Source organism: Yersinia sp. Marseille-Q3913, from assembly GCF_963892745.1.
In the GTDB taxonomy this organism is placed as follows: Bacteria; Pseudomonadota; Gammaproteobacteria; order Enterobacterales; family Enterobacteriaceae; genus Yersinia; species Yersinia bercovieri.
Window position 1 is genome coordinate 1 of the sequence record NZ_CAWQAF010000008.1, and the last position, 57671, is coordinate 57671.

The following is a 57671-nucleotide window of genomic DNA, read 5'->3' on the forward strand; positions in this document are numbered from 1 at the left end:
CCCGTATGTACGGTGGTGTGGGAGGAGGCTGGTTGTGAGATCAGCCCCTATCCCGGTTTGTTGGTACCACAAATCGAATCAGGTTATTCAGCCAGGATGATTAAGCCGGAATAGTGATTGCGGCCTTTAATGCCGGGGTGGGTAGGGTCAATAGCCTGTTGCTGGCTGGTGCGGCGAAAACTGGTGTACTTGAAATGATGCTTATTGGCATCCGATTCGTCAGGTGCTGTGGTGCATTCAGGTGTTGTGGTGCATATAGTACAACCGCCGACCCGGTCGACCTGATGAATTCCCGCTCCACGCAGTTGGTGCTCAGCGATGGCCGCCAAATTGAGGTGACGAAAGCGGGGAGAAATAATATTTTTTGCCAGCGGTAATCGGTTAACAAATTGTTCAACCAACCCCTCATTGACCTCATAACAGCAGGAGCGCGCCGCTGGGCCAATGGCGGCCAGCCAATTAGCCGGATCGTCATCGCGGGCAATACGTTCAACCATCTTTAAGATAATGCCATCTAACAACCCACGCCAGCCAGCATGGACCACCGCAATGCCTTTCCCTTGCCGATGACTGAAAATGACCGGCAGGCAATCCGCCGTCAATACCGTTAATAAAATGCCTGCTTGGGTGGTATAGAGGCCATCAGCTTCGCCACACTCTTGCCCTGGCTCTGTCACATCGACAATTCTGGTGCCATGTACCTGTTTTTTATTGGGTTGTGATGCCCGATAAGGTTGGAGGCTGTCAGGTAATAGCGCTAATTTATTGCCAAACCCGTGGCAGATAGTGGGGATCCGACTCAACTGGGGTGAGAAATCGATCATAGAGCTTACCTAATAAGGAAAAGTACGCCACACAGTGTAAACCGCTTTTGAATTGAATGACTAGTCGCCTTTTCTTATCGAGGTTCGTTAGCGAATTGTTGCAAAATAATGCATCTTGTATCACTGTTTTTGCGCCTGTCGCACAGCGGATAGGGTCTAATGGCAGCTCTACTCTAGGTTAGCACTCAAGGCCTAACTCAATGATTTCTAGACCAAAAAATGACAGTAATAATTTTATTCGTTGGCGTTTCGGCTTATTGTGCGGTTGTATTTTATTGGCATTTTTGGGGCTGATTGCCCGAGTTGCCTGGCTGCAAATTATTGAGCCTGATCCTTTGGTCAAAGAGGAGGATATGCGTTCAGTGCGCGTGGTGGTGACACCGAATACGCGCGGCATGATTACTGATCGCCATGAGCATCCACTGGCGGTCAGTGTTCCGGTCGCTGCGGTCTGGGCTGATCCCCAAACAGTGCTGGAGAGAGGTGGCGTCACGGTTTCCGATCGCTGGCAGGCATTGGCACAAGCGCTCGATATGCCACTGAACCAGGTGAGCAGCCGCATAGCGCAAACCCCTAATGCGCGTTTTATCTATCTCGCCAGACAAGTTGAGCCGAATGTGGCCGAATACATTCAGCGGCTGAAGTTACCCGGCATAGCAACCAAAGTGGAATCAAGGCGCTTTTATCCCTCTGGTGATATTGCTGCTAATCTGGTTGGTTTTACCAATATTGATGATCAAGGTATTGAAGGTGTAGAGAAGAGTTTCAATTCGCTACTGAGTGGCACTGCGGGCAGTCGGGTGGTGCGCAAAGATCGTTTTGGCCGAGTGATTGAGGATATCTCTTCGACTGATAGCCATCCGGGGCAGTCGGTAGAACTCAGTATTGATGAGCGCTTGCAAGCGGAAACCTCACATGCGCTGACCAATGCGGTGATGTTCAATAAAGCGGATTCCGGTTCTGCAGTGGTTATTGATGTGAATACCGGGGAGGTTTTGGCAATGGCTAACTACCCGACCTTTAACCCCAATAACCGCGCCGCTACCCCGGAAGAGAACTTTCGCAATCGGGCCATTAGCGATATTTTTGAGCCGGGTTCAACAGTCAAACCGATGGTGGTTATGACGGCATTACAGCGCCATTTGGTCAAACCGGACACGGTGCTGGATACTCACCCCTACACCTTAAGCGGCCATCAAATCAAAGACGTGGGCTTCTACCCCGCGCTGTCACTGACGGGTGTATTGCAGAAATCGAGTGATGTCGGCGTGTCACGGCTGGCGTTGGCGATGCCCGCATCCGCGTTGATGGAGACCTACTCCTTATTTGGCTTGGGAAAGCCAACCCGGTTAGGGCTAACCGGTGAAAGCAGTGGATTAATGCCACATCGACAGCGCTGGAGTGATCTGGACCGCGCGACCTTCTCCTTCGGTTACGGCTTGATGGTGACACCACTACAATTAGCCCGAGTGTACGCCACCATCGGCAGTTTTGGTATTTATCGACCACTGTCGATAACCAAGGTTGATCCGCCGGTGCTGGGGCTGCGTGTATTCCCGGAAAGTGAGGTGCGGCAGGTTGAACATATGATGGAGAGTGTAGCCTTGCCCGGTGGGGGCGGGACGAAAGCGGCAGTGAGAGGGTATCGGGTCGCGATTAAGACCGGTACTGCCAAAAAGATTGGGCCAAACGGCCAGTATATTGATAAATATGTGGCTTATACGGCGGGTGTCGCGCCAGCCAGTCAGCCCCGTTTTGCTTTAGTGGTGGTGATTAACAATCCACAGGGGGGCAAATACTATGGTGGCGCGGTCTCCGCCCCAGTATTCAGCGATATTATGGGGCAAATATTGCGCACCATGAATGTTGAACCTGATGCCATTCCCACCGGTGTTGCCCGACATAGCTGATATTGCGGATCTACGGCGAAACAGTGGCTTGCAACCGTAGAACTGCTTCTTTAGACTAACGTTGCCTCTGCCGGTGATTCTGGCGGTTAATCATCTGTTATCTGGAACTCAACCATGTCTTATCAGTGCCCCCTTTGTCATCAGGCCTTGCTACCAAGCCCGCAACAGTGGCGTTGCAGCAATAACCATCAGTTTGATTGCGCCAAAGAGGGTTACGTCAATTTAATGCCGGTGCAGCATAAAGGTTCGAAACAACCGGGCGATAGTCCAGAGATGATGCAGGCGCGGCGGGCATTTCTTGATGCGGGCTATTATCAGCCTTTGCAGCAGCGGGTGTGTGAAATTCTGGATTCGGCATTACCGCTGGATGCGGCCATGTTACTTGATATTGGTTGTGGTGAAGGCTATTACACCGCTGCGGTGGCCGAACAGCTAAATCGGCAGCGCCAGATCTCTGTTTTTGGATTAGACGTGGCAAAAGTGGCCATCAGATATGGTGCCAAACGCTATCAACAAGTGAGTTTCTGTGTGGCCTCCAGCCACAGATTGCCCTTTGCCAATGGCTCTCTTGATGCGGTATTACGTATTTATGCCCCCTGCAAAGCGAGCGAGTTGGCGCGCACCGTGAAACCCGGCGGTATTGTGGTCACTGTCGCACCTGGGCCGCGCCATCTCTATCAGTTAAAAGCGCTGATTTATGCTGAAGTACAGCTACACGATGATACAGAAGAGTCCCTGGAGGGTTTTGAATTGGTCAGCCGTGAAACGCTGGGCTATGAAATGAAGCTAAGTGGTAAGCAGGGTTTTAACTTATTGCAGATGACCCCATTTGCCTGGCGCGCCTCCATCGAAACGGGGCAGGAGCTGGCGGCACGCCGCACATTTATCTGCGAAACAGATTTCGTTATCGCGCTACATCGTCGCAAAGCGGAAGTGTCTGCCGCTGAAACTCTAGTCGCTGAGAGTGATGGCGAGTAAATAGGCTATTGCAGCTCGGCCTGACTGCGTTTGGGCCGAGAATCATATTTAACTTATCGCCATTCATGTTGACTATTTAAAGGCGCAATATAGCCTCATGCCAGATCACTTATAAAAATGATATTGTTTTTTTAATATATAACAGTAGAGAAATACCCTGGTGTAGCGTCAGAAATTAACTTAAGTCAAATTTGTGGTCTTTTATATTTAAAATATCATGGGCTATTTTAGATCCAGGTTTCGCCAGGTTCGCCCACCAGATTCAGTCACTAATATTGAGGGGATAAACCTTATCTCTTCAGCAATTTTCAGTGCTAAATCAGCCACTTCTTGCTTGTTTAATGTGCCACTTCCGTAATTGAACTCTCCTTCAGGTAATTTATATATCTTCTCCCTGCCAATGAGACGGGTAAATCCCGCGTCACTCATTTTCTTATTCAGTACCTCATAATCGCCTTCCACTGCATTATGCAAAACAACACTGACCGTGAAGTACGGCATAGCTATTTTTCCAATTGATCAAAAGATATTGCTTATATATCACACTGGAGGAATGCATATTTTGACCGGCGTCTAATTGCTGGCAGGAGGATGAAAATAACCTTGTACAAAATATGGCTTTCGTGTGTGTTCAGGTGTTAGGGGGCGGTTGATGCCCCCAGGGGAATAGGGCGCTTAGAGTGCGAACGATAACCGGTTACGACCCGCGTGTTTTGCCGCGTAACAGGCGATATCTGCCTGACGCATGGCTTGCGCGGCGGTTTCAACTTGTCGGATCAATGGAACAGCGCCCAAACTTGCAGTGAAGGCATAGGATTGACCGCGCCAATGGAACTGAATGGCAGCAATATCGGCGACGACCTGCTCCAGAATGTCCGTTGCGGGTTTGTTTTTGCAATTAAATAGTACGATAGCAAATTCATCGCCACCTAAGCGGGCCACGATGTCATTTTCACGTACTGCTTGCTGCATGGTTTGGGCCACCATGCGCAATACCATATCGCCCGCCTCATGACCCGCGGTATCATTCACTTCTTTGAAATAATCTAAATCGACATAACAGAGAATATGCTGTTCACTCTCGCCCAATTGGCTGATGGCATGGGTTAGCCGCTCTTCTAATCGCCGCCGATTAATGAGGCCGGTCAACATGTCATGGTTCGCCTGATATTGCAGTTCGCGCTGTTCATGGCGTGCTCGAGTCACATCCTGGAATACCACCACGGCGCCAGTGAGTTGGTTGTCACGATCGCGGATTGGTGAGGCCGAACAGCGAATCTCTTGTCGTTCGCCCTGACTCGAAAGTAGCTGACTCCCCTCCGGCAATAAGGTATGGCGCCCCTCATTCAAGCACTGGTTAAAGGCCAGCAGATGATTTTTATCCTGTAGCGGAGACCATAAAATAAAGACCTCTTCAATCGGCAGGCCGCAGGACTCATTCTGGCTACGCCCGGTCATCTCTTCGGCTTTAGGATTCATTAATACGACGCGGCCTTCACAATCGAGAGAAATAATTCCCTCCTGAATAGATGACAGCACCCGATGCAACTGCTCACGCTCCTCATAGCGAGCAACTTCACTGGCACGCAGCGCATCTTCGCGTTGTTTTCGCTCACTCATATCACGGATTATTTTGGCATAACCCAGCAGTTTTCCACTGTGATCATGGACCACGGTAATGACGGTGACCGCCCAAAAACGGGTCATATCTTTGCGAACCAGCCAGCCTTCACGCTCCATGCGGCCAGTGGCTGCGGCGGTTTTCAGCAGTTTTTCTGGCAGACCCGCCGCGATATCTTCAGGTAAGAAAAAACAGCCAAAATGCTGGGCGATTATCTCATTACTGGCATAGCCGATATTGCGTTCTGCGCCGTGGTTCCAGGTGTTGACTCGCCCCCATGGGTCAAGCATTAAAATTGCGTAATCTTCAACGGTATCAACCATGAGGCGAAAACGCTCCTCGCTGATGCGCAATGCCTCTTCCCGCTGGCGGCGCTCTGTCAGGTCGCGGACAATTTTGGTAAAACCCAATAACTTTCCGCTGTCATCATGCATCGGGTTAATCGCCACACTCGCCCAGTAGCGGATACCATTTTTGCGCACATGCCAACCTTCGCTCTGGAAATTACCCTCCGCGGTGGCTTTGGCGAGAGATTTTTCCGGCAGGCCAGCAGAGATATCTTCCTGAGTAAACAGCAGCGCAAAGTGCTCACCAATGATCTCATCGCTGGTATAACCCTCGTTGCGCTCCCCGCCCTTATTCCAGGTAAGAATACGTCCATGGGTATCTATCATGTAGATAGCATAATCTTCGACTTCACTGATCAGGTGGCGAAACAGCTCTTCACTTTTACGCAGGGCGTTTTCTCGCTGCCACTTATCAGTTAGATCACGGGTCACATGCACAAAACCTTGCAGATTATTATCTGCATCATGCAGTGCGTTGAGGGTGAGATTGCCCCAAAAGCGTTTGCCATTCTTACGGACTCGCCAGCCCTGAGTTTCATAGTGACCAAACTGATTGGCGTGCTGTAGCCCTTTGATTGGTAGCTGCCCAGCCAAATCTTCTGGGGTATAAAACAGTTCGAAAGATTGGCCAATGATCTCTTCAGCGCCATAGCCGGTATTGCGTTCTGCGCCGCTGTTCCAGGTCAGGATATATCCTTGGGCATCAATAATGTATATGGCGTAATCATCTACGGCTTCAATCAATAGCCGGAAAATGTGATCGTCAAATGATGCTGGATGCAGAGCCATATCGGTATTTCCTTGAATTTTTATTCAGCACACTGTGGCTGAGCAGAACTATAGCCAGAAGCTTTAATCTGTTACCGCGATAAAAGTGATGCGCCAGTTTATCGCCAACTAGCAAAAGTAGGTAATAAGATTTTTATCTCTATAAATAATTAATAAGGCAAGGGTGGGGGCGGATATATCATCTCAGTCAGCGGGGCTGAGGTGTAAAGCCTTTGGCAGTAAGGCTTCAGGCGACTTTCCTATTAAATTAAGATGGCGTGAATAATAATGTTTCACCCTAGAGATAATAGGGGTAAATCCAAATTGGAAGTATACAAATATTGACTTAAGTAGGGAGGATTAATTAATTTCAGTTCTGATTAATTAGATTTTAGACGTAATTTTACTTTAATTTCCTTCCATATCAGCGAGTAGTGGCGTTACTAAGCGCGATCATCTATTTCACATAATGACTCTGATTCTTTTACGACCCAAAAAATATCTGCCATGAAGCGCAGAAATGCTTGCATCGACAGGTGTTATGCGGATAATTCTGAATCCTTATAATAATCATTCGCATTGCTAACAGATTTGCAAACTTCAGGGGCATCAACACAATGAATCAATCAATCTCCACCCGCGCGCATCAGAAACGGCTGGCACCGCGTCTTTTATGCGTGATGATCGGGGCAGCACTTGGCACATTATCGGCATCTGCATGGGCGGCAACCACCACAGATAGCGCGGCTGACGGCGTTAAAAAAACCAGTGCCACAGCGGATATGGCTAAGAGTGATGAGAGTAAAAAAACTGACACCATCACAGTCGTCGGGACGCAGGATACATTCCGCGCTGGCGGTAATGACTTAATCCCAACCTATCTGGACGGGCAGGTGGCGAATGGTGGCCGCATTGGCTTCCTCGGGCAGCAAGATGCCCGTAATGTGCCATTTAACGTGATTAGCTATACCTCGAAAATGATCGAAGATCAGCAAGCGGCGACAGTTGCGGACGTGGTTAGAAATGATGCTTCGGTGCAGAATGTGCGTGGTTATGGCAACCCATCACAAAATTACCGCATTCGTGGTTACAACCTCGATGGTGATGATATCTCATTTGGCGGCTTATTCGGTGTGTTACCACGTCAGATTGTCTCTACCAGCATGGTTGAGCGGGTCGAGGTATTTAAAGGTGCGAATGCCTTTATTAATGGTATTTCACCCAGTGGTAGTGGTGTTGGTGGGATGATTAATCTGGAACCTAAACGCGCTGGTGATACCCCATTGACTCGCGTCACTGTAGATTATGGTTCCTCGTCACAAGTGGGGGGGGCCTTGGATGTGGGCCGTCGTTACGGTGATGATGATCAATTTGGTGTTCGGGTGAATGTATTGCACCGTGAAGGCGAAACCGCCATTAAAGATGAAAAGAATCGTTTGACCGCAGTGTCTACCGGTCTTGATTATCGCGGTGATCGCGCTCGTACCTCATTGGATGTGGGCTACCAAAAGCAAACTATTCATCATATGCGTACCGATGTTGCCATTGGTGGTGCTACGGTGATCCCAGAACCGCCATCAACGACACTGAACTATGGCCAATCTTGGGTTTATACCGATATGGAAACCACCTTCGGTATGCTGCGTAGCGAGTATGATGTCAGCCAAGACTGGACGGTTTATGGCTCTATTGGTGCCAGCCGTAATGAAGAAACTGGGCAATATGGTTCGCCAACCCTAACGAGTGCTAATAATGGCGATGCCACTATTTCTCGTTTGTATGTCCCTTATGTGGCCGATTCTGTGGCTGGTCTGGGTGGGATCCGTGGTCACTTTGATACCGGTTTTATCACTCATAAAGTGAACCTGGGTTATGCGGCTAACTATCGTACCGCTAAGTCTGCTTGGAATATGTCGAACCCAGAAAATACTAATATTTACAATCCCGGTGTGGTTGGCTTCCCTCCAACGACTATGGGCAGTACCAATCAGGATCCAACCCTAAATAGCCAAGTACGGGCCTCGGGGCTTTCATTATCTGATACCTTATCGATGATGGATGACAAAGTGTTGGTGATGCTGGGGCTACGTCGTCAGGAAGTGACCATCCGTAACTTTGACAGTGGTGTTCCTAATAGTGCTGGGTCACTGGATGAAATGAAGGTCACGCCGATTTACGGCATCATGGTGAAGCCTTGGGAAAAAGTATCGCTGTATGCTAACCATATCGAAGCATTAGGGCCGGGCAAAGCTGCACCGTCTACCTACAGTAATGCGAGTGGTGTTACAACGCCTGTGGCTAATAAAGGCCAAATTCCGGGCATTATTCATTCAAAACAGAATGAAATTGGCGTGAAATTTGATAACCAGCGCTACGGCGGCACCTTGGCACTGTTTGAGATCACCCGACCAACAGGCAATGTTGATCCCTCTACTAACCTATATGGTTTCTATGGCGAACAGCGTAACCGCGGCATTGAGCTGAATGTCTTTGGTGAGCCGGTGTTTGGTACTCGTCTGCTAGGGAGTGCCACTTGGTTGGATCCTAAGCTGACTAAAACACAGAATGGAGCAAACAATGGTAATGATGCCATTGGTGTGGCCCGTTATCAGTTAGTGTTTGGTGGTGAATATGATATTCCAGCCGTTGAAGGGCTGACAGCCACGGGCACAGTGGTGCGGTCAGGTTCTCAGTATGCTAACGAAGCCAACACCTTAAAACTGAAACCATGGACCCGCTTGGATCTGGGCGTGCGTTACACCATGCCAATGAAGGATACCAACCTGACCTGGCGTGCAAACGTTGAGAACGTGACCAACGAGCGCTACTGGGAATCAGTTGAAGATAGCGGTACTTACATCTATCAGGGTGATCCGCGCGCATTGAAATTGTCAGTCTCAATGGATTTCTGATCACTAAGTTGATGCCCGCTTAGTTGACTGGCATTCGCGAAATAAAAACCCCGCACCCTTTCCTTTATCAGGTCAGTTCAGTGCGGGGTTTCTTTTTGGTGCCAGCTTTATTTTAGGCCGAGAATAAAAGGGCGATGCCCTGTTAGGCTAGCGCGTAGATATGCTCATACAGAATATTAAAGCCGATGCCAATTAGCACTATCCCACCAATGATTTCAGCACGTTTACCCAATAGTGGGCCAATGTAGCGGCCAATCAGCATACCGAGGGTGGCCATGATCATGGTGGCTAATCCAATCGCCATGGCGGTGTGAACAATGTTCACTTGCAAGAATGCCAGGCCGACACCAATTGCCATGGCATCAAGGCTGGTGGCAATGGCGGTCATCACCAGCACCCAAAAGCTGTGGCTGCGCATTTTTTCGGTCTCTTCGACTTGCTGTTTCGCGCCTTCAAAGATCATGCGAGAACCGAGAATAAACAGCAGGCTGAAAGCAATCCAGTGATCCCACTCCAGTATATATTGACTGGCGAACAAGCCGATACACCAACCAATCAGTGGGGTAATAGCTTCGATCACGCCAAATATTAGGCCGGTACGCAGTGCTTCTCTAAAACGGGGTTTGTGCAGACTGGCGCCTTTACCAATAGATGCAGCAAATGCATCCATCGACATAGCAAAAGCAAGAATAAGTGTTGCAGATAGATTCATAGAAATAAACTCGGCCGGGCGGCTCCATATACACGTAACCCACCCCCAACCTAACGACGGAGCTACGTGTCTATGGTCTCGCCAACCTTACCTGGCTGCCCGCACCACGTTTCAATAGATGAAACGAGTATGTTGATACGGGCGTTTCTGTGTATCGAGCTATTAAAAATAGAACGAATAGAAACCGGCTACTCCCCATGAACGGCGCAACCTTAACATATAAATTATTATATCGACAACCCCAAGAATAATATGGCAAATAACTGGAGTTGATAATGATTTTCATTATCGGATTTTTATTGGTAAATAGTCTATATAAGCATCAATGTTGGTGTGGAAATAAGTCTGGAAGGGAGTGGTAATTGCTGGGAAATTAATCTGTTGAGTAATGGTGAAATAGACTCATTTCCCAGTAAAATTGGCTTTATGATTGATTTTCAATGAAAAAATTATAGATTTTTTCTAAGTCATCTAATTGACTGACTTGGATTAGTAATCGGCGCTGCTCTAACTGAATGACTAAGATCCCATCTTCAGATAAATTCATGCTTTTTATCCGGCTATATTCAATAAAAGCATTAGCGTAGAAGAAACCTGTATTTTTAAACAACAGTTTGGGCCAACGGATATAAGAGATATAAACCGCAATTAATGCTAAACCCACTAATAAATAAGTGGTTAACGGTGCACCATTTGCCATGACATTATTGTAAATGAGGATAGCAATCAGCCCGACAAAGATGGCGCAGTCGATTTTGCTTTTACGTTTGAGGTGAACTTGTAGCCGGGTTTTGCCTTTCATCATATTCATGATGAATTCATCATAAATTGCATAAGCAAGAAGTAGGGCAATAAAGACAATTAAAACGATATCGGTAACCGACATGCAACAACTCCTGAAATAAAAAACCGGGAGTTTTCCCCCGGTTTTAGCTCAATCTAACGATGCAATTATGGTGCCAGGAAGCCAATCCAGTAGCCGAAGATACCGATAGCGAAGAAGCCCATAATAATCCAGAGTGCGTTAACTTTGCGGCGTAACAGCCACATACAACCGAAGGTTAACAGTAGTGGCACCAAGCCTGGCATCAACTGATCCAAGATGGTCTGCACCGTGGTGACGGTGGTCTCGCCATTCTGGTTGGTTATCTTGGACACCACAACCGGTATGTTGACGTGCGTCCACTTGTTAACCAAGGCCCCCATCACAAACAGGCCGAGGATAGACGCCCCTTCCGTCAGTTTTTGTAGCAGGCCGCCGTCCATATCGCTGACGATATTGACGCCTTTTTTATAGCCGTAGGCCACGCCATAGTATCGGGTCAGTAAACGTACCAGGTTAAACAGCACAAAGAACAGCAGCGGACCAAGTAGGCTACCGCTCATTGCGATACCCGCACCGAGAGCCGCCAATACCGGACGTACAGTACCCCAGAATATTGGGTCACCCACACCGGCCAGAGGCCCCATCAGGCCCACTTTGATACCGTTAATGGCCGCGTCGTCAATCTCCGCACCATTGGCTTTCTGCTCTTCCATCGCCAGCGTGACACCCAGAATCGGGGCAGCTACGAAGGGTTGGGTGTTGAAGAACTCCAGGTGGCGTTTGATGGCCTGCTTACGCTCTTCTGAGTTCTCTGGATACAGACGACGGATCGCCGGCACCATGGAGAAGCAGAAGCCCAGCGCCTGCATACGTTCGAAGTTCCACGACCCTTGGAAGAGGTTAGAGCGGATAAACACACCGCGGATGTCGGCGGGCGTGAGTTTCTTTTCGCCAGTTGTTGTTTTATCAACACTGGTTTTATCAAGCACAGTTGTTGTATCAACCATTTCTCTCACCTATTCCTAGTCTAATTCGTTATCAAGATCGTTATTGGCCGGGCCAGACTGTACAACCTGAGACTTGTTGTATTTCGGGCTGAGCTGGATATAAAGCAGGGCCATAACCACACCAATAACACCCAGAGCCACCAGGTTGAAGTTGGTAAATGCCGCAGTAACGAAACCTAAGTAGAAGAATGGCATCAGGTAGCCGGCACGCATCATGTTGATAACCATGGCGTAACCTACTACGACTATCATACCACCGGCGATATTCAGACCACTGGTAACCACATCAGGAATCGAGCTGAGCAGCATCTGAACTTCAGATGTCCCAACAGACAGGGCGACGATCAGGGCAGGGATAGCGATACGCATCGCCTGCAAGAACAGGGCAGAGATGTGGATCCAGGTGATTGCGCGTAGACTGCCACGTTCGGCGGCACCATCGGCGGCGTGCTGGAAGGCCACGGTAATGGTACGAACGATAATGGTTAATACCTGACCGGCGGCTGCCAGCGGAATAGCCAGTGCGATACCCGCACCGATGTCTTGACCGCCTGCAATAACCAGAATGGTAGAAATGATTGATGCCAAAGCTGCATCAGGTGCCACTGCGGCCCCGATGTTCATCCAGCCGAGTGCGATCATTTCCAATGTACCACCGATAATAATACCGGTTTTCATATCACCCAACACCAGACCGACTAAGGTACAAGCGACAAGGGGACGGTGGAATTGAAACTCATCCAGAATGGAACCCATCCCGGCAATACAGGCAACTATGAATATCAGCACAATCTGAAGAGTTGTGATCTCCATTGTACTTCTCCTATGACCAAAAAAGCTGAGTAAAAATAACCGTGCTCCAAAACAGAACAGGGCATAACCTTGCTACGTCGTTTTTAGTAAAGCTATTTATTAAGTTTGCTAATTAAATCCATCATTTTGAGCCGGCTATCGGAAGAGACTTTCCGAACTTCCAGTTCAATACCGCGCGCATTTAATTTATTAAAGGCTTCAATATCTTTTTCATCGACGGAGACCGCATTGTTCACCTGGGTTTTACCCTGACGGAATGCCATACCACCGATATTAACTGACTTAATGTCCACGCCAGCCTCAACTAAACGCACCACGTCAGTTGGGTTGGTAAATAGCAGCATGACCCGATCTTTGGCATATTTCGGGTTGTTGTAGACGCGGATAGCTTTTTCGACATCAACCACGTGCGCAGTGACACCCGGAGGGGCAACCTGCTTGAGCAAGGTGCTACGCATTTTGTCAGCGGCTACTTCGTCACTGACCACAATAATGCGGCTTACGTTAGTTTCTTTGGTCCAGCGAGTGGCGACCTGACCATGGATTAAGCGATCATCAATACGCACCAGCCCGAACTTCATATGATCGTTCGGACCTAAAGCGACGGCCGGAGCCTTGGCTTTCGGCGCAGGAGCAGGTTGTGGCGTTTCGGGCGCTTTAGGCTGCGCTTTTAGCGCTCTAACACCCTCACGCCCCGTCTCCACTGCAATCGCAATCAATTCGGAAAATGATGGGTTATCATCACGGGCCATAAAGGTTTCAACCAGCATCGGAATATTAATCCCGGCGACGACCTCATAGTTCTCTTTATCGGCAGCAATGCGGCTGGCGGCATTAAACGGACTACCACCCCAAGTATCAACCAGGAATACCACACCTTTGCTGGTATCTAGCCCGGTTAATTTACCGTTGTATTTCTCAATCAACGTTTCGGCATTCTCACCGGGGACGAAATCGATATAAGCGACGTTACTCTGTTCGCCTATAAGCATTTCAGCTGTTTTCAGCAGTTGTTCTGCCGCAGCCCCATGTGTGCCAATGATAATAGCTATACTCACTCGCTACCCCCTCTGTTAACTCAGAATTGAGTTCTCGCACGTAACAGAAAAATCTGTATTCACCAACGCCACTTCGGTACACATTGAATCTATTATGATAGTCACAATATCTATTCACTGCTGGCGATTTATACGTTACGGCAATGAATCGATTCAGGTTGATACCGCAATGTTGTTGGATGTGATTTATTTTAGTCAGTGAAAAAATAAATTATGTGACGGTGCTCATTTATTGGGACATGTTATGAATGATTTAGCTTACTTGGATAATTATTAATCACATAGATGAGCAGTATTGATGTGTTTGATCTGTAAAACATTCATCACAGTAGGTGTGTGATGCTTAAAATTTATGTGATTTGTATGAATATTGGCAGATAAGCCACATTGAGTTGCGGATAAATAGCCGCGGTGAAAAACACGGGGTATAAAATGGGGGAATATAGCGGGTTAGATAATAAATCCCCCTATGCTGATAAAAAGAATCCTGATAAAGTTAACGGCTCTATTAATTGTCAGGAGTTAAGGGCCTCAGCTCTCCCTATGGACTGTCACCGAAGTTACTGTTTTATTAGCGTTAATACCCAGCCAGTGGGTCTAAATCTGGTTATCCCATCACGCACTCTTGCTGCGTATAATTTCACCCGATCCTTCTGCGTATCTATACAGACAACCGTACCGCGGTGTTTTGCTGCGTCTGTTGCAGTGCGCACATCTTCTGGATCTTGTTCTTATTTTCGGAGTCTGACATGGAATTTCTAATGGACCCCTCAATTTGGGCAGGGTTACTGACGCTGGTGGTGTTGGAAATTGTTCTGGGTATTGATAACCTGGTATTTATTGCCATTTTGGCCGATAAACTTCCACCTAAACAAAGGGATAAAGCCAGAATTATCGGCCTGTCTCTTGCGCTGATTATGCGCCTGGGGCTGTTGTCGGTCATCTCCTGGATGGTCACGCTGACCACACCGCTCTTTAGTATCGGCAGTTTTAACTTCTCAGGGCGAGATCTGATTTTGCTGGTGGGGGGGCTGTTCCTGCTATTTAAAGCCACCACCGAGCTACATGAACGGCTGGAGGGTAACCAGCACGATGACAGTGCCAATCGCGGTTATGCCAGCTTCTGGGCGGTCGTCGCGCAGATTGTGGTACTCGATGCTGTCTTCTCACTGGATGCCGTAATTACGGCGGTGGGGATGGTCAACGACTTAGCAATTATGATGACAGCGGTCGTGATTGCGATGGGCGTGATGCTACTGGCATCGAAAACACTGACCCAGTTTGTGAACGCGCATCCAACAGTCGTGGTGCTCTGTCTCAGCTTCTTACTGATGATTGGCCTGAGCCTGATTGCTGAAGGCTTTGGTTTCCACATTCCGAAAGGCTACCTGTACGCGGCCATCGGCTTCTCTATCCTGATTGAGCTGTTTAATCAGATTGCGCGCCGTAACTTCATCAAACATGAGTCCCGCTTACCAAGACGCCAACGCACGGCTGAAGCCATCATCCGTTTAATGGGCGGTCGCCAGCAGCAGGAGCCGCAAAATGGCGATCCGCAGCAGGCGATACAGACCGAGGCCTTTGCTGAAGAAGAGCGTTACATGATAAGCGGGGTGTTGACCCTGGCATCCCGTTCAATGCGCAGTGTGATGACACCACGCACTGAGATCTCTTGGGTGGACTGTAATCGTTCACAAGCGGAGATCCGTGAGCAACTGCTTGATACGCCACACAGCCTATTCCCGGTGTGCCGCGACTCACTCGATCAGATAATCGGCGTAGTGCGGGCTAAAGATCTGCTAGTCGCCATTGAGCGCGGCGATTCAATTTGTGAGTTTGCTGCGGAAACGCCACCTATTGTGGTGCCTGATACCATGGACGTGATTAATCTGCTGGGTGTATTGCGTAAAGCAAAAGGCCGCTTAGTGGTGGTGAATGACGAATTTGGCGTCGTGCAGGGGCTGGTCACACCGCTGGATGTGCTGGAAGCCATTGCCGGTGAATTCCCTGATGAAGATGAAACGCCGGATATTGTTACTGATGGCGATAGCTGGCTGGTGAAAGGGGGGGCAGATTTGCACTCTCTGGAGCAGGCGCTGGATTGCCAGGAACTGGTGAGCCCAACCGCTGATTATGCTTCCCTCGCCGGTATGCTGCTTTCCCACTCCGGTCATATGCCAACCGTGGGCGATGTGGTTGAACTGCATAACCTGCGCTTTGAGATTATGGAGGTTTCAGATTACCGCATTGAGCTAGTCCGCATTACCAAGCTGAATAATGAGCTGGAAGAGTAAAATTGACTGACGGAGTTAAAGGTTAAAAAAAGGGGAGCTTCGGCTCCCCTTACTGATCGGGCAGGCTATCAATTTCTGAAATTAATTACACTGCACTTTAATTGCCAAGCCACCACGGGACGTTTCGCGGTATTTAGCATTCATATCTTTGCCGGTCTCAAACATGGTTTCGATCACTTTATCCAGTGAGACGCGCGGCTCACTGGTGCGGCGCATCGCCATACGTGCCGAGTTAATCGCTTTTACCGAGGCAATCGCATTGCGTTCAATACAAGGCACTTGTACCTGGCCCGCAACGGGATCACAAGTCAGCCCCAAATTGTGCTCCATGCCAATTTCAGCGGCGATACAGACCTGAATCGGGCTGGCACCCAGTAACTCGGCCAAACCAGCGGCGGCCATGGAGCAGGCAACCCCCACTTCGCCCTGACAACCCACTTCAGCGCCAGAAATAGAGGCGTTCATCTTATACAAAATCCCGACAGCGCCAGAGGAGAGGAAGTAGCGGATAAAGATTTCAGGGGTAACCGGCTCGATAAAGTGATCGTAATAGGCCAGTACTGCCGGGACGATACCGCACGCGCCATTCGTCGGGGCGGTGACGACACGACCCCCGGCCGCATTCTCTTCGTTAACCGCCAGTGCGTACATATTGACCCAGTCAATGACGTTCATTGGGTCATGGGAGAGTTTATCTGAGGAGACCAGCAAGCGGCGCAACGCAGCAGCACGGCGAGGGACTCGCAGTGGGCCGGGTAACACGCCCTCGGTATTTAGGCCACGATCGATACAGGCCCGCATGGTCTGCCAGATGGCGGTGAAATAGGCGTCAATCTCCTCTTTACTGTGCATCGCCAGCTCATTTTGCATCACCATACCGGAGATGGACATACCGGTTTGTTCGCAATTAGCCAGAATTTCTTCCGCAGAATTAAACGGATAGGGCACGTTGACGGCATTCACCACCGCTTTACCAAAATGCTCTTCATCAACGATAAAACCACCGCCGATGGAGTAATAGGTTTTGCTCAGGACTTTCTCATCACCGGCAAAGGCGTGAATTTGCATCCCATTTTCGTGCAGCGGCAGATTATCACTGCGGAACACCATACCGCCCTCACGAGGGAAGTCCACTTCATGCAACCCATTGGCCAGCATCAATTTTTGGCGTAATTCCACATCACGAATAAAGGCGGGAATGCCATCGATATCAACGGTGTCTGGCATGTTACCCGCCAACCCCATAATAATCGCGATATCAGTGTGGTGACCTTTACCGGTCAGTGACAATGAGCCGTAAACATCCACGGCGACGCGCGTGACAGATGGCATCAGCCCTTGAGTCACTAGCAAATCAGCAAATTCCTTGCCAGCTTTCATTGGCCCAACGGTATGAGAGCTGGATGGACCGATACCAATTTTGAACATATCAAAAACGCTAATCACGCTAAAACTCCTTCACAACGCATCTTGTTATTCTTATCGCATAGGCAGCTAAGAATATCTGTAGTAAGTATAGCGTTCTGTGGCAGGCGACAGATAACTTCGCATCAAATACCGAGGTGAAGTCATGGTGATATCAGTCATGCCATCACAGAACGCTGTTAATTTGGGTACTACTGGTGTTGGCCGTATCAAGTTAATACCGCAACAGTTACCTATCACCCTTAGCAGCAGCGTAGGGTGATATCAGCGTTTTTACTCTCAGCTTTTAACCTTATATATTTAGTGGTTTATATTGATGAAAGATATTTTACAGGTATTTCATAACGCTGACAGGCGAGTTTACAGTTTTTTTAAAAAGGATGTGCAGGGAAAATAGAGTAAAAATCGATGTGATGGGGTGATAGGGATCGCTTTATGCTGTATTTCGGTTTTTTAAAGAGTAACGCTGTGAAGCGGATCACCCAGTATCCATGCCTGGAGTATGGGCTTAGATTAAATACTCACCTGTTGTGCCAATCGGCGGATAATCGCCGCTGTCAGCCCCCAAACAAACTGGCGTTCATACCAAGAGAGATAGACCCGGTGATTGATTCCGCCGCGATGGATATCCAGCGAATAGTAGCGGGAAAGACTCAGCGCCTCATGTAACGGCATTTCAAATAGCCCGGCGACCTCATCTTCATTGCCATGAAAAGCAATATTGTCGGGGACTAAACCGACAATCGGCGTGACCTGATAGCCGCTAGAGCTATCCAGCGGTGCCAGTTGCCCTAAGACATGCACTGCGGTGGCAGGGATAGCGACCTCCTCCTCAGCTTCCCGCAGGGCGGTCTCAATCAGTGAACTATCTGTTGGATCGGCTTTGCCGCCGGGGAAGGCAACCTGACCGGCATGTTTACGTAAATGAGTTGAGCGCCGGGTTAACAGTAATGTAGGTTCTGGCCGACAAATTATCGGGATTAATACCGCCGCATGACGACTATTGGCAGAAAAACAGCCCGGCTGCGGCAGCTGTAATTGGAAGCGGCTGATAAATTCAGGCAGTGTTTTTCCGATAAGCGGTCTATGCACACCATTCACAAACAAGTCACTCACTGAGTCTCTCACTCATCAGTTATCTCTACTTAAAAACGATACATTTTCAAGTTGCGGCAAAATGCGGGCGATTTTATCAAATGTTTCCTGATATTCAGCCTGCTCCTGACTATCAGCCACAATACCACCGCCAGCAGAACAGTAAATTTTGCCGTTTTCAGTCAATAGGGTGCGGATAGTGATGTTGGTGTCCATTGTGCCACAGCAACTAATATAGCCAATGTTACCGCAGTAAGCATTGCGCCGATGCGGCTCCAACTGCTCGATAATTTCCATTGCCCGGATTTTGGGGGCGCCAGTTATCGACCCGCCGGGGAAACAGGCGCGGAGCAGTGCCGTCGCCGGGCATTCTGCGGGCAGTGTGGCGGTGATGGTGCTGACCAAATGGTGCACCGCCGGAAAAGGTTCAACCACGAATAACTCCGGCACCCGCACGCTGCCCGGTTGAGCCACCCGGCCGATATCGTTGCGCAGTAGATCGACAATCATCAGGTTTTCCGCCTGATCTTTGCTGGAGTTCGCCAGCCGTGCCGCTTGCAAGCTATCCTGTTCAGGGTCAGTCAGTCGTGGCAGTGTGCCCTTGATTGGGCGAGTCTGAATCTGCTGGTTTTCCAGCCATATGAAACGCTCAGGTGACACGCTCAGTATCGCATTGTCGGGCAGACGTATAAAGGCGGAAAAAGGTGCGCGATTACTGCGGCTCAAAGCGAGAAAGGCTTGCCACTCATCGCCCTGATATTCAGCGCTGAATCGTTGCGCCAGATTGATTTGATAGCAGTCACCGCTGTGCAGATAGGCCTGGATTTGGCGGAATTTTTCGCCATATTGTTGGCGCGACATATTAGCCTGCCATGGGCTGGTGAGTGCAAAAGGCGTGACAGTGTCACTCGCCTTCTGCTGTTCCAGCCACTGTAGGCGCTTCCTGGCATCACCGTGGCATACCAGAGTCAGCTGATGCAACTGGTGATCAGCAATCAGTGCCCAGTCATACAAGCCAACGGCCATATCGGGCAAGGCGATATCTTGCTCGGCCAGCGCAGGCACCCGCTCAATTCGGCGGCCCAGATCATAACCAAACAGCCCCAATGCACCGCCCAAAAACGGCAGATCGGGATGCGGTGACATTGGTGGCGCGAATTTATCCAATTCTTGCTGCAATAACGTGAATGGATCTGCGGATGAGAATGTCTGCCCCTGAGTGCTGGAAATTTCAGTCTGTTCCCCTCGCGTGGTGAGCGTAACCAAGGGGTCGGCGACCAAAATATCAAAACGATTATGGGCGTGCTCGGCGAATCCGGAGTGCAACAACATGGCCCAAGCCTGATGGGCAAGTGGCGTAAATTGCTGGAGCAGGGCGTCAGGCTGATAGGGCAATGCTGTGAAGGTCAGGGGTTTTACACTCATGAGTCGCTACTCTTTTCTTTCGGCTGGAGAGGGTGCTGGTGAACATTGGGCCGCGGAGGAGATTAGCATAAATTGCGCGGTGGTTGGCGTCAGTTCTGCATCGGGCAGTCAATTCACCGCAGGGCAGAATAAACAGGTATACTTGAACAATTATATCTAGGAGATAAATCAATGCTAGCGGGTATGCCTTCACTCTCCCATGAGGAACAGCAAGAAGCTGTCGAACGTATTCATAAATTTATGTCGGAAGGTATGAGCAGTGGCGAGGCGATTGCCTTGGTTGCCGCAGAGATCCGTGAGCGGCATCAGGATGATCCACAAGCCATGGCTATCTTTGAAGACACTGATTTCGATGAGCACGAAGAGTCTGATTATCGCCGTGATAATGAGCCAGATGCGGATGAGATCGAAGATCAGTATGAGGGGTAATTGCCGAGTTGCCGATTAAGCCGCCAAACCCCGATGATTCAATTTGGAACGGTGAGGACGGGTGGAATAGTCAAGCGTCCGCGCCAGGGATGGCGCGGCTCGAGCCTCCAGGGAGGGATTTACGGCGTCTTGATGATCTATCCGTTCTCTCCGCTCAGACGATTTTGTCAATAACCTTGGTTTTTTACTTAGGGCAGCGATTTACTTCCCACTCACCACGACAGCACCTGCCGCGCGTTTCGCCACCTCAATGGCGGTGCTAATATCATCAGCAACTGCTAGCGCCACGCCTAAGCGCCGTTTACCGGCAATCTCCGGCTTACCAAACAAGCGAATTTGTGTATCACCCGCTAGCGCGGTTTCCAGCCCGTGGTAATGGATATTTTGGCTGGTTAACTCAGGCAGAATAACGGCTGATGCTGCCGCGCCATATTGGCGAATAGTGCCAATTGGCAGCCCAAGAAATGCGCGAACATGTAACGCGAATTCAGACATATTTTGCGAAATCAGGGTCACCATACCGGTATCATGTGGGCGGGGTGAGACTTCGCTGAAAATAACCTCATCGCCACACACAAACAACTCCACACCAAATAGCCCGTGGCCGCTCAACGCCGTCACCACCTGAGAAGCTATCTCTTTCGCTCGCGCCAATGCCACCTCACTCATCGCCTGTGGTTGCCAGGATTCACGGTAATCGCCATCTTCCTGACGGTGACCAATAGGCGCGCAGAAATGAATGCCATCAACTGCGCTGATGGTCAGCAGGGTAATTTCAAAATCAAAGTGCACCAGCCCCTCGACAATCACCCGCCCGCCGCCAGCACGCCCGCCAAGCTGCGCGTAATCCCACGCCGTCTTAAGCTGCTCTTCATGGCGGATCAGGCTCTGCCCTTTACCGGAAGAGCTCATCACCGGCTTCACAATGCACGGATAGCCAATATCACTCACTGCCTGGCGAAATGCGCTCTCGGTATCCGCGAAACGGTAGCTGGAGGTGGGTAATTGCAACGTTTCAGCTGCCAGACGGCGGATCCCTTCACGGTTCATCGTCAGGTGGGTCGCTTCGGCGCAGGGCACCACGCGTTGACCCATTTTCTCTAATTCAACCAGCATATCGGTGTCGATAGCTTCAATCTCCGGCACGATATAGTGTGGTTTTTCTTGCTCGACTAACTGTTTCAGCGCCACACCATCGAGCATGTTAATCACATGGCTGCGATGGGCGACATGCATCGCGGGTGCATCTGCGTAGCGATCAACAGCAATCACCTCCAGTCCCAGTCGCTGGCATTCAATCGCCACCTCTTTGCCCAACTCGCCGGAGCCTAGCAGCATGACACGGGTGGCGCCTGGGCGCAGAGCGGTTCCAATTGTTAGCATAGTGAGATACCTAATCTGTGTGAGATGACACATTCATTCGACGTGCAATTAATTTTATGGGCGTCAGTATAGAGTAAAACAGCAACGAAAACGATTGCGTATCCAGCCGAACAGAACACGTTGGCGCATCTATCCGGTGAATTTTGAGGGAATAACATCCCACGAATGAATATTGGCATGATAAGCGCGCGGGTTGTGGGGCCGCATCAGGGCTATTTGCGCCGGTTTTTACACTATTGTTCCGGCCATGGCGCCATTTCTGGTATTATCGCGCCAAAATATTGCGCTTGCCTTCAGGCCATCGCTGCCATTCCATCCAGTTATAAGAGTTATTGCCGTGAGCACAACTTCCTTCTCTTCCCTGACACTGCCTGCTGAGCAGTTGTCCAATCTTAATGAACTTGGCTATACCGAAATGACACCGGTACAAGCCGCAGCACTGCCGGCAATCCTCAATGGGCAGGATGTCCGGGCGAAGGCCAAAACCGGTAGCGGCAAAACAGCGGCATTCGGCATTGGTTTGCTAGACAAAATTGCGGTGGGTGAGTTTGTGACTCAAGCATTAGTGCTGTGTCCGACCCGCGAATTGGCCGATCAGGTCAGCAAAGAGTTGCGTCGCCTGGCCCGTTTCACTCAGAACATTAAAATCCTGACCTTGTGTGGTGGCCAGCCAATGGGCCATCAACTGGATTCTCTGGTACATGCGCCACATATTGTGGTGGGTACGCCGGGGCGTATTCAGGAACATTTACGCAAAAAAACACTGGTCCTTGATGATCTCAAAATTCTGGTATTGGATGAAGCTGACCGCATGTTGGACATGGGTTTCACCGATGCCATCGACGATGTGATTGCCTACACCCCGCCACAGCGCCAAACGCTGCTGTTCTCCGCCACTTATCCGGCTGGAATTGAACAAATTAGTGCGCGGGTGCAGCGCCAGCCGGTCAATGTTGAAGTGGATGATGGTGATGAAGCGCCCGCCATTGAGCAGGTGTTCTTTGAAACCACTCGCGAAAAACGGTTACCGCTGCTTATCTCGGTACTTAGCCACTATCAGCCGGCATCTGCGGTGGTATTTTGTAACACCAAAAAAGATTGCCAAAGTGTCTATGAAGCCTTGGAGTCCCATGGCATCAGTGTGCTGGCGTTGCACGGTGACTTAGAGCAACGTGACCGTGATCAGGTGTTGGTCCGCTTTGCTAATCGTAGCTGCCGCGTACTGGTGGCAACAGATGTTGCCGCCCGGGGTCTGGATATTAAAGATTTGGAGCTGGTGGTTAACTTTGAACTGGCGTTTGATCCCGAGGTTCACGTACATCGCATTGGCCGTACCGGACGGGCAGGGATGAGTGGCCTTGCCGTCAGCCTGTGTACACCGCAAGAGATGACCCGCGCTCACGCAATTGAAGATTATCTGCAAATTAAGCTGAAATGGACGCCAGCAGATCAGCTGAGCCGCAGTGCTAACACCATGCTGGAGCCAGAAATGGTGACCTTATGCATCGACGGTGGGCGCAAAGCAAAAATTCGGCCCGGCGACATTCTGGGTGCATTAACCGGTGATGCCGGTTTAACCGCGGCGGATGTGGGTAAAATCGACATGTTCCCTGTTCATGCTTATGTTGCCATCCGCAAGGCCAGTGCCAAACGCGCCTTACAGCAGCTGCAACAAGGCAAGATTAAAGGCAAAAACTGCAAAGCCCGGTTATTAAAATAAGCACAGTGGGGCGATGGAGGTTGCATCGCCCCGATAAATCACATTATACTGTGTTTATGTACAGTTATCTGTAAGCAAAAAGGACATTTATTCATGGCCGTTGAAATAAAATTCGTCGTGGTAAGACAGGGTGAGGAAAAAATGACTTTCACAACCAAAAAAGAAGCCGATGCCTACGATAAAATGCTGGATTTGGCGGACAACTTATCTGAATGGTTGTCACAAGCGCCGCTATCGCTCGAAGAAGAGCAGCGCGAAGTGCTGAGTTTCTTCCTGGCAGAAAATAAAGATGCATTGGGGCAAATTCTCCGAGGCGCCAGCCCTGCGGCCCCTGTCGATGGGCAGCCAAAAACCAAGTCTGAAAAAAGTTCGGCTGAGAAAAAAACCAAACCTGAAGAAAATCAAGCCGCTTAATCTACTAACTTCCGGCAGAAAGTGGAAAAGGGATCTAAAATGAATCGTGAAATCACCTTCTTTCGCCGCTTTGAGGCGGATATTCTGGTAGATCGCAAAACGATCACTATCCGGGATAGCAGTGAATCCGATTTTCGCCCAGGGGAAATCCTGCGGGTATGTCGCAATGAAGATGGCGTTTTTTTCTGCCATATCAAGGTAAAGTCGGTTACGCCAGTCACACTGGATGCCCTGACTGAACGCCATGCTGAGCAAGAAAATATGTCATTAGATGAACTGAAAAAGGTGATTAAGGCTATCTATCCGGGCCTGGAACAGTTTTACTTGATTGAGTTTACTCGGTGTTAATTACGCAACGCTAACGCGCTGATTCTGCAACGTTGTTGATGCTGTAACCAGCCTTATCAGCAACTGCTGATGCTTGGCATCAGCAGGTAATCGTGTCACTCTCGTGTTAACGAACACAGATGGATAACTCAACTAATGACCACACCTCCAAAGGCCGATAAGCGCCCTTATCCGATAACTATGCACGGCGATACCCGTGTAGATGATTATTATTGGCTACGTGATGATGAGCGCACAGATACTGATGTCCTGAACTATCTGCAAGCTGAAAATGCCTTCACTGAGGCAGTGTTGAAACCGCAGCAACCGTTGCGCGAAGTCTTGTATCAAGAGATGGTCTCCCGTATTCCGCCGCAAGAAGAGTCCGTCCCCTATATCCGTAACGGCTATCGTTATCAGACACGTTTTGAGCCGGGCAATGAATACGCGATTTATGTACGTCAACCGGTCTGGGCTGATAGCACTTGGGAAACCTTACTGGATGGCAACCAGCGCGCCGCAGATAGCGAGTTTTATACTTTAGGTGGTTTGGATGTCAGTCCAGATAATCAACGATTGGCGGTTGCAGAGGATTTCTTATCGCGTCGGCAATATGATATCTGGGTAAAGCAGTTGCAAACTGATGTCTGGCACGAGGAGGTTATCAGCAACACCTCGGGGAATTTTGAGTGGGCCAATGACTCAAAAACTCTCTATTACGTGCGCAAACATGAAAAAACGTTATTGCCCTATCAGGTCTACCGCCATGTCGTGGGCACTGATCCTAAAGGGGATCAACTGATTTATCAGGAAACTGACGACACCTTCTATGTTGGTTTGGAAAAAACCACCTCTGAGCGCTATATCGTTATTCACCTGAGCAGCACCACAACCTCTGAAATTCTACTGCTGGATGCTGATCAACCTCAGCCAGTACCACAGATGTTTGCTCCGCGCCGTAAAGACCATGAATATGGTTTGGATCACTATAAGCAGTATTTCTACATCCGCTCAAATAAAGAGATGCACTCAAGTAAAGACGGCAAAAATTTTGGGCTGTACAAAATTGCCGAAGCAGGAAAAACGCCGAGTGATCTTGCTGATGAATCCCAGTGGCAGCCACTAATTGCGCCAAGAATGGAGGTCATGCTGGAGGGGTTCAGCTTATTCCGTGACTGGCTGGTGGTGGAGGAGCGCAGTGAAGGGTTAACGCACCTGCGACAAATACATTGGGTAACGGGTGAAGAAAAATCTATTACTTTTGATGACCCTACCTATGTTACCTGGCTGGCGTATAACCCTGAACCAGAAACTGAACTGCTGCGCTACGGCTATTCATCCATGACCACGCCAAGCTCTATGTTTGAGCTTAATATGGATACCGGCGCGCGTCAGTTGCTCAAACAGCAGGAAGTGAAGAATTTCACGCCAGAAAAGTATCGTAGTGAACGGATTTGGGTCACAGCAACCGATGGTGTCAAAATCCCTGTTTCACTGGTTTATCACCGCGACCATTTTGTGTCGGGCGCTAACCCACTGCTGGTTTATGGCTACGGCTCATACGGCAGCAGCATGGACCCTGCATTCAGTGGCAGCCGGTTAAGTTTGTTGGACCGTGGTTTTGTCTTCGCACTGGCGCATATTCGTGGTGGTGGCGATTTGGGCCAACAATGGTATGAAGATGGCAAATTACTCAATAAGTTGAATACATTTAACGATTTTATTGATGTCACTAAAACGCTGGTTGCTGAGGGTTATGGCGATGCTAATCGTGTCTTTGCCATGGGCGGCAGTGCAGGTGGTTTACTGATGGGGGCGGTGATCAATCAAGCGCCTGAATTATATAAAGGCGTCGTGGCACAGGTGCCATTTGTTGATGTGGTCACCACGATGCTGGATGAATCAATCCCACTGACCACGGGCGAATATGATGAATGGGGCAATCCAAACGATAAGGCGTATTACGACTATATCAAGCAATACAGCCCATACGATCAGGTTAAAGCCCAAGATTACCCGCACATGCTGGTCACGACCGGTTTGCATGACTCTCAGGTTCAATATTGGGAACCGGCAAAATGGGTCGCCAAACTGCGTGAAATGAAGAGTGATGATCACCTATTGCTGCTTCACACCGATATGGATTCCGGTCATGGCGGCAAATCAGGGCGTTTCAAAGCTTATGAGGATATCGCTTTGGAATACGCATTCATTCTCTCCTTGGCTTAATATTGCTATGAGTATTACGTCAGGTAATGCGTCAGGGTATGGCGCATATCTGGCGTAAGATCAGTGATTGAGGCTAACATCCAGCGCAGATAGTCGGGATCTTGTCGGGCTATCATCAACCAAATCAATAGAGGCGACCTCGGCAATACCGCCTTCTAAGCCGCAAGTTTCAGTATCGATCACACGAAAATACATGCTTGCCCTCCCATGCTTATCCATGATGATTAGCAACAAAAAACCCGCCTTTCGGGGCGGGTTGACTAACGAGACGAAAAGTCCGTTATTCTGCGCTGGAAGAAGATGACTTCTTAGCGCGTTTGTCAGCTTTTTTCTCAGCTGGCGTTTTTAGTGGCTTTTTCTTCGCGTTCTTTTTGCTGTCCATTCCCTTACTCATGGCTTGCCTCTCTTTACCTTCGGTTAGGTTGGTACGCCCACCTATTAACCACCTTATGGGGACCAGTTGCAAGAGGATAAACCATCACCGAGATTAATACATTGTTTAACAAGAACATTATTAAATATTAATCTCTCTCGTTACTGCTTAATACGCGCCCCATTGTGATCTAACACCGCATAATTTACTGAGATATGGCGTAATTATCGCCAGTTGATAGAATTAATGGGCTGATTGGCGTAAATGTGATGTTTTATCGTTGACCATGCGTGCTGTATAGGCTTTGATAACTTTAATGTCTAATAACAAACATGGAAAAATAATGGAACAATTACGTGGGCTTTATCCAGCGTATGAACCCTACGACAGTGGTTTATTAGACACCGGCGATGGGCATCAGATTTACTGGGAACTCTGTGGTAACCCCGATGGCAAACCGGCGGTATTTATCCATGGCGGTCCAGGTGGGGGAATTGCCCCTTACCATCGGCAACTTTTTAATCCGACGAAATATAAAGTCCTGCTGTTTGATCAGCGTGGATGTGGGCGCTCAAAGCCCCATGCCAGTCTGGAGAACAACACGACCTGGCACTTGGTCGAAGATATCGAACGGCTACGTAAAATGGCTGGTGTGGATAAATGGCTGCTATTTGGCGGTTCGTGGGGCTCAACACTCGCGCTAGCCTATGGAGAAACGCATCCTGATCGAGTCAGTGAGATGGTTTTACGTGGGATTTTCACACTGCGGAAAAAAGAGTTGCATTGGTACTATCAGGAGGGGGCTTCGCGCTTCTTCCCTGATAAATGGCAACGCATATTGTCAATTCTATCGCCTGAAGAGCAGGGCGATGTGACTGCGGCTTACCGCAAACGGCTGACATCCCCTGATAAGGCGGTGCAGTTGGAGGCGGCAAAAATCTGGAGCCTATGGGAGGGTGAAACGGTCACATTATTGCCGACCAAAAGTTCTGCCTCCTTCGGTGAAGATGATTTTGCTTTGGCCTTTGCCCGCATTGAAAATCACTATTTTACCCACTTAGGTTTTTTAGACGATGATAATCAACTGCTGGATAACGTGACGCGTATTCGCCATATTCCTGCTGTTATTATTCATGGCCGATATGATATGGCTTGCCAGCCACAGAATGCGTGGGACTTAGCGCAAGCCTGGCCAGAAGCTGAACTGCATATTGTTGAAGGTGCCGGGCACTCCTTCGATGAGCCGGGGATCTTGCATCAGTTGATCCTTGCAACAGACAAATTTGCCCGCAAACTCTAATTATCTGCTCGACGCACTCCCGCCGATTCAGCTCTGCGGGAGTATCTTACGGATTATTTCATCTTAGGTTCATACGGCAAACGCGAGAATTTATTCGACTCGATTCGGTAATAAGCGAGCCGTTGCGAAAAGTATTCACGTAGCTCCTCGGGCTGCTCTCGTGCGACCATTTCAGGAATGACGGGCATGTTGTAGCGCTCTTTAAATGTCACACCTGATGCCGCCAAATCCACATTCATTTTGGCTGTTTCTTCGTCAGAAAGCTCGGTCAGATTATATCCCATTGTCTTCTCCTTTTTGCTCGTGGCGACTATGGCGCAAAAGGTAATGCAGGCGGCAGATATTGGCAAGCAGCTAATGTCTCAAAATGATGGATGTTTAAAGTGCTTCGCGAGGCAATAATATTATTTCTCAGATAAGTCATTTATTATTTATTGCTCGTGTACTTAAATAAGAATCATTCTTTTTACTGTTTCCGTGATAATGTTAATGATTCTTATAATAATTCACTTATGATTTCCTTCTTAAAATTACCTTTTTAAAACAATAAATTAAATTATTTACTGTTTTTCACTAATATTAATGTGAATAGGGTGTTCTTATTTTGTTTTTATCTTGGCATAATACAAAAAGTTAATCGTTGCTTACCTGCATTATAAAAATAAGGGAATTACTATGTTGAAAACAGAAATGGCACAAAAGCTCAATGAGCAGCTGAATCTGGAATTTTACTCTGCAAACCTATATCTACAAATGAGTGCCTGGTGCAGCGATAAAGGTTTTGAAGGTGCAGCCGCATTTTTAAAAGAGCATTCTCTAGAAGAGATGCAGCACATGCAGCGCTTATTTGAATACCTCAGCGGAACAGGTTCGATGCCAGTTTTGGGCACGATCGGTGCGCCACCAATCGATTTTGCATCATTGGCCGATGTATTCAAACTGACTTATGAGCATGAGCAACTGATTACCACTCAAATTAATGAGCTTGCCCATGTTGCAATGACCACCCACGACTACTCCACATTCAATTTCCTGCAATGGTATGTTGCTGAACAGCATGAAGAAGAAAAACTGTTCAAATCCATCCTGGATAAATTGGCACTGGTGGGTAATAGCGGTAATTCACTATTCTTTGTTGATAAAGATCTGAAAACCATGGCTGCTCAAAGCCATACTCAAGCTTAATTTTTAGCCTGATATCTCCTGATGGAATATTCACCGCAGTTTCTGCTACCCCAAAGGTAACCAGAAACTGCGGTTCGTCGTCGCCCCTGGCAGTGCTTATCGATACCCCCTTTATCTTATTGTTTTTGTGCTAATTACATATTGTTTACCTTTGGTTTCTCGACTTGCCATAACTAAATCGTTATCATTTGCATTAACGATAAGAGAGTGAGTTGAGCTATCGTTCAATCATTGGTGATATTTCAATCACCACTCAGAAACTGGCGTTTTATTTTGTGCCCTACCTCACAGGTAGGGCAATTGACTGGATGTGATAGGGGTTCGCGCTGCCAATATAGGATATTGTTGGTAGTAGACTGATTCTTCTCCCCATCGATAAAGGGATACTATGTTTATTCGAAAAGTACGTTCTTCTTGCCGCATGTTATCGGCGCTTATCGTGTTATTTGTTGGGCTATCCAGTCAGCAAGCCCTCGCTCACGCACATCTGAAAATTGAATCCCCGGCAGCCGATACCACTATAGGTTCAGCGCCAGAAGCACTGACATTGGGCTTCTCTGAAGGCATTGAATTGAATTTCAGTGGCGTGAAGGTGACGGGTCCAGATAACAATGTGGTAAAAACGGGTGAGTTAAAATTGGACCCGGTCAATAACACACAATTGATTTTGCCGATTGATCATGCTTTAACTGCAGGTAAATATAATGTTTCGTGGCATGTGGTGTCTGTTGATGGTCATAAAACCAAAGGCACATACAGCTTCACTGTGAAATAGTATGTCTTTAGCGGCCTTACTTATTCTATGTCGCTTCCTGCATTTTCTAGCGGTGATGCTGATGTTTGGCATCAGTATATTCACCGCTACATTAGCGCCAGACTCATTCTCAGCGACACTCAAAAAACGCCTGTTACCTCTACTTATCTTCAGCACCACTCTTGCATTTATCTCTGCTGTTGGGTTGTTAGCGATTCAAGCTGGCATGATGGGGGATGGCTGGGCTGATACCTATCGGCTGACCGTCTGGTGGGCCGTTTTTGGCACGCGTTTCGGTCAGGTATGGCAATGGCACCTTGGCCTCTCTATCTTGAGCCTGTGGATAATCTTGCTGGATTCCCCCCGTAACAGCTACCGACTGATGGTGGTTTGCTCAACACTATTACTGGCAAGTTTGGCTTTCACCGGGCATGCTGCTATGCACGATGGTGCGCTGGGATGGATCCACCAAACTAATCAAATCATACATCTGCTCAGCGCGGGTTATTGGTTCGGTTGCCTACCGCCTTTAGTGATCTGCCTTGCATATACTCGTAATAGTAATGTTAAGCGTGAAGCCATCACTACATTGATTCGATTCTCCAGCTGGGGCCATTTATCAGTTGCATTGGTATTGGTGACCGGTGTCATTAACAGCTTGATTATGCTGCGTGATACGACACTGGCTCTGACATCAAGTTATCAGTTGCTATTGCTGAGTAAAGTGGTCTTGGTGGTGCTGATGATGGTCATCGCGCTGATTAACCGCTATCGGATTGTGCCTATGCTCAGGCAACTCCCTACTAAAGCCAACTATTGGCTGGTGGTCAATAGTTGTGCTGAAATTCTGCTGGGTGCGGCGGTGCTACTATTGGTCAGTGTTTTTGCGACCATGGCCCCGGTATAGCGTGAGATGATAAGCAACAGATATTGTCACTAAGCTTGCATCAACGCCTCGGTATGCGAGAAAATCAACACAATGAATTAATTGAGGATAATTAAGATGAAGGGTTTTGTGCTGACGTTATCGTTACTGATGCTATCAGTTAATGCTATGGCTGCCGGGAAGATCATCACTGTCAGTAAGTTTGAATTTGGCAAGCAGTGGGCATTTACCCGGGAAGAAGTGATGTTGGAATGCCGTACAGGTAATGCCTTGTTTGTGATTAATCCGAGCACCTTAGCGCAATACCCCCTAAACAATATTGCGACCGAACAGATGAAGTCTGGGCACGTATTAGCAAAACCGCTAGATGTTTTGCTACTGGATGACAAGGCAAATCCGGGGCACAAAATGAGTTTAGACCCCTTCCAGCAGCGCGCCATGACATTATGTCAAAAGTAAGCTTGGCACTTTTGGTGCTTACAAGTATTAATCTATAATTAACAAACGATTACTTTTGTTGCCTTGAGGTTGAGCTTTTATCACCAAAATTAATTTACAATCGCAATTAATCACTCCTGCTGTCAAGTTGGCTAAATACATGTACTCGACTACGCTTAAGTAGTACGGCTGAATAAGCCTACGTTAATGCCAACTTTTAGCGCACGGCTCTCTCCCAAGAGCCATTTCCCTAGACCGAATATAGGAATCGTATTCGGTCTTTTTTTAATTTATTGATTTTAAACGGTTTATTTCATAACAAACGAAAATAAACGAAATTTCCCCGAAATCCTATACTCGGCCTAAATCTCAACCCACTCATTTTTACGTGAATCCAGGTATACATTCGTCATTTTCATCGATTTGTGTCCAAGCAATTTCTGTGCAAACTCCTTACCGTATTCTGCTTCATACAGCCGCCCGAGCAGACTTCTGATTTTATGGAAGGTTGGCGGACTCTCATCAAAACAAAATCTGTTCCTTTCTCGCTGGAGTGCCGCTGATAGACGCCTCCAAACTCAGGCCACACAGTGATCAGGTCCTGCAATCTGGTATAGTCTTAAAAATTACAGGTATAATCCCACAAATTTTTCAACTGGGTTAGAAACGAAGATGACAAAACTTACCTTACAAGAGCAGATGCTAAAAGCTGGATTAGTGACCAGCAAAAAAATGGCCAAAGTCCAAAGAACGGCTAAAAAATCACGAGTTCAAGCTCGTGAGGCAAGAGAGACTGTGGAAGAAAATAAAAAAGCTCAACTTGAGCGTGATAAACAGCTAAGCGAACAACAAAAACAAGCTGCTTTATCTAAAGAATATAAAGCTCAGGTGAAGCAGTTAATTGAAATGAATAGAATCGGCATTTCAAAAGGCGATATTGGTTTTAACTTCACAGATAATAATTTAATTAAAAAAATAGTTGTGGATAAGCTTACCCAAGCTCAGTTGATTAGTGGTCGTCTCGCCATTGCTCGTTTGGTTGTTGATAACAGTGGCGAGAGTCAATACGCTATTATCCCCGCGAGTGTAGCCGATAAAATTGCGCAGCGAGATGCGAACAGTATTGTATTAAATAGTGCGCTTAGTCAGGAAGAGCAAGATGGGGAAGATCCGTATGCCGATTTTAAAGTACCCGATGATTTGATGTGGTAATTAACCTTTTCAGAACGGGCAGGCATTACGGGCTTTGATCCATTCTTCGCTGATGGGATGAACAAAATGCAACTCACTGGCGTGCAGCATCAGCCGCGGCGTCCGTTCGGTGCCTGGCAGCAGGCGACCGCCATACAGGTCGCAGCCCCAAATAGGGTGGCCCAACTGCTGGCAGTGGATGCGTAGTTGATGGGTGCGCCCGGTCTCCGGGGTTAGCTCTACTCGCGTCAACGGCAGTAACGTCCTGTCTTGCAACTCGCGATAAAAGCGCTCAACGACCTGATAGCGGGAACGAGCGGGCTTGCCGTGGATTGAGCTAATCGACATCAGCGGGAACAGCGCCGGGTCTTTGGCAATCGCAGCGTCTATCACCCCTTCGTTGTCATCCAGATGTCCGCAAAGCAGTGCGCTGTATACTTTGGTCACTGTGCGCTGACTGAACTGTTGGCAGAGGGCGGCATTGATAGCCTTATTGCGAGCAATCACCATCAGCCCGGAAGTACCGAAATCAAGGCGGTGGACCAGGGTGCAGCCGGGGAATATCTGTACCAGCCGATGATGCACCGAATCGATATTTTGCGGATTTTTCCCCGAGAGGCTGAGCAGCCCGGCGGGTTTATTGATAAGCACCAGGTGATCGTCCTGATAGAGAGTCTCTATCTTGTCATGGCACGGCGGGGCAATAAAGGTATCAATAATCGTAGACATCAGGCTGCCCGGATGGAGAGTGGGAGCGGATAATAACGAATTTTCAGCCGACTGGCGAATCTGGCTGTTCGCCGAATGAAACGACTGTGGCAATCTGTCATGCATCAATGAGATTCATCATTGCCAGGATGGCGGTATACTTCACCACAGATCAATACGACATCTGGCCTTCTTTCATGGAGGCGCAGAGCGACAGCCATACATTCGTGGCGCGTTGTGTAGATATCATCAGTCACAGGCAGAGCCTCGCAAGCATCCATCCCGCAGGTACTAACCAGTAAAACAAATCCTATGAGCATATATTCTCCTTATTTATAGGATTTATATGAGTATAGCGTGTTTATCGCAGAGATTGTCTTCTCGTTTTGTATTGAAGAAATAGGCACTTTATTATTTGGTTAAATATCAATCAAGCTTGATTGTAGCTACGGCAGTTGCTTCCTAAAATAGTGATAAATTGGCATTATGTAGGTATGGATTAGGTTTTTAGGATAAACAATGAAACAGTTTCCTTTTGATAAACGTTATGAGATTGAAGATGCCAACGGCGTCATTGAGTTCTATATCGATGGTGATGAGTATATTCGTGGTCTGGATGGCGTACCGGGCTACCGAATTGATGGTTATGAAGTGTATGAACATAATGCAGCGGCAAAACTCGCTGGTTTTCTTGAAGGGAAGCATATAACAACACCAGATGCTGATATCCTGTTAACGATTTTAGATGATCAGCAACCTGAGGATTAATCTTCGCTATTTATTGGTTTTCGGTCGTGGAAAGTTGCAATACAAGAATACTACGTAGCTTTCCAACGAAAAATATCGCGCTATTCCTGATGATGATTTTTTACGGAAGGTGCTATTCAGTCAGCATAAAACTGATTAATGTAAATCTTCTTAGTGATAACCCGCCGGAGTCTCAATGAATCAGCAAACTATTACCCTGTACACCGATGCCAATTTTTTCAGCCCTTATGTGATGTCAGTATTTGTGTCACTGACAGAAAAAGCGCTCCCTTTTACATTAAGCACGATTGACCTGTCCAGTGGGGAGAATTTACAGGAAGCCTATACCCGGCTCTCTACAACACGCCGGGTGCCGACGCTGGTTATTGATGATTTTCAGTTATCTGAATCTTCGGCAATATCAGAATATTTGGAGGAGCGTTTTCCCTCGCCAGATTATGCGCGAGTTTATCCGCAAGATAGGCAAGAACGTGCTCGATCACGTGAAATACAAGCATGGTTACGGAGTGATTTTATGCCAATCCGAACTGAGCGCTCAACAGAGGTCGTTTTTGGCGGTTTAAGGTTGCCACCTTTATCTGAGAGCAGTTAACAAGCAGTGAATAAACTTATTTCAGGGTTGGAGCCTTTATTGTCGGATGGGCGAAAATATCTATTCAATGAGTGGTGTATTGCCGATACCGACCTGGCATTGATGCTGAATCGTCTGGTCCTGAATGGTGATCCGTTACCAGAATATCTTCGTCAGTATGCGAGTTACCAGTGGCGGCGGCCATCAGTGCAGCAGTGGCAAGCATTGTCGCAGAAATAGAACAGTATCGGCTTTGATGCCACGGCTTATATGACATCAAGCCGAATTGTGGCTGTGGGCCATGAAAGAGTGCAGCAGTGATAGAGATAATAAAGAGTGAATTCTATTGAATCTGCTGTTTTATCAAACTGTTAGCTTCAAATGAGAACAATTTAAGCAGCATATGAGCAGAGAGGGAGTAATTGTGCTACACTATGCGACCGATAATCAAGGATAAAACATGAAAAAAGTCTCAATCATTGCTCAGTGCTTAATAAACGCTAAGAGTTTCAGTGAGATGTCCGAAGCTGAATCCTCGATAAAAAAGGTTTTCAACGATAGTTACGCAGATCACTCTTTTGATGAATGGAATACTGACGTTTCTACTTTGAGTGCTAACCGTATTATCAGCCTGGTTGCTGGTGCTTCCAAGGTTCGGGTCAGAGGGTTGATCCAAGAATTATGGAATCACTGATCTCAGCCCAACGGTTTCCAATAACCTGCCTACCACTTCACTACGTCAAGCATGCCCGCCATGCTGCGTGGTGAATGTGTTCTCCCCGTGCCTTTCCATTTCCCGCTTGTCTCTTTCCGTTGTATTGCGTAAAACCGGCGACCTCCAGTCATCAAAAGCAGGTCCGGTACAGGTAATCTAAGTAAACGCTGACCACCCCACGGTTTATTGCCGTTGGTTAACGTAATCTAACGAGGTTGTACAACAGAGAGGCGATCATATGTCATTTTTTGATAGCGTTAAAAAGCTGGTGAGCAGTGCTAAAGTCAAAATTAAGTGCCCAGATTGCGACGCAACTTCCGAGCAGAGCTCAGAAAAAGTACAGAAAAATACGGCGCTGGTCTGCCCGAAGTGTGGCTGCTTATTTTTACCTAAAGATAAACACTAATGGCGATGAAATCAGCCAAAGATCATCGATGCCCACCGCAGCAGCATGAGTGCACCGCAGATACACAGTAATACCACAAACATTTTCCAATGTTTTGTCTGCAAGCGTTTGGTCACCATAGAGTCCTTATCTGGTTTCACTATTATTGTTTGGCAAGGCGCTGCGGGATCTATTTGTCTGCCGCAACTTAGTTATAGTAGCGAAAAATTATGCTGACGCGAGCGTTAGTTTATGCCGATAAAGTGTAATATGCGTTATATCAATAATATTACGAATAGGAATAATTAAGCTATGACTATAATCCCACAAAAATATGAAGATGCCGAGCGCTGGGCTTTTGGTGATACTGAGCAAGTCGCAGATGAGTTATTGGCGTTGGTACTAAACGGCACTAAAACAGCGACCTGCGCGGCATTAGATGAAGATGGTGTCCCGCAGGCGGGCGATCTATTTGTGGTTGTTAATGGTCGCAATGAACCTGTATGTGCGGTAGAGCTGACCGAGGTTGAATTGAAAACCTTTGATCAGGTTGATGAAGCTCATGCTTTGGCTGAAGGTGAGGGCGATCGCACGCTGACTTATTGGCGTAAGACACAACAGCGTTTTTTTGAGGAGTACGAGATGTTTTCCCCGGATATGATGCTGATTTGTATGCAGTTCAAAGTACTAGAAAAGTTCTGATAGCTGATTTTACTGATTATTCATTGATCTGTCAGCACCATCGAATCACCAGAGAAGATACCGCCACTCATATGTTTTAACTATGGGTTGACGGTTCTTCTTGTTGCAATAATCAAGTTACCTTCATTACCCAGGCATCCTGGTTCTGGTCATAATGTTTTTTGTATAGCAGTCGGTCTTTACCATCTAGCGTTGCAGGAATACTGGTATGCTCATCCCACCCATCAAGCTGCATACATAAGTCAGGATCCGATTTACAGGGGATACTGAGGGTATGTTCACCCTTCTCCAGTGGTGTAGATAACACTGCGTCATCCACTTCGAAATCTCTGATTTTCACCACAGTTTTTACCATAAAGACTCCTTTCCAGTTCAGTGGTATGAGGTATGACCAGATTGGTCACCCTAATGAGAATAGCTGAGCTAAAAAAAAAGCGCCAGAAGGCATGGTTAAAAAATGTAGCATTTCATTAACAAGGGAGTTCGGCCAGATTAAATTGATTACGGCCATTCTTTTTGGAGTAGTAGAGCGCTTGATCGGCGGTCAGCATCAAGTCAGCCTGATCGGTAATCCCCGTATGTTGGTGGGCTTGATAGACGGTAACCCCGAGGCTAATGGTCACTTTCCTGAATTTGCTGTCACTGTGCTTAATGCCCATCGCGCGGATGGATTGTAAAATATGCTCGGCAACCAGACTGGCCCCCTCCTGATCTGTGTCAGGTAGGATCGCCGCAAACTCTTCTCCGCCGTAGCGAGCGACGATATCGGTATTGCGTTTCAATGACTTACGTAATGCTCTGGCCACCAGTCGCAGGCAAGCATCACCGGAGATATGGCCATAGTAATCATTGAAGTTTTTAAAGTAATCGATATCAATCATTAAAACTGCCAATGGGGAGTCGGAACGCCTGGCCCGCATAAACTCATGGGCCAGCACTTTTTTGAACTCCCGGCGATTAGGCAATTTGGTCAGCGAATCTGTTCTGGCTTGAATTTCCAGGCGGCGATTGGCCTTAATCAGCTTCAATTCCAGCAATTTCCGCTCATGGATATCTTCTGCTGTGCCGTACCAACACTGCACCTTGCCGTTATCATCAACACTAGGCACTGCGCGGATACGCATCCAGTTCCAGCCTTTCTCCACATGACAAAAGCGGATCTCAACGTCCAGTGGCTCTTGTGTTTGCAGGGAGTGCTCCCAGCTTATCAATGTAGGGTGACGGTCATCCGTATGAATGGTTCGCAGCCATTTATCGGCCAGCGCTTCATCGCGGGTCAAGCCGGTTATCTTTTCAAAGCGCGAGCTGACATCGGTAATCATACCGTCAGGGGATGCGGTCCAGGGGATCTGCGGGTTCAGTTCTACCATGTTGCGATAATGTTGCTTGCTGCTGCGCAGTTTTTCTTCCATCTCTTTCAATGGCGAAATATCGATCATGGCGACGGAAAGACCACTCACCTGACCACTGGGGTAGCGGGCGGCATTGATCCGCATGAAAAATACCCGTTTTTTATCCAGCATCTGAAATTCAGCATCGGGGATCGTGTCGTTGCAATAGGCTTTTAACAGGGCACTTTGCAGGATAGGAACAATACTGGGCAGGAAATCGGCGACTTTGCGACCATTCACCTCTATCGTATTTTTACCTAATAATTCAGCAAGATAGTCATTCACCGTCAGGTAGCGCAGTGTGGTATCGATAAAACAGAGGCCGGCAGGGGCATTGGAATAGATAGATTCCAGCTCAAATAACCGTTTACCGGCGTCATAAGGCAAATTGCTCAGGTCACGATCAATACCCCGGTAACCTTTGAATTCGCCATTGTCGTCAAAGAGTGGGACACCACTGGTTTCCACCAGAACTTCGCTGCCATCGGCGCGAATATTGCGGTTTTGTAAACCGGCAAAAGGGATGCGAGCCGCCGCAATTTCAGCAAATATTTTACCTACCCGAATCGCCTCCTCTTTTGGCATAAAATCGAATGGGGTTTTGCCGATGACTTCATGGGGGAGGCGGCCAAGAAGCTCAATGGATTTTGCTGATGAAAACGTATAACGGCCGGCAGCATCAACTTCCCAGATCCAGTCTGAGTTATTTTCGATGATATCCCGTAAGCTGTTCATTTCGCTTAACAGGCTAATATCAGCTGAATTTTCCCGATTATCGTAATCAGTCATGATGCCCACTCCTGTTTAATCGCGGCTTTCCTTAGGTAGAGATCTGTCGGCTACTATTTAAGCCCGCAGATTGTATAACAGGGACAGATTTAGTACAGCTCAATCGGAATATTCTTATCTACAAATTATTTTTTCAGTTATCTTCACCCATAAAAATAGGAAAAAATAGTTGGATTCAACGCTACCTATTGATAATTCTGTCGAGTGATCAAATCAATACATGAGTACCAGGCTAACGTCATCTTGATAGTCACCGGGTGTGCGTTGTTTTTGATTCGGATTAATCACGGCACGAAATGGCACTTGCTGCTGAGTGCCGGTGCCGGACCCCGTCTGCATTGAGCTAGCATTCCACAGTGTGGTGCCAGAAACACCCTGATAAAGCTGATATTGTAAATAATCAGGTGTGCTTGACGCCGTCACCTGTTTCATCCGTTGCCAGTTATTTTCTGTGGTATTACCGGGGATGACATAGGTATTAAAAGTTGATCCTTTGGTGCAAGTGAGGGTAATTGTTTGGCTGATGGGGTTGAATTGGCCCACTAAGGCGAAGCTGCTGAAATTAACATCATTAGCAATGTTAATGGCGCAATTTTTGCTGACCACCAATGTTACCGTGATTGATGATATATCCGGCCCGGTTCCGGTGCCGGTCCAATAACCACCAATACAAGCCCCCAGTGCGGCGACCTTACAGATATTGTAACTCCAGGCCAAATTGATCACATCGGTATAGGTACCGGCACTGATATTAACGTTGATTGCGCCATTGATTCCGGTACGAATATAGATGGGTAGATTGGCCGTAATACCTGTCAGACCAACGACCAGAAGATTTGCACTGCTATAATCCAGCACGCCATTGATACCCAGTGCTGGGCTAAAAGATCCGGTGCGATAAATAGAGTAGGGGATAAGATCTCCGGCGGCATTTTTAAGATTTAAGTTATTGCTGGTACTGGCTATTTTGGCTGATAGTGAGTAAGAGGATAATAAGCTGACCCCAAGACCCGCACAGGCCATGGCGGTATTACCCTGAGCATTGACTACTGTGGTATTGGCGGCAACAGAAGAGCTGTCAGGTAAATTAACGGCCCCTGGTGCAAATGTGCAGGAATCCGCCCACGCAAAAGGGGCGATAAGTGATGTCAGTAGTATCAGCAATGTGATAATGATCGACAGTCTGTGGTTGTCGTCAGTTTTGATACTGTTATTGATCATTTTGTCTCCTTGTTTCCGCTTATTTGCATATCACTGTGCCGATATCCTCTATTCCCGGGCTGGCTTTCAAGGCGAATTGCACGTAGCAATTAGCCCCGTTGTCAGCGCGAGTTATTTTCAATCTGTTTTGTGGATTGACCTGCTCGATATAGGTAATTCCCTCCCAGCCGACATAACTGACGGGTTTGGCATTGGTGGTATATACCGGGCTGCCTTTCGGCAAATCTGCACCAGACGCATCGGTAATATGTAGCGTTGCGGCAGTGATTTGTTGCATGGGGAAATCGATTAAATAGCCGCTACGTTCGCTAATCGCCAAACGACGTTCAACTTCCGGCATAGAGACATCTGCGGGCAGGCTCATTGGGTCAATCTGGAATTTGGCCTGATAATAAGAGGTGACATTCGGAATTAATAAATAGCCTTTGTCGTTGGTGATCCCGATGCGCTGGTTTTCATAGCTAACCGGAATTTGTCCAAAACCATGGGTTGATACCAGGGCGAACGCGTCATTAATAGTATTACTGGCATAGATGCCATGGTTCATCATGACCAGCGAGCCGCTGGCCTCGCCCCAGGTACGATAATCACCTTCACCGCCATAAACCCCAATTCGACTCTCCATCACACGAGTTCGCCAGATCAAATCCGCTTGTTGATAGCTGCTGTTGGCACCCGAACCATTGGCATAGGCCATATTCCAGCCTAATCCGCCGTCTGTGGGAGTAGCGCGGCTGTAGTTGACCCTTTGGCTCCAACTGTTATTGGTATCACGGACACTACTGATGCTACCGGCCCCCCATTCGCCGAGTGGCAGGCTAAAGACCATCTGTGCGTTATAGCCCTGGCTGCCCAGTTCACGGTTTACCGAGAGATAGAAACTGGTATTGCCGAATAGAGTGGTGCTATAGCTCAGGTTAACTAACCGTGTTCGCTCCCCTAAGGCGTCACGGACATCAAAATAGCCAGTGCCGATCGAGCCATAGGCCCCCAGCCCAAGGCTGCCGGTGATTTGATCAGTACGGCGACTGAGCCGGTATTCACTTTTATAATTTGCCAGGTCACCATAATTGGCGCTGCGTATAATGCGCTGGGCATTCAAACTGAAAGTTGAATTGCTATAGCTGTAGCCGACTGACTGCTGATTACCCTGTCCACCGTAACTGTTTGTCGTGGTGGATTGCGCATTATCAGTATCAAATTCAGTCTGCGCGATGCCGCTACCAAACACATTATTACCCGCCTGACTGATGCTGTAGGAGCCGTTGAGTACACCGTAATTCCCGACCCGCAAGCCGATGCCGCCGCCCGCGACATTTAGCTGTTTAGCGATATCTGTTCTGCCCTCCAGCGTCATCCATGTGGTGGCACCATAACGGACTACGCCGCTGGCGACCGGATCAGCATAATCATTCGAACGAATGCCGTAATTTTGCCGCAACATGCCACTTGAAATACTGAAATCCCATAAGCCGGGTTTTAACAGCTCGCTGGCGACATAGAATGGGATTGAGGTGCTGATTTGTCGCCCCAAGGCATCGGTGGTGACAATAGTGGCCTGGCCCGCACCATTGATTCTTGGCCCGTTATCGATAACAAAAGGGCCGGGGTTAACGGTGGCAGATTGCGTTCTAAAGTTATCTATATAGAGGTCGACGGTGCTGGGAATGGCCGCCTGACCGGCGAACTGCGGCAGTGGGTAAGTCACCAGATCGGGGCGGATAGCAAAATTACGCGATAGTTGCAGCCCGCCAACGCGCACCGCGCTGCTCCAGGCGAGGGCGCCGGTGATCAAATCTCCGGCGGTGTAGCTGAGCAAATGGCTCTCATCATTAAAGCGCCACTGGGTGTCGTAGCGGACATAGCCTTTATCGACGGTGATGTCATCGGTATCCGTCAACGTCGAGCGGTAAACCCCGGTATTACTGAGCACGCCAAACTGATTAAATAGGCGTTGCTCCGTCCAGGCCGAGAGAGTGCTGGCTTGACCCTGGCTGCTTCCCTGACTGGCGTAGAGATCGTAGTTAAATAGCAAGCCGAGGCTACTTCTCGCCAAATTATAGTCATCGGTCAGTTTAGCCTTTACCTGCTGCTGAGGTAGCCATCCGCTGGGAATATCAATCAGTAGCTGCTGCTTATCACCCTGATATTTGACCTTCACTTTATCCATGCCATCAATAGCCACTTCAGCGGTGTTTGATTCGCTAAGGGGGAAGCCCACGGCTTTCAATTGTTCAGGCGTCAGATAGTAGCGCCCGTCGCGATACACGACAGGCACGGCTTCACCGAAGTTGCGGCCATTCACCACTAGCTCAAGATATAACGTGGTGTCAGGCATCACTGCGGCAGATGGCGGCGGCGGCAAATCATCCCCCCTTACCGTTGGCGGTATTAGTGCGGGGAATATCATTGAGCCATACATCAATGTCAAAAATGGCGATAGCCTAAATCTGATAGTCATCCCAAACCCTAAGGTATATACAGTTATTCCTATTTTTCAATGCATTAGTGGTGCATAAATCAATAGAAGCCCTCTGCTCAGGGCAGCCTATTGATGTGGAATAACGATAGGTTTGGTATTGCTATTCACCAATGCGGTTAACTGGCCCGCAGTGGCGGCCCCCGGTGCGGGAAAACGCATCTCATTGCCCGGCAGCACATAGCCCATTAACCCATTATTGATGCTTTTATTCTGTATGCTGACTTGCGAAATTCGAGCATGAGTTTGCCCCTGATTGCGGATCGCTAACCACTGTTCACCTTGGTCTTTGACGAATGCGTGGCTGAGATTGAGCGGGAAAAATGTCGCTGGGTTGTTGGTATCTTCAGGTTTCAAGCCGTCGCCATAGATAAACAGTGGGATGGAGTAGCGCATTTGAAATTTCAGCCCCATATTCAGCGACGGGCTGGGGGCATCCTCATTGGGATCTTTGCGGGGGATCTCATCCACCAGTACGCGGAAGGCTTGCTCTTGACCCGCCGGAACTTGGGTGTTTTTAATCAGGCGGATCAGTTGGCGCTTTCCGGGTAAAATCGTCGCCACTGGCGGGCTGGCGATAATGGCTGATTGGCTGTGGTAATCGTCCTTGCCCGCCTTTTGCTGCCAGCTTAAGACGCGGATCTGTAAATAAACGGGTTGGCTATCTTTGTTCTCCAGCCATAACGCCGTGGCTTTTTCACTGCTGGCGATCACCGGATCAACCGGCCAGATTAGCACTGAAGAGGCGGCATAAAGCGGGTTGCTGGCTAAAGCAGTGGCAAGTACGACCATTGATGAGAGCCGTGTTAATTGGGTCATGGTGAACTCCTTGTCGGCATCGTGCCAGTCATAAAAAGTTAGAAATAACAAACTAATAAGTGGCGGTGACTAAAAGGGTATCGCTATAGGTTCCCGCCGTGGGTAGTGTGCTGCTGGCAAACAATTGCGCATATAAAATGATTTCGAAAGGTGAGCTGTTGCTGTTTACGCTAACCACTTTTGTCACACCGCCGTTGCTGCCATTGCCCCAGATGATGCTGTGGGCGCTATCCTGAAATATCTGATAAAAAAGGTATTCGCCGGTGAGGCTATTTAGCAGCCGCCGGCCGGTTGAGATAGTGCCAGTGGTATTGACACCGTTGTCGAGTGCCAGGGTGATGCTGGGAGTGCCGCTGCACTGAATGATTATCGAACCGGCATTCTGGCTGGAGGCCACATTCACCGGGGCAGATAGCGAAGAGATATTGCCAAAATTTAGGGTGCCAAAACTGCTACTATCGGCATTTCCGCTCCCCAGAATGCAGCCCGGTAATATCGTGGCTTTTACCGAGAAGTTTTTAGTCAAAACGTCGCCATAGCTGCTTGCCATTGATAGGCTAAATAGGGTGAGTGCCAGGAATTTCATCAGAGTAGGGTTGAAGCATTGGTGTGCCATATCTCTTCCTCCCTACCAATTGACGGTGACTTGGATGGTATCGGTGTAAATGCCGACCGCGGGTGTGCTCTGTATGGGGATCAGCCCATAGACAATGAGGGTGACCGCTTGCCCGGTGGCCACTTGCGAAACCCCCACCGTGTTATTCCAAATTTGGCTATGGGCAGCGTCGGTATACAGGTTGTAATTCACATGCTGGCTGGCAGGCCCTCCGGTCAGATAACGGCTGTTGACGTTGCCGCTTTGTCCGGCACTGAGTAACACGGTGAAGCGGGTGCTTTTGCTGCATTGAATCGAGATGGCACCACTGCCGACCTGCCCAGCCACGGCGATTTGGCTGTTCAATACGCTGGCCGAGCCAAAATTCAGCGTCCCCCCCACGTTGGTGGGGTCGCCTGCGACGGTGCCGACAATACAGGTGGGTAGTAGGGTGGCGCTCACCGTGATATTGGCGGTTTTGGCGTAAGCCGGATAAGTTCGCAGTAATGCCAAACAGATAATCAGCCATAACAGTGCGGCTTTATCGTTATTGATCAGCGAATTATCCGGCTGTGTGCCCATTGCCATCATCACTACCAAGTGACAGTCACGTTGGCGGTGTCGGTATAGACGCTGACACTAGGGGTCGCTTGAGCAGGGATCTCAGTGTAAATAGTGAGTGGAATGGCGGTACTGATGGAGGTTGCGGTGCCACTCAATGCAGCACTGCCTGTGCTCCCCCATGCTGCGGAATAACCGTTATCCTTATACAAATTGTAGCTGACAAATTCCGATGTCCCACCGGCCAATCGGCGCTGTGTACTCAAGGCATGTGCGCCATTATCAATCCCGATACTGTAGGCCGTACCCGCACTGCAATATAAATTCAGTACACCCGAAGTGGTACTGCTATAGGCTCTGGTCAGGCGAGTATTTAGCGTTGGCACAGTGCTGAAGTCTATGATGCCTAAGTTACTCAGTCCTCCCGCGCTGGTCCCGTCATTGATATAACAGCCCTGAATGATTTCTAATTTTATACCCAAGGTCCCTGTGACTGTCCCCGCACTGACCATTGACGGAACTGACTGGAATAAGAGCATCACACCTATAATAAGTAAGGGTTTCTTCATTGTTGCTTCCTTAATCATCTAATTTGCAGCCAGGCATTCTAGAAGGGCGTTGGGCCAATAACGTGGCGCAACTGATATATGCGTACTAATCATTAAAAATTCTAGACATTTAATTAATAGCAGCAAGATTCAGAAAGTGTCTAAATTTAATCAAAAAATCGCGCATCCATCTTATTTTTATCATTTATTATGTTTTTGACGGGTAGCGCGCAGTGAATTTATTTTTCCCTATATTTAAGATTAACTGATGTTTTTTCGTAAATTCTTAATTTGAATCCATTCAGTAGGGCAATTGATTTGAAAGTTTTTCTTATGTCACTAATACTTATTGATTAGATCTGTTTTTTGAATTTTTTACAGCGACCCATAACCCTGTTGCCCCTAATAGGGCAGCGACGGCGTAAGTGAGTTGCATACCATTGCTGATAGCGGCGGCAGTAGCCCACTGAATATCACGGGATGCGCTGGCAAAGGCGAAAATCGCCCCCATGACTGATGCGCCAGTCATCAAGCCAAGGTTGCGGGCCAGGTTCAACATCCCGGAAACCACGCCCCGCTGATCCGCTCCGGCGGTGCTAATCATCACTGTATTATTCGCCGCCTGGAAAATGGCATAGCCTGCCGTCATCAGGCAGACCGGTGCGACGTAGCCCCCCACACCCGCCGTAGTCGGTATCATCATCAAGGCGATAGCCCCAAGGGTGAGCGCCGATAGCCCGACAATGACCATGCCTTTCGCCCCAAATCGGTCCACCAGATAGCCCGCTGGCACGCCACACAATGCCGCAACCACTGGGCCGCCGGACATAGCTAAGCCGACCCATTCAGCGGGTAGATTTAAGGCTTGTGAAAGATAGAATGGCCCCACTACCAGGGTCGCCATCATGATGGTGGTGACTAACGCACTGGTGATAAGCCCGCTACGTAGCACGGGATGACGTAACATCGCGATCTGAATTAATGGATAGGCAGCTCTGCTTTCGGCCCAGCCAAATAATCCGACACCCACTGCCGCCCCCACTAATAGCGCAAAATTGAGAACCGTGAATGTGCCGTGGCCCAGGGTCATGGAGAGGGCGTAGAGAGCTAATGTCAGGCCCAGTAGCAACATGCCGAGGGGATCAAAACCGGATTGGGGTTTTGGGTCTTTTGGTAAAGAGGCTACCGGCCGCGGCAAATAGAGGGATACCAGCAGCCAGGCTAATAGCCCAAAAGGGATTGTTATCAGGAACATGGCGGGCCAGCCGAAGCCGGCGATTAACACGCCGCCGAGTGATGGCCCAAGAGCCGTCCCGATGGCCGATAGGGTGCCAAGCATCCCCATGGCGCGCCCGGTTTTCCCCTTACTGATGGTTTCGCCAACCAGGGCCAGGGTGAGTGTCATCATGGTGGCGGCCCCCAATCCCTGTAATACGCGGGCGGCAATTAACAGCGAAATGCTGGGAGCCAGTGCGCAACCTAGCGAGGCGAGGGTGAATAGTCCAATCCCGGCTTTCAGCAGCAGGCGCTTATCGATGATATCGCCGATGCGACCAATGGTGATAGCTGATGTGGTAATGGCCAGCAAATAGGCCAACACCACCCATTGCGCTTCTTGAAACGAGGCGTTGAAAGCCCGCGTTAAGGTGGGTAATCCGACATTGGCAATGCTGGTAGCCAATGATGAGAGCAGCATTGGCAGCGACAGGCTGATAATGACGTTTCGGACTCTTTTGCTATCGGCAACGGATATATCAAAGCTGTTAGTATCATTTTTCATTTATAAGTTAACCCCTGAAAGAGCAGATCCAAAGCCTATGTCATCACATAACATGGCGGAAGACGCACACGATGCAGCTTATTGATGCGTTTGACGCCATGTCATGCTGGTTGTGCTAGAGTGAGTAGATGACAAAACCGGATCTGAATTTATTAATCACACTGAATGTGCTGCTTGCAGAAGGGAGTGTGGTGCGCGCAGCTCAACGATTAGGGCTGAGTCCTTCGGCGATGAGCAGGGCGCTGGCGCGATTGCGTAAGACGACGGGCGATCCCTTGTTGGTCAGAGCCGGACGGGCATTAGTACCCACCCCCAGAGCGCTCGAATTGCGTGAGCAGGTTAACCAATTGGTGCAGGATGCGACCTCGGTTCTGCGCCCGGCACAGAGGCTGGATCTCACTCAGTTAGCACGCGTTTTTACACTGCGTACCAGTGATGGGTTTGTCGAAAACTTCGGGGCGGCACTGCTGGCACGGATACATCAAGAAGCACCCCATGTGCAACTGCGCTTTATGCAAAAATTGAATAAAGAGAGCGCATTACTGCGCGATGGCATCGTGGATTTGGAAACTGGCGTGGTGAGCATGGAGGCCAGCCCTGAATTGCGCACACGGGCACTATTTAGCGACCGTTTTATTGGCGTTGTGCGGGCCGGTCACGTTTTGAGCGACGGGGCGGTAACCACCGCTCGCTATGTGGCGCAGGGGCACATTATGATCTCACGGCGTCAGGGCCATAAAGGGGCGATTGATAATGCGTTGCAGCTGTTGGGGTTTGAAAGAGAGCTGCTGGTCTCGGTTGATGGTATATCCACGGCACTGGCATTGGCGAAAGATTCTGACCTGGTGGCGACGGTTCCCGAACGTCATAGCCTGAATTTACGCCGTGGGATGTTCAGTTTCCCGCTGCCGATAACCTCACCCAGCATCACGATATCAATGTTATGGCATCCACGGATGGATGCTGATCCGGCCCATCGTTGGTTACGTCAATGCGTGCAAGAGGTGTGCGGCATTGACTATCAGGGCAGTTCACACCAAACCGCCCTGATTGATCCTTAAAAGCGCGGGATGGCAGTCCCCCAATTACGCCAATCTTTCGGCTCTGCCGGGTTGAGCAGGAAGTGCTGATTAACACTGGCTTTCGGTGCCAGTGGTGTGGTCGGTGGGGTAGCGAAAGCAATACCGCCGCGAATAAATTGCTGGAAGGTCCCGCTTTTCACCACCCCGCCAGTCAGACCGAATTCAAGGTTATAACCGGATGCCAGCCAGAAGACACTGTTTTGCCGCACCAACTGCTGGAACTTCTGGCTGATGCGCAGCGATACTTGCACGCGATCAGACATTGCCCCCAAATTAAACCCGGTGACGGTGCCCACTTCCAGCCCACGGAACAGCACCGGTGTCCCTACCTGTAAAGAGCCCGCTTCTGCGGTATCGAGAATAATGCTGAGGCCATCAAGGTAGCGAGAGTCGGTAATGGTGGCAGTTTGCAGCTCAAAAGTCCGCAGCGTATCGCCTTTACCCGGCTCCACATTAATGTAAGGCTGGAACAGAGTATCGAGATTATTGACCCCGGCGGCAGAGATCTCCGGCGAGACAATGGCGAAGCGGCTCCCCCCTCGGGCAAAGTTCTGCACATATTCCGGGTAGAGCACCGCCTTAGCCAGGACTTCATTGCGATCGGGGATAAGCTTGAGCGATTCAACCTGACCAATATTGATGCCCAGATAGCGAATTGGCATACCCGCCGCCAGTTTACTGGCATCAAAAGTGCGTAATGTAATCTGGCTGCCGACGGCCCGTGCGGCGGTTTCGTTGCTATAAAGGGTGCGTTTAGCGCCTTTATCTAGCGTGACCCCCTCCAGATTATCGAAGCTGATAGCCCCTTTTAAGGCGCGGTTGAGGGGGGAGGCCTGCACGGTTAAACCACTGCCGTTCAACTGCACTTTCGCGCCCCCTTCAGCCCAGAAGATACTCTTATCGGTGAGTAGCTTGCGATACTCTGGCTGAATATAAACATCCACTTCGAACTCATTGGTTTTCGGCCTGATATCGGTAATTTCCCCCACCTGAAACTTGCGATACAGCACCACTGAACCGGTTTGCACATCCGGCAAGCTGGTGGCGGTCAAGGTCAGCGTGGTGGCGGGGCTATTACCTAAAATACCCTCGGTGGCCTTGGCGACACTGCTATAGAGCGGATACTTATTCAGTGGATCGCCTTTACCGCCTGGTAATATCAGAATGCCGCCATCAATCCACTCCTGTGCACTGGCACCTTGGATGTTAATGCCATCAATGCCGAGCTGCACATTAAGGCGACTGTTAACCACAAATTTACTGTCTTTGTGCACCAAATCGCGGTATTTCGCTTCAATTGCCGCCGTGAAACTCACTCCTGTGGCTGATAACTCACGGGTTAAAATTTGACCAATTTTAATGCCATGCAGCGAAATCGGCTGGCCGACATCAATGCCGTAACTTTGCGGTGCAGTTAATTGTAGCTCCAGCACATTGGGCTGCTGTAATAGAGTTTTGCTGCTGGGCAACACGGTAAAGTGTTTTTGTGGCTCGCCTTCACCGGGGATCAGCTCCAGAGTATTGCCGGTCAAAAGCTCACTCAATTTAGTATCACTAAGACTAATTCGTGGGCTATTCATCTCAATGCGGCTACCCGTGCGCATCAAATCCACCACGGAGGGATCGATGGTCAGCTCACCGGTCACTTTGCTGTCCGGCTGGAGGGTCATCTTGGTCAGTGTACCCACTTGTAAACCCTGATAGATCAGCGGCGTTCGCCCCGCACTTAAGCTATTGCCATTGGGCAAATCAAGGGTGATTGCCACGCCGCGTTGGCTATGCGCCAAATCAGGGTAAAGCTGGAACGGTTGATCCGGTTTAGCATTTGGGCTGTTTTGTGGCGAGTCAAAGGCAATGGCGCCATTCACCAGTGCTGCCAGACTCTCCATCTGTACTGATGCACCGCTCAGACTGAAATCACCTTTAAAACCAGAGACATTCCAGAATCGGGTATCATTTTTGACCAGTTTGGCGAAGCGGCGATCAATCAGCACATCAATAACCACGCCGTTATTATCAGGCGCGATGTTGTAATCGTACACTTTACCCACCGGAATTTTACGGTAGTAGACCAGCGAACCATTATTGAGTGAGCCCAAATCAGGGGCATGAAGGTGGATCATTAACTCGCCAGTATTCAGGCGAAACTTGGGTTGGGTATCCAGTGCGGTAAAGTGGCTCTGCGGTTTACCCTCGCCCGGCATCATGCCGATATAGTTCCCACCCACCAGGGCATCCAAGCCAGAAACCCCGGCCAAAGAGGCTTTCGGTGTCACCAGCCAGAACTGCGTGCCCTCCCGCAGTGAGTCTTCCATATCGTTTTTGATACTGGCGGTCACTTTAATATTGCGCAAGTCATCATCGAGACTGATGGATTGCACCATCCCAACCTCTACCCCTTGATAGCGAATCGGGGTGCGCCCCGCCACAATCCCGGCGGCAGACTGGAAATCGATGGTGACTTCTGTGCCGCGCTCTTGCCAGTTGTTATAGACCAGCCAACCGGCAATCAGCAGGGCAATAAAAGGTAGCAACCAGAACGGCGAAATCCGGCGCTTATGCTTAATTTGTGCCTCAGTCGGTGTACTCGGCGTTTCCTGTTGCATGTGCATCCCAAATCAATCGGCTATCTAGCCATTCGACAGCAAGAATAGTCAAAATGACCGCAGTCCCAAAATAGAAAGCTGCTGGCCCCATAGTGAAGGAGAGGAGCTGATCACGATTAATCAGCGACATCATTAACGCAATAACAAAGAGATCCAGCATTGACCAGCGACCAATCCAGGTAATCAGCCGCAGTAACCGCATCCGGGTTTTCAAGCTGTGCTCTGTCTTGAAATGAATACTTAGCAACAATGTTATCAGGACAATGATTTTGGTAAAGGGCACCAGCACACTGGCGATAAACACCACGGCGGCAATCGGCATGTTACCCGATGAGGCCAGAGAAACCACGCCGGAAAAGATAGTATCCTCCATGCGCGTGCCGTTGGCATAAACGATTGATATAGGGAGTAGGTTAGCAGGCAACAACAATACTATCGAGGCGATGAGCGCCGCCCAGGTTTTTTGGATGCTGTGACGGCGACGGTGGCGCAACGGCGTATGGCAACGGGGGCAGCGCCCACGCTCATCAGGATGACCGGTGTAGTGGCACGACAAGCAGACACGTAGTGTTTCCCGCGGGCCGGGGGGCTGTTGCTGCGGATAAAACCGCTCCCATAATTGTTCCAGATTTAGATGTACCAGCGTTAGAATACTGAGTAATGTCAGGGCCAGATAGGCTATCAAGCCGCCACCAGGCATGATGTCAGCGTACTCTTTGACCTTAATACAGGCCACCGCCATACCAATTAAGTAGATATCCAGCATCACCCACTCTTTTAACCGCTCCAACATCAGTAATATTGGGCGCAGGTTCATGCCAATCCGGCTGCCGATACGCAGATAAAGAATCGACACCGTAAGGGTAATAGGCGCACCGAGAATACAAAAAGCCACCATGCTGGCGGTGATCGGGTGGCCCTGACGACTCATCTGCCAGATACCCTCCAGCAAGCTGGCGTCAATCCGGGTGCCGAGCAGGCGAATGGTGATCAGGGGTTCGGTGAAGGCAAAAGGCATTAGCAATAGCATGGCGACCGCCATGGCGGTCAGACGGGTCAGTGACCAATCGCGGCCACTGGCAATTTTGGCACTGCAACGTGGGCAATAGGCGGTTTGCCTGCCATTGAGTGGTGGCAAGGTAAACAGAGCATCACACTGACAGCAGCGCTGAGCCCGTGCGGTGGAGAGTGGCCGTTGAATGGCATGTACCTTCATATATAAAACCCTGACACCGACACCGGCTTATAAAGAATAGCGCGGATGTTAGCAGAGCAAGAGGGCAAAACAAGGAGCAAAAAGGGCCAAATCATCAATGTTGATAACTCATTTGCTTTGTTACAGCTGAATAACCTTGTGGCAAAGGGCATTTAATGATTATTTTATATAAGCCAAGCATAATAATTGCCGCTGGCTATTCTTGGGTTCCTAACGGTTATTAAATGAAAAAAGTAGAATTCTACGCGGAATTAAAACGTGACATGAGTTCCCTGATTGCAGGTGAAAACCACTTTATTGCTACCCTGGCTAACGTCAGCGCTTTACTTTATGAGCGCCTGGATGGTTTGAATTGGGCTGGATTTTACTTGATTGATGGCAAACAATTAGTGCTTGGGCCTTTTCAGGGGAAGATAGCCTGTGTGCGTATTCCTGTCGGGAAGGGCGTGTGCGGCACTGCCGTGACAGAAAACCGCGTTCAGCGGGTCGCAGATGTGCATGCATTCCCGGGTCATATTGCTTGTGATGCAGCAAGTAATGCTGAAATTGTGCTGCCAATCACCGTTAAGGGTGAAGTTATCGGCGTTTTGGATATCGACAGCATTGTTTATGATCGCTTTGATGAAGACGACGAATTGGGCTTAACCTCAGTTGTGGCGCGGCTTTGCGAGCATCTTGAGCTTTGTGATAGTGCGAAATATGTCACACAGACTGCAAGTTGATACACGTATAACGTGGCAATTGCTGATGGCGTCATTATAATGACGCCTGTTCATGCCTGCGCTGGTTGGCAAACCCGTTGTAATCAGGAAATTTCATGGAAAATCAACCTAAGTTGAACAGTAGTAAAGAAGTCATAGCCTTTTTGGCTGAGCGGTTCCCGCTTTGCTTCACCGCCGAAGGCGAAGCACGTCCACTGAAGATCGGTATTTTTCAAGATCTGGTCGAACGTGTTCAGGGGGAAGAGAATTTAAGCAAAACGCAATTGCGTTCTGCGCTGCGTCTCTACACCTCAAGCTGGCGTTATCTTTATGGGGTCAAAGTCGGTGCTGAACGTGTTGATCTGGATGGCAACCCTTGTGGTGTGCTGGAAGAGCAACATGTCGAACATGCCCGCAAACAGCTGGAAGAGGCGAAAGCCCGTGTTCAGGCACAACGTGCTGAACAACAAGCTAAAAAGCGCGAAGCTGCCATTGCTGCGGGTGAAACCCCAGAGCCACGTCGCCCACGTCCGGCAGGTAAAAAACCTGCGCCGCGTCGTGAAGCGGGTGCTGCTGTGGAGAACCGCAAGCCTCGTCAGTCACCTCGCCCACCACAGGCTCGGCCACCTCGTCCACAGGCCGAGGAGAACCAGCCACGCCCTGTGCCGGTCACAGATATCTCTAAACTGCAAATTGGTCAAGAAATCAAAGTCAGAGCAGGTAAGAGCGCGATGGAAGCAACCGTATTAGAAATCGCTAAAGATGGCGTACGGGTGCAGCTATCTTCCGGTCTGGCGATGATTGTGCGCGCAGAACACTTGCAGTTCTGATACGGAGGCCAACCTAGGCATGAACAAATTTGTCAGACTAACAGCAATCGCAGGCTTGTTACTGGCGGGGGCGAGTTACGCAGCCGATACGACCTATCGCATTGACCAACTTCCTCAACTGCGCCAGGAACCAGAGCATGCAACCGTGAGTGAGCGCGTAACATCGCGCTTCACTCGCTCTCACTATCGTCAGTTTGCATTGGACGATCAGTTTTCAGCCAAAATATTTGATCGCTACCTCAACATGCTGGATTACAGCCATAACCTGTTGTTGGCATCAGATGTGGCACAGTTCGCGGATAAAAAACATTCGCTGGACGATGAGTTAAAGTCTGGTCAATTAGACACGCCTTTTGCGCTATTCAATTTGGCGCAAAAACGCCGCTTTGAGCGCTATCAATATGCATTGTCAGTGCTGGATCGACCCATGGTCTTTACCGGTAATGACACTATTGATATTGATCGCGGCAAAGCACCCTGGCCGACCAGCGAAGCTGAGCTGAATAAGCTCTGGGACGCCAAAGTCAAATATGACCAGCTGAATTTGAAGTTAACCGGTAAAACGGATAAAGAGATCAAAGAGACGCTGACCAAGCGCTATCAGGCGGCGATTAAGCGTTTGACGCAAAGTAATAGCGAAGACGTTTTCCAGTTGATTATGAATGCGTTTGCTCACGAAATTGACCCCCATACCAACTATCTGTCACCCCGCAATACCGAACAGTTCAATACCGAAATGAGCTTGTCGCTAGAGGGGATTGGTGCTGTCCTGCAAATGGATGATGATTACACATTAATCAACTCCATGGTTCCAGGTGGCCCAGCGGCGAAAAGCAAAACAATTGCTGTCGGTGACCGGGTGATTGGTGTCGGCCAGGCGGGTAAACCGATGGTGGATGTGATTGGCTGGCGTCTTGATGATGTGGTCGCGCTAATCAAAGGGCCGAAGGGCAGTAAAGTGCGGTTAGAGATTTTACCCGCCGGTAAAGGCACCAAGCCACGTACTGTGACCTTGACCCGTGAGCGAATTCGTCTGGAAGATCGTGCGGTGAAAATGTCGGTGAAAACCATCGGCAAAGAGCGTGTCGGCGTATTGGATATTCCGGGTTTCTATGTTGGCCTGACCGAAGACGTTAAGGTGCAATTGCAGAAGCTGGAAAAAGAGAATGTCAGTAGTATTATCATTGATTTGCGCAGTAACGGTGGCGGGGCGCTAACCGAAGCTGTGTCACTATCCGGTCTGTTTATTCCCAGTGGCCCGGTAGTTCAGGTGCGGGATAACAACGGCAAAGTGCGCGAAGACAGTGATACTGACGGCGTTGTCTACTATAAAGGCCCGCTGGTGGTGTTGGTTGACCGCTACAGTGCATCGGCTTCCGAGATCTTTGCGGCGGCCATGCAGGACTATGGACGTGCTTTAATTGTCGGTGAGCCAACCTTCGGTAAAGGTACTGTTCAGCAGTATCGTTCGCTGAATCGTATTTACGATCAGATGTTGCGTCCTGAATGGCCGGCATTGGGATCACTGCAATACACTATCCAGAAGTTCTATCGGGTAGATGGTGGCAGTACTCAGCGTAAAGGGGTGACCCCGGATATCGTGATGCCAACGGGGGTTGATCCGGCAGAAACCGGTGAGAGCTTTGAAGATAATGCCCTGCCTTGGGACAGCATTAATGCTGCCAGCTATACCAAAACGGGTGATTTGAAGCCACTGGAGCCTGAATTGCTAAAAAGCCACGCAACACGTATCGCGGCTGATCCCGAATTCCAGCATATTCAGCAAGATATTGAACGTTATAAGGCGTTGAAAGATAAGCGTAATATTGTCTCTCTCAACTACGCTCAGCGTGAAAAAGAGAACCATGATGATGATGCAAGACGTTTAGATCGCTTAAATGAGCGTCTTAAACGTGAAGGTAAAAAACCACTGAAGTCATTGGAGGATTTGCCAAAAGAGTATCAGGAGCCAGACCCTTATCTGGATGAAACTGTTCATATCGCCTTGGATCTTGCCCATAGCGAGAAAGCGCAACCACAGCTTCAACCTCAACCGGTTGCACCGGCTGCGACCGCGGCAAAGTAAGTTTGCAACGGTGATCAAGAGTCCGGGTTCTGTCGAGCCCGGATTTTTTTTACTTTTTTTTTCGTCAACCACCTAATCATTTGTCGAAAAACTAACTGAATATGTAATGAAAAGTATCCAATTTTGTAAAGTTATGTTGATTTACTCTCTTAGAACTTAACAAGCCTTGAAAATTTATCAGATGCCCATACGATCAGCGTATCTCAGTGGTTATTTAACTGAGTCATGATTCAGGTTTATGGCAATTTGATTTAATACCGATGTGACTCAACACAGTGTCGATTTAATACGATTATCGATTCAACATAATAAGGAAATAAATTTTTATGATGCGTATCGCTCTGTTCCTTCTCACCAACCTGGCCGTCATGTTGGTGTTCGGGCTGGTGCTAAGCTTGACAGGTATTCAGTCCAGCAGTGTGCAGGGGCTGATGATCATGGCCGGCCTATTTGGTTTCGGCGGCGCATTTGTTTCGTTGCTGATGTCCAAATGGATGGCTTTGCGTTCAGTGGGCGGTGAAGTGATTGAACAGCCGCGTAATGAAACTGAACGCTGGTTGTTGGATACCGTGCGTCGGCAGTCTCAGCAGGCGGGCATTGCCATGCCGCAAGTCGCTATTTATCAGGCACCGGATATTAACGCCTTTGCCACCGGCGCACGTCGTGATGCATCGCTGGTGGCCGTCAGTACCGGGCTATTGCAGAACATGAGCCGTGATGAGGCTGAAGCGGTTATTGCCCATGAAATTAGCCATGTGGCGAATGGTGATATGGTCACCATGACCTTGATTCAAGGGATTGTGAATACATTCGTGATCTTCATTTCACGTCTGATTGCGCAAGTTGCCGCCGGCTTCTTATCTGGCGATCGTGACAATGAAGGGAGCAGCGCCGGTAACCCGATGGTCTACTTTGCTGTTTCCATGGTGTTGGAGTTGGTGTTTGGTATTCTGGCGAGCATTATTACCATGTGGTTCTCACGTCATCGTGAATTCCACGCAGATGCCGGTTCCGCGAGATTAGTGGGGCGTGAGAAGATGATTGCCGCACTGCAACGGCTGAAAACCAGCTATGAACCACAGGAAGCGGGCAACCTGATGGCCTTCTGCATTAACGGGAAGTCCAAAACTTTCAGCGAGCTGTTTATGTCCCATCCGCCGCTGGATAAACGTATTGAGGCGTTGCGTTCTGGCCAGTATCTGAAGTAACTGCCAGCAACTTAGCATGATCATAAAAACCCCGCTTATCCGGCGGGGTGAGGTTATTGACAAAGTACCGGTTGCGGAGGGAATAGGTAGATCGTAAAGACGCCGTAAATCCTTCCCTGGAGGCTCGAGCCGCGCCATCCCTAGCGCGGACGCTTTACTCTTCTACCCATCCCTCCGTTCCAGATTGCGCCATCGGGGTTTGTCAGCAGTCTGACCCCGCTTATCAGGCTAACTATGTTTCTGATTAATTACGTTTCTGACTCACGCGAGACAAGCTGACTATTGCGGCGAGAGTGGCAAAGCAGCCCGCCAGAATCAACGAAGCATGAGTGCCATTGGTTGAAAAGAGATTAAACATCAATGCGACCAATGCAGCTCCGGAGGTTTGTCCCAGTAAGCGGGCTGTGCCTAGCATACCACTGGCACCTCCACTGCGATGTTGTGGCGCAGCGGAGATAATGGTGTGGTTATTCGGTGACTGGAACAGCCCAAATCCGGCACCGCACAGTACCATCCGCCAAATGATGTCCAGGTCGGTGGGGTTAGCGGGCAGAAGCGCTAGCAGGAATAGCCCGCTGGCGAACACCGCCAAACCAATCCCCCCGAGCAATCCGGCATGATACCGTTCAACCAATCGTCCGGCGATAGGGGCTACCACTACCGTTGCCAGTGGCCAGGGGGTGAGCAGCAAGCCAGTTGCTACCTCATCGCGCCCCAATACACTTTGCAGGAAGAAGGGCAGTGCCACCATTGCCAACATTTGGGCGGCAAAAGAGCAAATTGAGGTGCCGATCGACAGCGCAAAAATAGGAATACGCAGCAAATCAACCGGCAGCAGAGGGAAGGGTTGATTGAGTTGGCGGCGAACAAAAAAGAAGCCAATGATCAGCAGCGCGACAATTTCAGCGGCAATCACTGCCGGGCTTTGCCCTTGAGCAAAGCCGCTGATAGCAATAATCAGCAAACCAAATGTCAGGGCGTTCATCATAGAACTGGTGAAATCGAAGCGGTTGCCATTGCTCTTGGTACTATTAGCGGGCAAGTATTTCATCCCCAGTCCCCATGCCAGCAACCCAATGGGGACGTTAATGGCAAACAGCCACTGCCAGGAGGCGACGGCTAATACGGCGGAGGCGATAGTCGGGCCAGCTGCCGCCGAGACCGCAACAATCACCGAGTTGATACCGATGCCCCGGCCCAGCTGTGCGCGGGGATAAATGATGCGGATCAACGCCGTATTGACACTCATCAATGCAGCGGCACCGA

At 49.0% G+C, this 57671-nt stretch carries 53 protein-coding genes, 3 pseudogenes and 1 riboswitch (1 of these 57 running past the window's edge); of the genes and pseudogenes, 25 read left to right on the plus strand and 31 right to left on the minus strand.

The features are described from left to right. Positions 1–83: 83 nt before the first annotated feature. Positions 84–824 (minus strand): peptidoglycan editing factor PgeF, encoded by a 741-nt coding sequence (pgeF, locus tag AACW11_RS03865; RefSeq protein WP_212586036.1) that lies wholly within the window; start codon positions 822–824, stop codon positions 84–86. Between the two features lie 200 nt (positions 825–1024). Here pgeF and ftsI point away from each other — a divergent pair, with 200 nt between their 5' ends. Next, on the plus strand, positions 1025–2734 hold the full coding sequence (ftsI, locus tag AACW11_RS03870; protein WP_212586037.1) for a peptidoglycan glycosyltransferase FtsI: 1710 nt from the start codon (positions 1025–1027) through the stop codon (positions 2732–2734). Between the two features lie 114 nt (positions 2735–2848). Then, entirely contained in the window at positions 2849–3712 is an 864-nt protein-coding gene (gene rlmA, locus AACW11_RS03875) for a 23S rRNA (guanine(745)-N(1))-methyltransferase (protein ID WP_212586038.1), read from the plus strand. Positions 3713–3934: 222 nt separating this feature from the next. On the opposite strand, the gene AACW11_RS03880 is transcribed toward rlmA, so the two are convergent. Both AACW11_RS03880 and AACW11_RS03885 read right to left on the minus strand, forming a co-directional pair. Next, positions 3935–4213: a hypothetical protein gene (locus tag AACW11_RS03880; protein ID WP_032897046.1), complete on the minus strand. Its 279-nt coding sequence runs from the start codon at positions 4211–4213 to the stop codon at positions 3935–3937. Positions 4214–4387: 174 nt separating this feature from the next. Continuing rightward, positions 4388–6469: a PAS domain S-box protein gene (locus AACW11_RS03885; RefSeq protein ID WP_212586039.1), complete on the minus strand. Its 2082-nt coding sequence runs from the start codon at positions 6467–6469 to the stop codon at positions 4388–4390. A gap of 596 nt (positions 6470–7065) precedes the next feature. Here AACW11_RS03885 and AACW11_RS03890 point away from each other — a divergent pair. Continuing rightward, positions 7066–9360 carry a TonB-dependent receptor gene (locus tag AACW11_RS03890; RefSeq protein ID WP_212586040.1) on the plus strand — a complete coding sequence of 765 codons (2295 nt, stop codon included), beginning with the start codon at positions 7066–7068 and terminating at the stop codon, positions 9358–9360. 142 nt (positions 9361–9502) lie between these two features. On the opposite strand, the gene mntP is transcribed toward AACW11_RS03890, so the two are convergent. The 5 genes from mntP to manX all read right to left on the minus strand — a co-directional run bounded on the left by mntP (position 9503) and on the right by manX (position 13776). Beyond that, a complete protein-coding gene (mntP, locus tag AACW11_RS03895; protein ID WP_212586041.1) occupies positions 9503–10072 on the minus strand; it encodes a manganese efflux pump MntP in 570 nt (189 codons plus the stop codon). A 10-nt stretch (positions 10073–10082) separates the two neighbouring features. Continuing rightward, positions 10083–10281, minus strand: a riboswitch (yybP-ykoY riboswitch). A gap of 215 nt (positions 10282–10496) precedes the next feature. Then, positions 10497–10958 carry a DUF986 family protein gene (locus tag AACW11_RS03900; RefSeq protein WP_212586042.1) on the minus strand — a complete coding sequence of 154 codons (462 nt, stop codon included), beginning with the start codon at positions 10956–10958 and terminating at the stop codon, positions 10497–10499. 65 nt (positions 10959–11023) lie between these two features. Next, positions 11024–11905 carry a PTS mannose transporter subunit IID gene (locus tag AACW11_RS03905; RefSeq protein WP_005272512.1) on the minus strand — a complete coding sequence of 294 codons (882 nt, stop codon included), beginning with the start codon at positions 11903–11905 and terminating at the stop codon, positions 11024–11026. A gap of 15 nt (positions 11906–11920) precedes the next feature. Further along, positions 11921–12718, minus strand: a complete 798-nt coding sequence (locus AACW11_RS03910) for a PTS mannose/fructose/sorbose transporter subunit IIC (protein ID WP_032814988.1) — start codon at positions 12716–12718, stop codon at positions 11921–11923. A gap of 92 nt (positions 12719–12810) precedes the next feature. Then, entirely contained in the window at positions 12811–13776 is a 966-nt protein-coding gene (gene manX, locus AACW11_RS03915; protein WP_212586043.1) for a PTS mannose transporter subunit IIAB, read from the minus strand. Positions 13777–14525: 749 nt separating this feature from the next. Between manX and AACW11_RS03920 the strand changes: the two genes are divergently transcribed. Then, positions 14526–16070, plus strand: coding sequence for a TerC family protein (locus tag AACW11_RS03920; RefSeq protein WP_212586044.1), 1545 nt, complete (start codon positions 14526–14528; stop codon positions 16068–16070). A gap of 81 nt (positions 16071–16151) precedes the next feature. Here AACW11_RS03920 and AACW11_RS03925 read toward each other — a convergent pair whose 3' ends face one another. From AACW11_RS03925 to pabB, 3 genes are all read right to left on the minus strand, one after another. Beyond that, a complete protein-coding gene (locus AACW11_RS03925) occupies positions 16152–17516 on the minus strand; it encodes an L-serine ammonia-lyase (RefSeq protein ID WP_212586045.1) in 1365 nt (454 codons plus the stop codon). A 492-nt stretch (positions 17517–18008) separates the two neighbouring features. Then, positions 18009–18623 carry a CoA pyrophosphatase gene (locus tag AACW11_RS03930; RefSeq protein WP_445285798.1) on the minus strand — a complete coding sequence of 205 codons (615 nt, stop codon included), beginning with the start codon at positions 18621–18623 and terminating at the stop codon, positions 18009–18011. A 3-nt stretch (positions 18624–18626) separates the two neighbouring features. Further along, positions 18627–20015 carry an aminodeoxychorismate synthase component 1 gene (gene pabB, locus AACW11_RS03935; protein WP_212586046.1) on the minus strand — a complete coding sequence of 463 codons (1389 nt, stop codon included), beginning with the start codon at positions 20013–20015 and terminating at the stop codon, positions 18627–18629. Positions 20016–20186: 171 nt separating this feature from the next. On the opposite strand from pabB, the gene AACW11_RS03940 reads away from it, so the two are divergent. Further along, positions 20187–20444 (plus strand): YoaH family protein, encoded by a 258-nt coding sequence (locus tag AACW11_RS03940; RefSeq protein ID WP_212586047.1) that lies wholly within the window; start codon positions 20187–20189, stop codon positions 20442–20444. Between the two features lie 201 nt (positions 20445–20645). On the opposite strand, the gene purT is transcribed toward AACW11_RS03940, so the two are convergent. Then, positions 20646–21827 carry a formate-dependent phosphoribosylglycinamide formyltransferase gene (purT, locus tag AACW11_RS03945; protein ID WP_212586048.1) on the minus strand — a complete coding sequence of 394 codons (1182 nt, stop codon included), beginning with the start codon at positions 21825–21827 and terminating at the stop codon, positions 20646–20648. Positions 21828–22164: 337 nt separating this feature from the next. Between purT and dbpA the strand changes: the two genes are divergently transcribed. From dbpA to AACW11_RS03965, 4 genes are all read left to right on the plus strand, one after another. Beyond that, positions 22165–23547, plus strand: coding sequence for an ATP-dependent RNA helicase DbpA (dbpA, locus tag AACW11_RS03950; protein ID WP_212586049.1), 1383 nt, complete (start codon positions 22165–22167; stop codon positions 23545–23547). A gap of 93 nt (positions 23548–23640) precedes the next feature. Next, positions 23641–23961: a YebG family protein gene (locus AACW11_RS03955; protein WP_212586050.1), complete on the plus strand. Its 321-nt coding sequence runs from the start codon at positions 23641–23643 to the stop codon at positions 23959–23961. A 39-nt stretch (positions 23962–24000) separates the two neighbouring features. Further along, positions 24001–24309 carry a N(4)-acetylcytidine aminohydrolase gene (gene yqfB / locus AACW11_RS03960; protein ID WP_212586051.1) on the plus strand — a complete coding sequence of 103 codons (309 nt, stop codon included), beginning with the start codon at positions 24001–24003 and terminating at the stop codon, positions 24307–24309. A 135-nt stretch (positions 24310–24444) separates the two neighbouring features. Continuing rightward, positions 24445–26517, plus strand: a complete 2073-nt coding sequence (locus tag AACW11_RS03965) for a S9 family peptidase (RefSeq protein ID WP_212586052.1) — start codon at positions 24445–24447, stop codon at positions 26515–26517. A gap of 14 nt (positions 26518–26531) precedes the next feature. Here AACW11_RS03965 and AACW11_RS03970 read toward each other — a convergent pair. Then, positions 26532–26630 (minus strand): annotated as a pseudogene (locus tag AACW11_RS03970) (exodeoxyribonuclease X); the annotation flags it as partial. Between the two features lies 1 nt (position 26631). Beyond that, positions 26632–26712 (minus strand): annotated as a pseudogene (locus tag AACW11_RS03975) (exodeoxyribonuclease X); the annotation flags it as partial. Positions 26713–27233: 521 nt separating this feature from the next. On the opposite strand from AACW11_RS03975, the gene pip reads away from it, so the two are divergent. Then, positions 27234–28190, plus strand: a complete 957-nt coding sequence (gene pip / locus AACW11_RS03980) for a prolyl aminopeptidase (RefSeq protein WP_057647661.1) — start codon at positions 27234–27236, stop codon at positions 28188–28190. Between the two features lie 53 nt (positions 28191–28243). Here pip and AACW11_RS03985 read toward each other — a convergent pair whose 3' ends face one another. Beyond that, positions 28244–28474, minus strand: a complete 231-nt coding sequence (locus tag AACW11_RS03985) for a DNA polymerase III subunit theta (protein WP_212586053.1) — start codon at positions 28472–28474, stop codon at positions 28244–28246. Positions 28475–28865: 391 nt separating this feature from the next. Between AACW11_RS03985 and ftnA the strand changes: the two genes are divergently transcribed. The 4 genes from ftnA (at position 28866) to AACW11_RS04005 (ending at position 31474) form a co-directional block, all read left to right on the plus strand. After that, complete coding sequence (gene ftnA, locus AACW11_RS03990) at positions 28866–29375, plus strand: non-heme ferritin (protein WP_212586054.1); 510 nt, start codon at positions 28866–28868, stop codon at positions 29373–29375. A 388-nt stretch (positions 29376–29763) separates the two neighbouring features. Then, a complete protein-coding gene (gene yobA, locus AACW11_RS03995) occupies positions 29764–30150 on the plus strand; it encodes a CopC domain-containing protein YobA (protein WP_212586055.1) in 387 nt (128 codons plus the stop codon). Between the two features lies 1 nt (position 30151). After that, entirely contained in the window at positions 30152–31036 is an 885-nt protein-coding gene (copD, locus tag AACW11_RS04000) for a copper homeostasis membrane protein CopD (RefSeq protein ID WP_212586056.1), read from the plus strand. Between the two features lie 96 nt (positions 31037–31132). Continuing rightward, positions 31133–31474 carry a YebY family protein gene (locus tag AACW11_RS04005; RefSeq protein ID WP_212586057.1) on the plus strand — a complete coding sequence of 114 codons (342 nt, stop codon included), beginning with the start codon at positions 31133–31135 and terminating at the stop codon, positions 31472–31474. A 341-nt stretch (positions 31475–31815) separates the two neighbouring features. Here AACW11_RS04005 and AACW11_RS04010 read toward each other — a convergent pair whose 3' ends face one another. Then, entirely contained in the window at positions 31816–31950 is a 135-nt protein-coding gene (locus AACW11_RS04010; protein WP_445285800.1) for a tyrosine-type recombinase/integrase, read from the minus strand. 175 nt (positions 31951–32125) lie between these two features. On the opposite strand from AACW11_RS04010, the gene AACW11_RS04015 reads away from it, so the two are divergent. Further along, the gene (locus AACW11_RS04015; RefSeq protein ID WP_212586058.1) at positions 32126–32665 is read left to right on the plus strand and encodes a DUF2058 domain-containing protein; all 540 of its coding nucleotides are present in this window, start codon (positions 32126–32128) and stop codon (positions 32663–32665) included. Between the two features lie 9 nt (positions 32666–32674). Here AACW11_RS04015 and AACW11_RS04020 read toward each other — a convergent pair whose 3' ends face one another. Together AACW11_RS04020 and AACW11_RS04025 are read right to left on the minus strand one after the other, a co-directional pair. After that, positions 32675–33373 carry an RluA family pseudouridine synthase gene (locus AACW11_RS04020; RefSeq protein ID WP_212586059.1) on the minus strand — a complete coding sequence of 233 codons (699 nt, stop codon included), beginning with the start codon at positions 33371–33373 and terminating at the stop codon, positions 32675–32677. A 104-nt stretch (positions 33374–33477) separates the two neighbouring features. After that, on the minus strand, positions 33478–33672 hold the full coding sequence (locus tag AACW11_RS04025) for a hypothetical protein (RefSeq protein ID WP_212586060.1): 195 nt from the start codon (positions 33670–33672) through the stop codon (positions 33478–33480). A gap of 199 nt (positions 33673–33871) precedes the next feature. On the opposite strand from AACW11_RS04025, the gene AACW11_RS04030 reads away from it, so the two are divergent. From AACW11_RS04030 to AACW11_RS04045, 4 genes and pseudogenes are all read left to right on the plus strand, one after another. Continuing rightward, positions 33872–34120 carry a hypothetical protein gene (locus AACW11_RS04030; RefSeq protein WP_005272443.1) on the plus strand — a complete coding sequence of 83 codons (249 nt, stop codon included), beginning with the start codon at positions 33872–33874 and terminating at the stop codon, positions 34118–34120. Positions 34121–34295: 175 nt separating this feature from the next. Then, positions 34296–34931: pseudogene (gene yfcF, locus AACW11_RS04035) on the plus strand (glutathione transferase). 220 nt (positions 34932–35151) lie between these two features. Then, positions 35152–35385, plus strand: a complete 234-nt coding sequence (locus tag AACW11_RS04040; RefSeq protein ID WP_005272441.1) for a hypothetical protein — start codon at positions 35152–35154, stop codon at positions 35383–35385. A 259-nt stretch (positions 35386–35644) separates the two neighbouring features. Continuing rightward, complete coding sequence (locus tag AACW11_RS04045; RefSeq protein ID WP_005272439.1) at positions 35645–35812, plus strand: YnfU family zinc-binding protein; 168 nt, start codon at positions 35645–35647, stop codon at positions 35810–35812. An 11-nt stretch (positions 35813–35823) separates the two neighbouring features. Here AACW11_RS04045 and yniD read toward each other — a convergent pair whose 3' ends face one another. After that, positions 35824–35931 carry a small membrane protein YniD gene (gene yniD / locus AACW11_RS04050; protein WP_086018772.1) on the minus strand — a complete coding sequence of 36 codons (108 nt, stop codon included), beginning with the start codon at positions 35929–35931 and terminating at the stop codon, positions 35824–35826. Between the two features lie 172 nt (positions 35932–36103). Between yniD and AACW11_RS04055 the strand changes: the two genes are divergently transcribed. Next, positions 36104–36493 carry an ASCH domain-containing protein gene (locus AACW11_RS04055; protein WP_212586061.1) on the plus strand — a complete coding sequence of 130 codons (390 nt, stop codon included), beginning with the start codon at positions 36104–36106 and terminating at the stop codon, positions 36491–36493. A gap of 112 nt (positions 36494–36605) precedes the next feature. Here the strand turns inward: AACW11_RS04055 and AACW11_RS04060 are convergent, their stop codons facing one another. The 9 genes from AACW11_RS04060 to AACW11_RS04100 form a co-directional block, all read right to left on the minus strand. Continuing rightward, the gene (locus AACW11_RS04060; RefSeq protein WP_212586062.1) at positions 36606–36848 is read right to left on the minus strand and encodes a DUF1480 family protein; all 243 of its coding nucleotides are present in this window, start codon (positions 36846–36848) and stop codon (positions 36606–36608) included. A 115-nt stretch (positions 36849–36963) separates the two neighbouring features. Next, a complete protein-coding gene (locus AACW11_RS04065; protein ID WP_212586063.1) occupies positions 36964–38673 on the minus strand; it encodes a diguanylate cyclase in 1710 nt (569 codons plus the stop codon). Between the two features lie 213 nt (positions 38674–38886). Continuing rightward, complete coding sequence (locus tag AACW11_RS04070) at positions 38887–39894, minus strand: Csu type fimbrial protein (RefSeq protein WP_212586064.1); 1008 nt, start codon at positions 39892–39894, stop codon at positions 38887–38889. A 19-nt stretch (positions 39895–39913) separates the two neighbouring features. Next, on the minus strand, positions 39914–42355 hold the full coding sequence (locus AACW11_RS04075; RefSeq protein WP_212586065.1) for a fimbria/pilus outer membrane usher protein: 2442 nt from the start codon (positions 42353–42355) through the stop codon (positions 39914–39916). 87 nt (positions 42356–42442) lie between these two features. After that, positions 42443–43192 carry a fimbrial biogenesis chaperone gene (locus AACW11_RS04080; protein ID WP_212586066.1) on the minus strand — a complete coding sequence of 250 codons (750 nt, stop codon included), beginning with the start codon at positions 43190–43192 and terminating at the stop codon, positions 42443–42445. Between the two features lie 52 nt (positions 43193–43244). Then, positions 43245–43808: a Csu type fimbrial protein gene (locus AACW11_RS04085; protein ID WP_212586067.1), complete on the minus strand. Its 564-nt coding sequence runs from the start codon at positions 43806–43808 to the stop codon at positions 43245–43247. A gap of 12 nt (positions 43809–43820) precedes the next feature. Continuing rightward, positions 43821–44375, minus strand: coding sequence for a Csu type fimbrial protein (locus AACW11_RS04090; RefSeq protein ID WP_212586068.1), 555 nt, complete (start codon positions 44373–44375; stop codon positions 43821–43823). A 5-nt stretch (positions 44376–44380) separates the two neighbouring features. Continuing rightward, on the minus strand, positions 44381–44935 hold the full coding sequence (locus tag AACW11_RS04095; RefSeq protein WP_445285799.1) for a Csu type fimbrial protein: 555 nt from the start codon (positions 44933–44935) through the stop codon (positions 44381–44383). A 307-nt stretch (positions 44936–45242) separates the two neighbouring features. Then, positions 45243–46676, minus strand: a complete 1434-nt coding sequence (locus AACW11_RS04100; RefSeq protein WP_212586070.1) for an MFS transporter — start codon at positions 46674–46676, stop codon at positions 45243–45245. A gap of 128 nt (positions 46677–46804) precedes the next feature. On the opposite strand from AACW11_RS04100, the gene AACW11_RS04105 reads away from it, so the two are divergent. Further along, a complete protein-coding gene (locus AACW11_RS04105) occupies positions 46805–47737 on the plus strand; it encodes a LysR family transcriptional regulator (protein ID WP_212586071.1) in 933 nt (310 codons plus the stop codon). On the opposite strand, the gene AACW11_RS04110 is transcribed toward AACW11_RS04105, so the two are convergent. Both AACW11_RS04110 and yebS read right to left on the minus strand, forming a co-directional pair. After that, complete coding sequence (locus AACW11_RS04110) at positions 47734–50364, minus strand: PqiB family protein (protein ID WP_212586072.1); 2631 nt, start codon at positions 50362–50364, stop codon at positions 47734–47736. The two genes, AACW11_RS04105 and AACW11_RS04110, sit on opposite strands and share 4 nt — an antisense overlap. Beyond that, on the minus strand, positions 50333–51580 hold the full coding sequence (yebS, locus tag AACW11_RS04115; RefSeq protein ID WP_212586073.1) for a membrane integrity lipid transport subunit YebS: 1248 nt from the start codon (positions 51578–51580) through the stop codon (positions 50333–50335). The genes AACW11_RS04110 and yebS overlap by 32 nt, the downstream gene beginning before the upstream one ends. Before the next feature lie 224 nt (positions 51581–51804). On the opposite strand from yebS, the gene AACW11_RS04120 reads away from it, so the two are divergent. The 4 genes from AACW11_RS04120 to htpX all read left to right on the plus strand — a co-directional run bounded on the left by AACW11_RS04120 (position 51805) and on the right by htpX (position 56405). Next, positions 51805–52302, plus strand: coding sequence for a GAF domain-containing protein (locus tag AACW11_RS04120; protein ID WP_212586074.1), 498 nt, complete (start codon positions 51805–51807; stop codon positions 52300–52302). 95 nt (positions 52303–52397) lie between these two features. Next, on the plus strand, positions 52398–53111 hold the full coding sequence (proQ, locus tag AACW11_RS04125; protein WP_212586075.1) for an RNA chaperone ProQ: 714 nt from the start codon (positions 52398–52400) through the stop codon (positions 53109–53111). Between the two features lie 19 nt (positions 53112–53130). Then, positions 53131–55197, plus strand: a complete 2067-nt coding sequence (gene prc, locus AACW11_RS04130; RefSeq protein ID WP_212586076.1) for a carboxy terminal-processing peptidase — start codon at positions 53131–53133, stop codon at positions 55195–55197. 326 nt (positions 55198–55523) lie between these two features. Next, on the plus strand, positions 55524–56405 hold the full coding sequence (gene htpX, locus AACW11_RS04135) for a protease HtpX (RefSeq protein WP_212586077.1): 882 nt from the start codon (positions 55524–55526) through the stop codon (positions 56403–56405). Positions 56406–56649: 244 nt separating this feature from the next. On the opposite strand, the gene AACW11_RS04140 is transcribed toward htpX, so the two are convergent. Further along, a protein-coding gene (locus AACW11_RS04140; RefSeq protein WP_212586078.1) for an MFS transporter crosses the window boundary here: on the minus strand, positions 56650–57671 show its 3' portion. It continues 346 nt past the right edge of the window; 1022 of the gene's 1368 nt are visible here — the last part of the coding sequence; its start codon lies off the right edge, out of view — the gene reads right to left on this strand; it ends in the stop codon at positions 56650–56652.

What these genes read in the sequence shown, in the direction of transcription:
- AACW11_RS03900 (WP_212586042.1), bottom strand. Translation starts at nt 10,958, where the DNA reads ATGTCGGTTACCGATATCGTTTTAATTGTCTTTATTGCCCTACTTCTT.
- AACW11_RS04075 (WP_212586065.1), bottom strand. Translation starts at nt 42,355, where the DNA reads ATGACTATCAGATTTAGGCTATCGCCATTTTTGACATTGATGTATGGC.
- AACW11_RS03885 (WP_212586039.1), bottom strand. Translation starts at nt 6,469, where the DNA reads ATGGCTCTGCATCCAGCATCATTTGACGATCACATTTTCCGGCTATTG.
- pabB (WP_212586046.1), bottom strand. Translation starts at nt 20,015, where the DNA reads ATGAGTGTAAAACCCCTGACCTTCACAGCATTGCCCTATCAGCCTGAC.
- AACW11_RS04085 (WP_212586067.1), bottom strand. Translation starts at nt 43,808, where the DNA reads ATGGCACACCAATGCTTCAACCCTACTCTGATGAAATTCCTGGCACTC.
- AACW11_RS03920 (WP_212586044.1), top strand. Translation starts at nt 14,526, where the DNA reads ATGGAATTTCTAATGGACCCCTCAATTTGGGCAGGGTTACTGACGCTG.
- rlmA (WP_212586038.1), top strand. Translation starts at nt 2,849, where the DNA reads ATGTCTTATCAGTGCCCCCTTTGTCATCAGGCCTTGCTACCAAGCCCG.
- AACW11_RS04030 (WP_005272443.1), top strand. Translation starts at nt 33,872, where the DNA reads ATGAAACAGTTTCCTTTTGATAAACGTTATGAGATTGAAGATGCCAAC.
- AACW11_RS04060 (WP_212586062.1), bottom strand. Translation starts at nt 36,848, where the DNA reads ATGGTAAAAACTGTGGTGAAAATCAGAGATTTCGAAGTGGATGACGCA.
- AACW11_RS04045 (WP_005272439.1), top strand. Translation starts at nt 35,645, where the DNA reads ATGTCATTTTTTGATAGCGTTAAAAAGCTGGTGAGCAGTGCTAAAGTC.
- ftsI (WP_212586037.1), top strand. Translation starts at nt 1,025, where the DNA reads ATGATTTCTAGACCAAAAAATGACAGTAATAATTTTATTCGTTGGCGT.
- prc (WP_212586076.1), top strand. Translation starts at nt 53,131, where the DNA reads ATGAACAAATTTGTCAGACTAACAGCAATCGCAGGCTTGTTACTGGCG.
- mntP (WP_212586041.1), bottom strand. Translation starts at nt 10,072, where the DNA reads ATGAATCTATCTGCAACACTTATTCTTGCTTTTGCTATGTCGATGGAT.
- proQ (WP_212586075.1), top strand. Translation starts at nt 52,398, where the DNA reads ATGGAAAATCAACCTAAGTTGAACAGTAGTAAAGAAGTCATAGCCTTT.
- AACW11_RS03955 (WP_212586050.1), top strand. Translation starts at nt 23,641, where the DNA reads ATGGCCGTTGAAATAAAATTCGTCGTGGTAAGACAGGGTGAGGAAAAA.
- pgeF (WP_212586036.1), bottom strand. Translation starts at nt 824, where the DNA reads ATGATCGATTTCTCACCCCAGTTGAGTCGGATCCCCACTATCTGCCAC.
- AACW11_RS04110 (WP_212586072.1), bottom strand. Translation starts at nt 50,364, where the DNA reads ATGCAACAGGAAACGCCGAGTACACCGACTGAGGCACAAATTAAGCAT.
- AACW11_RS03905 (WP_005272512.1), bottom strand. Translation starts at nt 11,905, where the DNA reads ATGGTTGATACAACAACTGTGCTTGATAAAACCAGTGTTGATAAAACA.
- yobA (WP_212586055.1), top strand. Translation starts at nt 29,764, where the DNA reads ATGTTTATTCGAAAAGTACGTTCTTCTTGCCGCATGTTATCGGCGCTT.
- ftnA (WP_212586054.1), top strand. Translation starts at nt 28,866, where the DNA reads ATGTTGAAAACAGAAATGGCACAAAAGCTCAATGAGCAGCTGAATCTG.
- AACW11_RS04100 (WP_212586070.1), bottom strand. Translation starts at nt 46,676, where the DNA reads ATGAAAAATGATACTAACAGCTTTGATATATCCGTTGCCGATAGCAAA.
- AACW11_RS04105 (WP_212586071.1), top strand. Translation starts at nt 46,805, where the DNA reads ATGACAAAACCGGATCTGAATTTATTAATCACACTGAATGTGCTGCTT.
- AACW11_RS04095 (WP_445285799.1), bottom strand. Translation starts at nt 44,935, where the DNA reads ATGATTAAGGAAGCAACAATGAAGAAACCCTTACTTATTATAGGTGTG.
- yniD (WP_086018772.1), bottom strand. Translation starts at nt 35,931, where the DNA reads ATGGTGACCAAACGCTTGCAGACAAAACATTGGAAAATGTTTGTGGTA.
- AACW11_RS03890 (WP_212586040.1), top strand. Translation starts at nt 7,066, where the DNA reads ATGAATCAATCAATCTCCACCCGCGCGCATCAGAAACGGCTGGCACCG.
- AACW11_RS04080 (WP_212586066.1), bottom strand. Translation starts at nt 43,192, where the DNA reads ATGACCCAATTAACACGGCTCTCATCAATGGTCGTACTTGCCACTGCT.
- copD (WP_212586056.1), top strand. Translation starts at nt 30,152, where the DNA reads ATGTCTTTAGCGGCCTTACTTATTCTATGTCGCTTCCTGCATTTTCTA.
- AACW11_RS03940 (WP_212586047.1), top strand. Translation starts at nt 20,187, where the DNA reads ATGCTAGCGGGTATGCCTTCACTCTCCCATGAGGAACAGCAAGAAGCT.
- AACW11_RS03985 (WP_212586053.1), bottom strand. Translation starts at nt 28,474, where the DNA reads ATGGGATATAATCTGACCGAGCTTTCTGACGAAGAAACAGCCAAAATG.
- AACW11_RS04065 (WP_212586063.1), bottom strand. Translation starts at nt 38,673, where the DNA reads ATGACTGATTACGATAATCGGGAAAATTCAGCTGATATTAGCCTGTTA.
- yqfB (WP_212586051.1), top strand. Translation starts at nt 24,001, where the DNA reads ATGAATCGTGAAATCACCTTCTTTCGCCGCTTTGAGGCGGATATTCTG.
- AACW11_RS04005 (WP_212586057.1), top strand. Translation starts at nt 31,133, where the DNA reads ATGAAGGGTTTTGTGCTGACGTTATCGTTACTGATGCTATCAGTTAAT.
- purT (WP_212586048.1), bottom strand. Translation starts at nt 21,827, where the DNA reads ATGCTAACAATTGGAACCGCTCTGCGCCCAGGCGCCACCCGTGTCATG.
- AACW11_RS04040 (WP_005272441.1), top strand. Translation starts at nt 35,152, where the DNA reads ATGAAAAAAGTCTCAATCATTGCTCAGTGCTTAATAAACGCTAAGAGT.
- AACW11_RS03880 (WP_032897046.1), bottom strand. Translation starts at nt 4,213, where the DNA reads ATGCCGTACTTCACGGTCAGTGTTGTTTTGCATAATGCAGTGGAAGGC.
- AACW11_RS04025 (WP_212586060.1), bottom strand. Translation starts at nt 33,672, where the DNA reads ATGCTCATAGGATTTGTTTTACTGGTTAGTACCTGCGGGATGGATGCT.
- AACW11_RS04020 (WP_212586059.1), bottom strand. Translation starts at nt 33,373, where the DNA reads ATGTCTACGATTATTGATACCTTTATTGCCCCGCCGTGCCATGACAAG.
- AACW11_RS03910 (WP_032814988.1), bottom strand. Translation starts at nt 12,718, where the DNA reads ATGGAGATCACAACTCTTCAGATTGTGCTGATATTCATAGTTGCCTGT.
- yebS (WP_212586073.1), bottom strand. Translation starts at nt 51,580, where the DNA reads ATGAAGGTACATGCCATTCAACGGCCACTCTCCACCGCACGGGCTCAG.
- AACW11_RS04070 (WP_212586064.1), bottom strand. Translation starts at nt 39,894, where the DNA reads ATGATCAATAACAGTATCAAAACTGACGACAACCACAGACTGTCGATC.
- AACW11_RS04055 (WP_212586061.1), top strand. Translation starts at nt 36,104, where the DNA reads ATGACTATAATCCCACAAAAATATGAAGATGCCGAGCGCTGGGCTTTT.
- htpX (WP_212586077.1), top strand. Translation starts at nt 55,524, where the DNA reads ATGATGCGTATCGCTCTGTTCCTTCTCACCAACCTGGCCGTCATGTTG.
- AACW11_RS04015 (WP_212586058.1), top strand. Translation starts at nt 32,126, where the DNA reads ATGACAAAACTTACCTTACAAGAGCAGATGCTAAAAGCTGGATTAGTG.
- AACW11_RS04090 (WP_212586068.1), bottom strand. Translation starts at nt 44,375, where the DNA reads ATGGCAATGGGCACACAGCCGGATAATTCGCTGATCAATAACGATAAA.
- AACW11_RS04120 (WP_212586074.1), top strand. Translation starts at nt 51,805, where the DNA reads ATGAAAAAAGTAGAATTCTACGCGGAATTAAAACGTGACATGAGTTCC.
- AACW11_RS03965 (WP_212586052.1), top strand. Translation starts at nt 24,445, where the DNA reads ATGACCACACCTCCAAAGGCCGATAAGCGCCCTTATCCGATAACTATG.
- pip (WP_057647661.1), top strand. Translation starts at nt 27,234, where the DNA reads ATGGAACAATTACGTGGGCTTTATCCAGCGTATGAACCCTACGACAGT.